Origin of the sequence: Leptospira sp. B5-022 (assembly GCF_000347035.1) — a bacterium.
Lineage (GTDB): Bacteria > Spirochaetota > Leptospiria > Leptospirales > Leptospiraceae > Leptospira_B > Leptospira_B cinconiae.
On the sequence record NZ_ANIJ01000015.1, the window covers coordinates 403,700 to 461,370 of the forward strand.

A 57,671-nucleotide genomic window follows, 5' to 3' on the forward strand; every position below is an offset into this window, starting at 1 on the left:
TCTTTTAAATGTTTATAACATACCGAAAGTAGAAACCAGATATTCGGAGAATCCGAATCAAACTCTAAATATTTTTCGAACCAGCGAGAAGAAGGATCATACTCCTTTCTATCATAATATACTTGTCCTAATAATCTTGCGGCCGCTTTGAAAGATGGAACGGACTGTAACGCTTCCTCCAATAATACGACTGCTGTACCTATTTCCCTTTGTTGTAATAATGCCTTGGCTTCCGTGTACTTTCTTAGTACCGATTCCGGGATGCTAGTTTTGGATTCCGTAATATTCGATGAAAGTTTTTCGTGAAATCCGATCCGTATCAAAGAAAGGTCGTCGGATAACGCACCCAAACTATGAATACAATCCACTATACTATCCAGGTCTCCCTTGGATCCTTCCACGGTTTTGAGAAACACATTCTCATCGGAGTTCATTGTCCAATTCACCCCGTCTTCCGTTACATTGATATCGTCTCTTCCATCCGAACCAACATAAAGAATGTCTCCTGGCTTCAGATCGAATTCCAAAATCCGAAAACTCATTTCGGAAGGAGAACCTAGTTTACGTAAAGTTAATTCTCTTTCTAAAAAAGAAGCTTTGCCGTCTCGGAGAAGTACTGCCCAAGGATGTTCGGCATTAAAATAATACATTTTTCCGGTACTTTCGTTGATTAGGCCGAGAATTGCCGAAGCCATCATAACTCCGTCGAATGTTCTGAAGATATCATCCAACTCACGGTAAGCCTCTCTCACCCAATCTTCCGGAGAAATATTCAGGACCTTTCCTTGACTTGCGGATCTGGCCATAATATTGTTCATAGCTGTCCCGAGCACAATAGCCCCTCCCGCTCCTTGCATGGATTTTCCCATAGCATCCCCGTTTAGAAAAACGGACCATCTTTCTTTTTCAGAGCCGAATAAGAGATTTCCGCTGATACAAATATCTCCTCCTATTTCCGATTCTTTATTCTTAAATACGAATTTTTTCTTTTGTTCAATATAGAAGTTAGTCGTAACCAAAGACGATCTGTTCCAATTCGTCATCAAAGGTTTGCTTAAGAGAGACGTTAAAAAATAATCTCCATCCTGCTGTACCTTAAGCGATTGGATCTCTTCCATTTTTTCGGTAACTTCTTTTGTACGAGCGTCCACCTTTTCTTCCAAGGTGTCTGCGTATTCTTCTAACTTGGTCCTTCCTTCTAAAATACTCCCCACCATCTTATTAAAAGATTCGGATAGATAACCGATCTCATCTTGCACAAGCACAGGAATGCGGATCGTAAGATTTCCTAAATTTACTTCTCCAACTCCTCGGATCAAAGTATTTAAAGGACGTACTAAACTCCGATTAAAGAAGAATGGAAAGAGAACTAAGATCACGAATACAAGAGAAAGAGTTAATAGCACTAGCCAGCTATTCGTTTCATCCAAAAACTTTCTGTAATGTAGATACGGAAAAGCGACCAGAAGAGTTCTTTCTCCCACTTCATCTCTCAAATAATAAGAATAAAACAGATCGTTTGGAGAAGGTACGTAATTCTCTAAACTTGATTTAGGTACGTTCGTAGTTGGAGTTCTTTTTTGGAAATTTCCGGACTTTCTATTTTCTAAAATTTCCTTTTGCGCCAAATTTAAATTCGGCTCAATCCCGGGGGATTTTATCAAAACCTTCGGTTTAGTGGAAGAATCTCCTAAAGAAACCGCATACGCGATCGAAGAACCCTCGGATTTGCCTGTATTCAGAAAAGTTTGTGCTTCCTTTATACTGATCTCATCGAATAAGGACTCATTTTTTAGATTTACTACGGTTGAAAATGCCTGAGCAAAGACCAAACAGGTCGCCACGGTAATTCCAATGATCTTGGTCATAAAAGAAGTTTTATCAACTGTATTATTAATAAATAAAATAGTTAGGGTAAAATAACCCAAGATCATAAAACCCACGTACAATTGCTGGAATGCGTTAAAAGTGATCACACCTTCCCTAAACAAAAGATTAGAAACTACAGGGACCAAGTAAGTAAGGTCCATCCCCAAAGACATTTGTATTAAAGCCTTTCTTTCTTCCTTATTTGCTTTGATAATTTTTCGGACCTGAATAAAGATCATGACCAAAAGAAATGCAAGAAGGGATATCGCTAAAATATTTCCCACCTTCTGTTGATAATTATAGATCTGCCCTTCAAAATGGAATAAAGGCTTATTAGTAAAGATCTGAAAGTAAGAATAAGAGATCGTAATTGCAGAGATCCCGAGTAGAGATCCGATCACATACTTTGCTTCTTTTGGATGATCGTTCCTAGGATATAAATACGCGAAAATACAAAGAAAAATCGTACCGAATGCCGCTGCAGGACCGGTGACTATCCGATGATAAGCCGCTTCCGGATAGGGAAAGATCGCTGAGAAAAAAAATCCGAAATTAATCAAAAAAACGAAAAGAAAGAGATAAGAGAACGCACTTGTATAATTCGCCTTCTTCTTTAACGCAGCTAAAAAGGCAAAAATGATAAATGTAAAAATGGAACAGATGAGCGAAGAGATCGCCCATGAGTTAAAGTAAACCATGGAGCGACTTTTCTAATCTCTAGTGTTTAGAATTCAAGGTTTTTCTAAGTAAACTAGTTCGGATTTTTTATTTGAAGTACGACTAACTTTTTGAAGCCAATGTTTGCGCTTCGGTTTCCAAAATTTTGATGGTTTCTGCCAACATTTCGCTCTTTCTTAACAAAGAATCCATTGAACTTTGTAAAGAAGAAACCGACGTCATGATCGCATTTGCTCCTAGAGTCTGTTCTTTGGAAGCGGATTCAATATCGGAAGATAAATTTCTTAAAACTGAAAGACTGTTCAAAAAACGTTCGTTCACTATTTTCTGTTCGCCCAATAGTTGATTCAGTTGTTTAAAACTATCCAAAAAGTTTGTGAACAAAGTATCTTGCTCCTTCACTTTTTCATTTGCTGTATGAGCGGATTTTTGTCCGACTTGCACGTATTTAGTACTTTCGTTTATTATTTTAGAAATACGATCCGCATTCTCGGAGCTACTCTCCGCAAGTTTGGAAACTTCCGTTGCAACTACTGCAAATCCTCTTCCTGCAGCGCCGGCTCTAGCGGCTTCAATCGATGCGTTTAAAGATAAAAGGTTGGTTCTATCTGCAACGTCAGACATGATCTGATTCACCTCTCCCACGGAACGGAAAGAACTACCTAAAGATTCTAAAGAAGTTCTGAGCCCATCTACAAATTCGCTGACCGCTTTTCCCGCTTCCAATACTATATCCATATTACGATTCAAATCATTGGAATGTCCGGAAATCCGATCGATCAAAGTATTGAGGTTTCTACTTTCTCCCAGTAAACCTTCAATTTTTGAAAATTGGTCTTTTACAGTTTCTGCGGACTGTTCTGTTTGTGCCAAAAATTCTTCCATGGTAGAACTGATCTCTTCGAAAGAAGCGGCATGATTGCTGATTACTTCCGAAAAATCATCCGAGAACTCTTTTAACTTTTTCGAATTCTCTCTCAATGAAACTGCGGATTCGGTCATTCTGATCCTGCCGTGTTCTAAGTCCGCTTTGGACTTTTCGATAGCTTGGGATTTTTCTTCTTCTACGTTCTTTAGCTGAAGAAAGATCTTAATTACCGCAACCACAATGAATGCCGTGGTCAACAAGAACAACATTTTGGTAATCTGTTCCGACATAGCTGCATAACCGGGGGTGATTGAAGTTATGCTGTCTTCGGTAAAAATAACCCCTGTATTTGCCGCATTCACTGTTACCAAAGTCTGGCAGAAGATAGTTAAAAGTCCGATCAAATATACGAATCTGGGCGAAAGCAACAGTCCAGCATAAACAATATAAATAACGTTAATCGTATAAAGCACAACTTGTTTGATAATATTCGAGGCAAGCTTCGAATCTTCGGTAGTCGCTCCGATCATGACCAAACAGAGAACGACCACATCGGTTATTATGAAAACTTTTCCTAAAAAAGGAGATACTCCGCTCCCAAACCTATTTTTGAGGAATGAGTAGGTGACATACATCACCATAATAGAAGTCCCGAGAATATAAAGGGAGTTTTGGAATAGGGTACTTCTTTTGTATCCCATTGCGATGGATGCAAAATAAAGCAATGTCAGACCGAATCGGATCCTATTGATCGTAATCGGACCTTGAGCGAGAATTTTTTCCGTTTCGGAACGTATCGCCATATTAGAAAAACCCGCCTTAGGTATATTTTTATTACCTTATATCCAAGACGGCAAAAGGAAGAATAAATCGATCCTTTTTCGAAATTTATTCATGGAAAATTTATTGCAAAAGAAAGTTAACGCAATGGTTTAAAAAACCTGAAACGAATTCCGATAGTTTATCCGATATAAGGGGCCTGTCCCAGGCTCCTGAAGCCCGTACCTAGTATGGATCGATGGAATAGGTCTCGGACGGACTATGAATCAATTTTCCTTCGCGAGAAGTTCTGCTTCTTCTTCCAAAACTTTGATTGTGTCCGATAAAAGTTCGCTTTTTCTTAATAAAGAATCCATTGAACTTTGTAATTCCGAGATAGCACCCATGATCATAGAGGCTCCCGTATTCTGTTCATTGGATGAAGTCTCGATCCCCGCAGAAAGTTTTCGTAATTCGGATAAACTGAAAAGAAATTCGTCGTTTATTTTGATCTGATTTTCCAATAGTCCATTCAACTCGTTGAATCTTTCCAAAAACGTAGTAAATTGATTTTCCTGATCTCTTACTTTTTCGGAAGTTACGGAAGCGGTATTTCTTCCGTTAGCCACGTAATTATTGGATTCTCTGATGATCTTCGAGATCCTAGCTGCATTTTGACCGCTACTTTCCGCAAGTTTGGAAACTTCCGTTGCAACCACTGCGAAACCTCTTCCTGCAACTCCCGCTCTTGCTGCTTCTATGGAAGCATTCAAAGAAAGTAAATTAGTACGATCCGCTACTTCGGCCATAATGTCCGTAACTTCGCCTACGGATCGAAACGATTCCCCCAAAGATTCCAAAGATTCGGAAAGTCCGGAAACGAATTTTGTCACTTCCTTACTTGTGTTCTGAACCGAGTAAATACGCTCATTCAATTCGGAAGAATAATCAGCGATCTTATCGATTAAGGTCCTCAAACTTTGGCTTTTGTTTACTAGTTGTTCGATTCTTCCGAATTGATCCTTTACTGTCGCAGCTGCGCTTTCAATTTGAGATAAAAACTGGCTGAGAGTACTTCCGATCTCGTCAAACGAAGCGGCATGATTGTTGATCACATCAAAAAACTCGTCGGAAAAATTCCGTAAAGATCTGGATTTTTCCCGTAAAGAAACGGCTGCAGAATCCATTTTTCCCTTACTTTTTCTTAATTCGTTTCCGGATATTAAGATCGTCGTTAATTTTTCCTCTTCCGCACTACGCAAAAGTGAGAATATGTTGATCACACTTTTCACTATGAAGGAGATCACGATAAGAAAGATCAATTTGAGTACTTGTTCGGAGATAGAAGCAAATCCGGGAGAAAGAACTTCCAAAGGTTCTTCCGAAAACACAACACCATGAAGATAACAATTCAATATCACGATCCCTTGACAGACTGCGGATACGAATCCGGTTAAAATCACGAATCTAGGACTAAGAAGTAATCCGGAATATACGATAAATATTACGTTAATTGCATATAATATGATCTGCCGTATAATCCCGGAAGACATGTTTTTTTCGGTGGATGCCGCAAAGAACATCACACATCCGAGAATTATTATATCGGAAATAACGGAGAACATTCCGATCCGTTTCGGGATAGTTCCCTTTTTAAAGGAATAAAACAGATTTATAGCGGAAACAATCCCCATCGCGATTGTCCCACCCAAGTACGCCATATTCTGTTCGAAAGTGCTTTGCTCCCAAGAAGCCGCTAGGGAGGCTAAAAATAGAAAAACCAGGCCGATCCTGATCCTACCGATAGTTAGAGGACCTAAAGCCGCTATTTTTTCCGTGGTTCGTTCGTTGTCCATTAACGACCTCCGAAGCATATTATGGTTTTATAGAATGAATACCCTAAGTTCAAATGGAAGCCTGAGAGAATCGATACATTTTTTATAAAGCGAGCAAAAACTCACATTTACATTTTACGTTCAGGGATCATCTGAAGAAAAAAAACTGCAAAGATCCGAGCAAAACGCAAAAATTACACGTCTTTCGGATTCCAATTTTTTCGAAGAACATCCCGAATCCGAAGTACTGCCTCGTTTTCAGGCTCCAAATGTAAAGCGGATTGAACCATATACATCGCCCGTTCATAATTTTTTAAAGCGATATACACCTGAGCCAGATTCATTAGATTTTTAAAATGGTTTGGTTCTCTCAGCCGTAACCTCTCCCCAAAGTCCAAGGCTTTTTTTAATTGGCCGGCTTTCCTTGCAGAGAAGGAAGCAACATACAAAATTTCCTTATCTACAGGTTTGATATTCAGATAGTCTTCCGCGTAACGTGCGGCTTTAGAATAATCTTTAAGTTTTAAGAATAATTTTACGAAATTTTTCTTCACTTCAGGAATGCGGCTGTCCAGGTTTTCCGCTTCTTGCAAATAAGTAATCGCTTCCGCAACATCTTTGTTTTGAGAAGTTTCTTTGGCTCTATGAAGTAACTCTTTTATCCTTTGTTTCTGTTCGTCGTGAATTTTTTGTTCAGAATCATCTTCTTTAAAAGAAAGTCGGATCAAAGAAAGGTCATCCGTAAGAGGACCTTTTCCAATGATTGAATTATAGATACCGTTTAAATCTCCTTTACCTTCTTCCACAATTCTGAGGAAAAGTTTCTCGTCGTCATTGATAATCCTTCCCCCGTCCTCGTCGGTTCCGATAAGAATATCATCCCTGCCGTCTGAGCCTGCAATGATCACGTCCCCGGGCTCCAATTGGAATGTTTTAATATATATACGACCTTCCATTCCGGTAGTTCCCAGTTTTCGGAACATCAGATCGTCTTCTATAAAACTTGCAATCCCGTCTCTATACAATACCGTCCAAGGATGTTCTGCATTAATATAATATAAAATACCGACTTCGTCGTCTACGAGTCCCATTACCGAAGAAACCAACATGGAACCGTCAAAACTCTCAAAGACTTTATGTAACTCCGTAAATGCGTTTTTCAACCAACGTTCCGGAGACTGTATTTTCATATTATCAACGAGCCTGGTCCTTTCTATGATCGATTCAAAAACGGATCCCAATACCAATGCTCCGCCTGCTCCTTGCATGGATTTTCCCATCGCATCCGCATTCAAAAACACCGTATATGATCTACCTTTCAATTCTATATGATTGGAGATATTTAAGTCCCCACCGATCTCGTCATGATATCTTCTGAAAGTGAATTTTTTCTTTTGTTCGAGTAAAAAATCCACCTTTACGTTTTCATGAATCGCTTTATTTGCGCCTAGCGGTTTGATCAAAAGAGAAGTTAAAAAATAGTCCCCGTCCTGTTGCTGTTTGAGTTCTTGGACTTCTCCCAAGGTTTGTTCCAATTCCTTGGTTCTTTCCTTTACTTTTTCCTCTAGCTCGTTGGCATACTGCTCCAACCTTTTGCGAGCCGCTTGGATGGACCTTGCCATTCTATTAAAAGATCTAGCGATAAATCCGATCTCGTCTTCTACTCTCGGTTCTAGTCTATAATCCAAGTTTCCGGAATTGACCTCAGTTAAACCGACTACAACCTCATCCATAGGTTTGATAAGAGCATTTTGAAAGAAGAATCGAAATCCAAGACTGATCACCAAAACGATCGCAAGTAAACATACGACCAGGATCAAGGCAGGTTCATGTATGAATGTACGAAAGGATTTGTAAGTGAATCCAACTTCGTAAACATTTCCGTTTGTAGGATGAACAACCAAGTACGAAACATAATACTGAGGTTTCTCATCTCCTACTTTATAATATTTCGTTCCTCTATAAATCCTTTCTCCCACTTCTCGGATCGGAGTTAATGGAAGAAGGACCGTTTTATCCAGATCCGAAGCCGATATATCCGCCTCAAGATCCGCCTCGGCCTTACCTTTCACATTTTCTAATATTGCTGAAAGGCCTACTTCTTCCGATTTTAAAAGTTTATAAATAGCAGGGGCATCCGATTTGGAAGGTAGGTGAGAATACTTGCTTCTTACTACTTTAAGTTTTTTATTGAGAAGTCTGAAAAATTCACGTACATCTTCGTCGGAGACAGGTTTACTTCCCTTAGATCCTAAAAATTGTTTTAGTCCTTCTCTATATGCATAAAATTCTTTGGGGGAATTTTCCAAAATTGTATTGGATCTTTCCCATCTTGTTTCGACCGGAAGAGTACCTAAATTTGTAAGATTTTTCGCGATATAAAAGAAACGGATCTCTAATTTATCTTCCGAATCGAATCTTGGATCCTTAAATCCCCGTTCTGTTCGAAAACGATCTTCGTTCGGATCAAAAGAAGTCAAATATGCGAATCCTTGCGGCGTTTCTCCCTGTAAAACGACCAGTTTAGCTTCTTCTTTTTTGATCAGATCGAAAGAAGAATCATAACCGTTTAATATGGCAAATCCCACTAGCTGGAATGCGAGAAGGAAAGTCGCCATACTCACTCCTACAATCCTGCTTAAGATCGTGGTCCTTTCCTTGGTAGCGTTCACATAAACGATGAGTATTAAAAATAGTCCTGCAACAAGAAGAATGTCTGCCGTTTGTTGGTACACCGCTCTAGAGACGGTTCCTTCTCTACTTAAAGCATTAGTAATGCCGGGCAAAAGTGTAATGGTAAGATATGCGACAGTTATGTAGATAACGGATCTTCGTTCGGCTCCCTTCTCTACGATTGCTCTCCAGACCGCTGCGGTCAAAAAGATGAAGTTATAAAGAAAAACAATAAGTGAGAAAATTTTATAGAAAAGATGGGTTTCGAAATCCCAATAATGGCTACCCATCACGAAACTTCGAGTAGACTTTAAGGAAAGAATAATATAAAAGATCGCTAAAGTTATAACGCCCGCATACAAAACCGCATATAAAGCCAGCCCTAACTTTTCCTTTTTAGGAGTCGGGAAATAGAAGAAGAAGATAAAAAGCTGAGTATAACCCACCATCGGAAATGGGATCACTATCCATCTGTGAAAGATGGTCCATTCTTCCGGAGAACAAAACGCAACCAAATATCCGAAATGAAAGATGGTAGTAGATAAACTCGAAAGACCTAAATGAAACGCCGCCTTACTTCTGTCCTTGATTGTCAGAAAGAAAAAGGAAACATACAATGAGAATAAAGAAGCGAGTAAGGATCCGAAAAAATAGAAATTAAAATAAAAAGGGTCCATAAAGAAGGGCAGCCTAAGAAAATTGATCCGAATGACCCATCCGTCAAGGAAAATGCGAAAAGGAGTCCGAACTCAGAAGACGAAATTTTTTTTACAAAATTAACAGCGAGGATTCGAAGTTTCTACGACTAACCTTGTCCACCCCAACAGATATATTTTATTTCCTGATATTCTTCTATTCCATATTTGGAGCCTTCTCTACCCATACCTGATTCTTTTACACCGCCAAAAGGTACCTGCTCGGTCGATAGAATGCCTTCGTTTACGGAAACCATCCCGGCTTCAAGAGCCTCGGAAATTCTCCAAATCCTGGCAGGGTCACTTGTATACACATAAGATGCCAAACCAACATCGCTTGCGTTTGCAATCAATAAGGCTTCTTCTTCCGTTTTGAAACTTTTTATAGGTGCAAGGGGACCGAAGGTTTCCTCTTGAAAACATAACGATCTTTCGGAAACTCCCGAGAGAACGCTCGGTTCATAAAAGTTTCCCCCTAACGAATGAGGCTTTCCTCCAATAAGGAGTTTTCCCCCCTTTTCGATCGCATCTTGTAAATGAGAATCCACTTTTTTGACTGCTGCAGGATGGATCAATGGACCAATATTGACCCCTTCTTCAAAACCGTTCCCAACTTTAAATTTGGAAACTTCTTCCGCTAAACCGTGAGCAAATTCATCTGCGATCTTTTCCTCTACCAAAAATCTGTTCGTACAAACACAGGTTTGTCCTGCATTACGAAATTTTGATATAATTCCTCCGCGTATCGCTTCCTTAATATTTGCATCGGCGAAAACTATAAAGGGTGCGTTTCCACCTAATTCCAAGGAAATTTTTTTTACCTGTTTTGCCGATTTTTCTAAAAGAATTTTCCCCACTCTAGTAGATCCTGTAAAACTGATCTTTCGAACGATCTTATTTTCTAAAAACTCATTTGCGATCGGTTCCGGCTGACCGGTAACCACTTGGAAAACCCCTGGGGGAATTCCGGCCTCCTCTGCAAGAACAGCTAACGCTATCGCGGAATAAGGAGTGAGTTCCGAAGGTTTCGAAACGACTACACATCCTGCCGCAAGCGCAGGACCAATTTTCCGAGTGATCATAGAAGAAGGAAAATTCCAGGGAGTTAAGATCCCGGTAACTCCGACGGGTTCTTTCCATGCCATCAATCGAACTTCTTTTCTATGAGTGGGAATCAAATCCCCGTATGTTCGTTTCGCTTCTTCCGAAAACCATTCCAAATACGAAGCTGCGTAATCGATCTCCCCTCTGGATTCGGCTAAGGGTTTCCCCTGTTCCCAGGTCATAATTTTTGCCAGGTCTTCTTTGTTCTGGATCATTAGATCCGCCCAATTCCGAAGAAGTCTGGCTCTTTGTTTTGGAATAGTCTTCGCCCATTCCTTTTGGGACTTCTCGGCAAATTCCAAAGCCCTCCTCACTTCCTCCCTAGGAAGCTCCGGCACTTCGCCTATTTTTTTTCCTGTCGCGGGATCGAATACGGGAATCGTTTGAGAGATGGTTCTCCATTCTCCCGCGTAAAAATTAGAATTTTTGAATAAACTAGGGCGATTGAGTTGGATCATATTTTGCCTGAAGGAAGCTCTTTCTCCAAGCTTACATCTTTGATAAGAAGCTGAAAACCGAATTTTGCTCGCCAATGGCCTAGAATAGTTTAATGATCAAATCTTTGCTGAATGAAGGACTTTTCTAAACTCGGATCCGTTCGGCTCCCCATATTCCTTCGCCGTACTTTTATTCCATAAAGTATAAAAACTGTAATGTGGCGGCAAGTTCCATTGCCAGCGCTACCCCAATATGTATCAAAATCCCTGCATATACCGATTTAGTCCGGTAAGAGATCATCCCCAAGATAAATCCCCCGAAAAAGGAACCTAATGCTTCGTATTGAGGTTTCGTAAAATGTAGTAGACCGTACATGAATGACATGGCTAAAACTGCGGGTTTACTTCCCACTCTGGATGCCAGAGGAAAAACCATAAACCCTCGAAAAAAAGTTTCTAAAACCGCAAAGTCTGCCGCATAAGAAATTTCGAATAGAATGATCCATAAAGCGGGAGGATAGATCAAATAGCCGTCTGACATTCTTCCCGCAAATCGCGGATATACGGAAAGAAAAGAGAGAGAGAAGGAAGCAATCGCGATTATCGGAAGCATCAATCCCAATAAAAATAATACTTCCCCGAATTTCGGTGACTTATTTAGTCCTAAAAATCTTTCAGGAGAATTTTTGCGGAGAATGATCCAGATTAAAGGCAAAGCAACGTATGCGAGAATGGTTCCAACATAGTTCACCGTTAACATTGCAATTTCTACCGAAGAAGAAGGAACCCAATTGAAAAGTTCAGAGTCCCTGATCCTTGCGGAACAAACAATTGCTAGAACGATCACAAAACCTAAGATTAAAGGAATAGAAGGTCTGAATTCGTTTAGTTTTCCATAAAATGAAAGAGAGATCGGATAAATTACCAAGGCACCCGCAGCAAAAAATAAAAAGTAGAATAAACTTAATCCGACCTGATTGTCTTTTAATGCCTGGGTAAAAAGTGGCGCAAATCTAAAGGAGTAATTGTAAGACCAAAAGATTAAAAAAAGAAAGAACACTCCAGCAAAAGAGATCCAATCCCGTTTGGTTTGAAAAAAATCCTTTAAACTTTCTTTTAATAAGCCCAAAATTCTCTCCGGATCGAAGATACCCGATTCGGAGAGAATTTCCATTAACTAAGCCTGGGTCTATCTTTTTCGGATCAAATTTTTGGAAAGACCACAGATGTGATCCCGAATTTCCTTTCGAATTCGAAACTTGTGACGGACTTCTTATCTTTTGGAGGGATCAAGGACATCGCTCTTTCCGTCATAGCAGTGATCGAAAGAGAAGGGTTTACACCTAAATTTACGGGAATCATTGAACTATCACAAACCCTTAGATTCTTATAACCATAGACTTTATTTTCAAAATCGATCACACCTTCTTCGGGAGTTGAGCCCATTACACAACCGCCCATAATATGCCCGGTAATAGGTGCATTCAAAAGAACATCGTTTAAGGAACTTCTCGGAATACCTCCTATCTTTTTAGCGATCTTTCTTGCGGTTTGGTTTGCGATCGGAATATACGAAGGTACCTTGTCTCCCGAACTAATCGCAGAAGTCATGGACTTCTCGAAAGGCCAGGATATTCTTCTTTTTCGAACCAGCTTTACCTTACTGTCCAAGGTTTGCATGACTAAAAGAATAAGGGAATTTTTAGCAAAACCGAATGGCCAGGAAGCTTTCAAAAAATAGATAGGCTGAGTGAACATAGTAAAAAAATATTTAAGCGGTCTGGGAAAGAAACCTCCTCCGTCTGTCAACACACTCGCAAGCGTTCCAAAAAAGTCAGACCCTTTGGAATATCGGACCGGTTCTATATGAGTATGTTCATCCGGATGGATGGAGGAAGTGATCGCAACTCCCCTGGAAAAATCCACATCCTTTCCGAACTTGGTAACTCCTAAAACCGTTTCACTATTCGTGCGAACATCATCCCCCAAACAATGAGAAAGACGTTTCATATGTCCTGCTTCTCTCGAACGTAAAAGTAAACCGACAGTCCCCATCACTGCCGCCGAAAGAACGACGGACTTAGCCTTAAATTTTCTTTTAGGGGATCCGAACCAACCGGTAGTGGATCGAGTAGATAGTTGGTAACCGAATTCTCCGCTCGCATCCGGATCGGCTTCCCCTCTTTCGTTTAAAGGAACTATATCCGTTACCTTCGTTTCAGGAAGGACTTTCGCTCCTAACTTCTCCGCAAAAAATAGATAATTTTTATCTAATGTGTTTTTAGAATTAAAACGGCATCCTACCATACAACCTCCACAAAGATTGCAGGTAGTTCTTTCGGGACCTTCTCCCAAGAAAAAAGGATCTTTTACAGTTTGCCCGGGCTTTTCTCCGAAGAATACTCCGACTGGAGTAGCAGAGAAAGTTTCCCCCCTTCCCATTTCATTTGCGATCTCTTTTAATATTGCATCCGATCCGTCTAAGTGAGGATTTTGAACTACTCCTAACATTTTGGAAGCTACTTTATAAAAAGGAAGCATCCCGTCTCTGCCCCCGATCTTTTTGTATGTAGGATGATTTAACGTTTTTTCTGAAGGAACGTAAAGTGTATTAGCGTATACTAACGATCCTCCTCCCACTCCAGCACCGCTGACTAGGAAAAAATCCTTTAAAAGATTCAATCTTTGTATCCCATAAAAACCCAATCTAGGCATCCATAAGTATTTATGAATGGACCAATTCGTTTTCGGAAATTCCTTTGCGGTCCATCTTTTGCCGGACTCGATCACCAAGACAGAATACCCTTTTTGGCTTAACCTCATAGCGGAAACACTTCCACCAAAACCGGAACCCACTATGATATAGTCGTAATCGAAATGAACGTTTGTTTTCTCTTCTGTCTTCATAAGTCCGACCTAAACATATCGAATTATTAACTCAATCCATTTTCGGGCTTGACTAAGCGTTCGAAAAACTTCTACTACTAATTCGTTTTATTACTCTAATAAAAAATCGGAGAACGATATGCAAGAGTTGCCGAAAGTCTGCGTTATTGGCGCAGGCTCTAGTGGAATCACCGTTTGTAAATCATTGCAAGACAAAGGAATACCCTACGACTGTTACGAAAGAGGAAGCGACGTAGGAGGTAACTGGAGATTTAAAAACGACAACGGTCTCAGCAATATTTATAAATCATTACACATTAATACTCATCGGGATAGAATGGAATACAGAGATTATCCTATGCCCGATTGGTATGCGGATTATCCGAACCATGAACCGATCCAAAAATATTTCTTAGATTATGTGGAGCACTTTGGTCTTCGTAAGCATATCAAATTCAAGAACGGCGTTGCGAAAGTTGAACCCCAAGACGACGGAACGTATTTAGTGACTAGCGAGAAGGGAGAAAAAATATTTTACGACGCAGTGATCGTCGCGAACGGACATCATTGGTCTCCGCGTTGGCCGGAGCCCGACTTTCCAGGTAAATTTAACGGAAAGATAATACATTCTCACGACTATGTGGACCCCGATCATCCCATCCAATTGGTAGGTAAAAGAGTTGTAGTCCTAGGTATGGGAAATAGTGCAATGGATATTTCCGTCGAGTTAAGCCGTCCGGGAGTCGCGAAAAAAGTTTTCTTAAGTTCCAGAAGGGGGGCTTGGGTAATCCCGAATTATCTTTTCGGAAAACCTTTGGATAAACAAACAGAGTTACTTCCACCCGGAACACCTTTTTGGTTAAAACAATTTCTATTCGGGACAATGCTAAAGATCGGCGTTGGAAAGATGGAAGATTTCGGACTTCCTAAACCGGACCACAAGCCGGGTGAAGCCCACCCTACGATCTCACAGGATATTTTAGTAAGGCTCGGAAGAGGGGATATCAAATACAAACCTGTGATCCAAGAATATAATGGAAACAAAGTAAAGTTTGCCGACGGTTCGGAGGAAGAGATCGATGCGATCATCTATTGTACCGGATATAACGTTAAGTTCCCATTCTTCAAACCTGAATTTATCTCCGCTCCTGAAAATCATCTTCCTTTGTTTCACAGAACTTTCAAACCGGATTTGAATAACATATTTTTTGTAGGATTGTATCAGCCTTTAGGAGCGATCATGCCTCTTGCGGAGTTCCAAGGAAAATGGCTGGCAGAATATCTGACCGGAAATTACAGCCTGCCTACGGTCCAAGAAATGGAAAAGCAGATCCAAGATTACGAAAAGAAAATGAAAAAAAGATACGTAACTTCTGCAAGACATACGATGCAGGTAGATTATGAGGACTTTCTGTATTATATGCAAAAAGAATTGAAAGCCGGTAAAAAGAGAGCCTCTAAAAGTTTGCGAACATTACCTGTTCCATCCAAAGCAAAGTATAAACAATCCGGTAAACAAAACTCAAACGGAAAATCGGAACCAAGGAAAAAAAGTGCTCTGGCAAAAGTTTGAGACTTTAGCGGCCAGAGCCTTACTTTCTCTTCCGAATTCAATACTCAGTGTCTTTGGAAAAGATATCAAAAGGGGAAGGACTTTGGATCCCAAGGTCCGAACCGCATTAATTTTAGCTAAAATAAAGCCGAAACCGGAAGATCTTCCACCGCTTAAGGCGAGAAAACTTTTCAAAAATATAATGGGTTTTTTTGATTTGGAAAAGGTAGACCTTCCCAGGATCGAAAATTTTTCCATCCCAGGAACAGGACCTAGGATTAAGGTTAGGTTATATTCTTCTAATATATCTAAGGACCTGGAACCATGTTTATTGTATTTTCACGGGGGTGGATTTGTGATTGGAGATCTGGAATCTCACGATCCGCCTCTGAGATACTTAGCAAAAACTTCCGGAAGGGCGATACTTGCAGTCGATTACAGATTAGGTCCCGAATATATGTATCCTTCTTCTTGGGAAGATGCGTATTCCGCTTATAAATGGGTAAGGGAAAATGGAAAGTCACTGGGAATTGATCCAAAAAGGATCGCAGTAGGCGGGGATTCTGCAGGTGGAAATTTAGCGATCTCCATTTCAACTCGAGCTAAAAAAGAAAAACTGACTCTTCCTCAATTCCAAATACTTATCTATCCCTGGATTGACCTAATCCAAGAAAGAAAAAGTGTGGAAGAATTTGCAAACGGATACGCTCTTACTAGAGATCTACTTCGTTATTTCAAATATCATAGCGTGCCTAATTCTAAAGATTGGAAGGATCCAAGAGTCACACCTTTCCAACAAACGAATTTTTCTCATACACCTAAAACGTATATGTTGATCGCAGGATTTGATCCACTACAGGACGAGGGACTCGCATATGCGGACCTTCTTCAAAAAGCAAAAGTAAAATTGGAGATCAAAACTTATGAAACTTTGATTCACGGGTTTTTTAATTTAGGAAGAAGTATCCCTGAAGCCAAAAATGCACTCGACCAAATCGCAAAATGGATACACGCAGGATTTTCCGAAAAATAACTGTATATTATTTTTATAAAGTATCTTACTGAAACGATTTCTAAAAGGATTTATAGACTAAATTATGTTGAACCGATTCGACGAAGCCGGATTTGGAAGCCGCCGCTTTTAGAATACCAATGCCGGGATCGGACTTATACGTTACCTTATACACGTCTTCCATGATTGTTTCTATATTCAGGACCGTAGCATTAGGAGCTAGTTCCTTAATCCTCTCCGAGATAGTTCCGGAAGTTAGTTTGAAAATATATTCGTTTGGAACGATCCGCCCAGGCTTCACATATTTTCCTTTTTCAGAAGGAAGGTTCTTCGGAAATCCCTGCGAAAATATAGAAAGAGCGCCAAACGATATAAAAAGAAAGATCGAAATCGTCTTTAACAAAGATCTAAGGAACATCTATGCTCAAATCCATCGGCGCTTCCAAATTCCGAATCGCTCCGTCCCCATTCGCGGCCTTACCATACTTAGTAATGTTTTGTAAAGAACTGGTACTTGTACCGCCTGAGATTATAGCTTTTATCGTATCCGAATAAGTAAATTTAGGATTAAAGGATCTCAACAGAGCTGCAATTCCGGCCACATGAGGAGTAGCCATCGAGGTTCCGTTGATCGTATTATATTGGTTTATATTATCAATATCTAAAGTTATCAGATTAAATGCCGTTATGGCAACACCGGCCCGATTGATAGAAGAGTCCGAAATGAATTCATAGCCGAAAGAACAATTCGATGAACCTACACAATTCGGGGCCGCAACCTCGAAATTTGAAATCAATTTTCCGTTCGTTTCCCCTGAAAGGCTTCCTACTCTATTAACCGAATTGAATATATCGAACTCGTTACCGGAAACGGACGTGTACATATTGATGCCATCAAATCCAGCCTCCGTATCCAAAAATAAATTCATTCTCGCGGTAACCGCATCTGCGCCCGAAAGAATTGTGATCGGAGCAAAAGTCAAAGCGTATGTATTTGATGTATACCCGGAATTAGAAGTGCCTAGGATTGCGGTAGCACAACTAGTAGATAGATAAAGTACTGTCGGAGGACAATTTGTCGAGTTCCAATCTGTTCCTTGATAATTCGATTTTGTCCAACTAGCAAACGCTAAAGAAGAAGTAGCCTCTGCACCTGCCCAGGTACTGCGAATATTCGTACCTGGAGCGCCTATATCCACTCTCTTCTTGGAAGAATCATAATTGGAAAAACTTGCTAACTGGAACTTTTGGTCTAAAGCAGCCACACAAAGAATATTCGCTTCATCATACTCGCAAGGATAGGAATTGTCGGATTTGAGGTCGTTATCTTCATTTCCTGCGGCAACCACGAATAACGCGTCATATTTTCTGCCTGCATTTGCAATTGCAGAACGCATGGCAGAATCATAATCCGGACCGCCCAAACTCAAATTTAGGACCTTAGCTCCATTCCGTACCGCAAAGTTGATCCCCTTGATAATTGTAGCAGTGTCTCCGGAGCCTAACTGATCCAAAACTCGAACCGCCATAATTTTCGCAGTCCAACAAACTCCTGCAACTCCGGTCCCATTGTTTCCTTTGGCGCCGATCGTACCTGCCACGTGAGTTCCATGACCGTTTAAATCCATAGGATTCGAATCGTTATCCGCATAATCCCATCCGTTCGAACAAGAACCTAAAGAAACACCTTTATCCGAAACACAAGAAGCTGAGCCCCACATATTTTCGTTTAGATCCGTGTGATTATAATTCACTCCCGAATCGAGAATTGCGACAATAGTATTAGAACAATCCGTATTCACATCCCATGCACTCTCCATTCTCATATCGTCGCCGCTGGTACCTGGATTATTTGTAGGAGGACCCGAGTAAGAAGCAGTAGCAATAACCTGCCCTGTATTATTCATTCCCCACAATTGACCGTATATCGGATCGTTTGGAGACGTACTTGCATGATATATATAGTTAGGCTGAACAAATTCCACATCGGGATGAGAAGAATACTCGGCTAATGCCTCTTCCACGGATTGTCCTTCTCTCAACTCTACTTGTGAAATTCCAGTCTCATCTAGATTGTTCAAAACTTTTCCATTAAAGGAACCGACTGCATAAGATTTAACGGAGTCACCTGCATTGTCCTTGAACTTCACTAAAATTTCCGAAGACTTGAATTTTCTTTTCGAATCCTTTTTATAATATTTTTTATTATCTGTATTGCCTACAGGATCCAAAAGTTTGCTCCAATTCGGAGCTACATAAGTCTCCTTTTCAGCGAAAAGATAGCCGATAGAGAAGATCGAAAAAATAAGAGCGAATAATCTAAATTTATTCTTCATAATATTTCTTTAGTATCCTGGAGAACTTACTTTTGCCTGGATCGGCTTAGAGAATACGGAACCCGTTGCATTAAATTGAGAAAAAGACTTTACTCTAATATACCAAGTCCCAGCGGAACTCACCGTGATCGTTTTATAATTCGCAGTGTAAGGATCTCCTGCATACATAACATCTGCATCACAGGTTACCCCGGAATCTCCTTCCCCGCTAAAATCGGAACCTTTTTTATAACAAACTCTGTATGCCCCTGAGGCCATATGAACTGCCTGTTCTTTAGAATGCGCCCAAGTTACGATAATGTCCCTTCTTCCACCCGCCCCTGAAACGTTCAGAACGGAACTGGAAGCATTCCCACCTTTTCCATTATTCGTATTCAAAGTAACTGTAGCCGATTTGGAACCTACACTAGTGGGACTGAACTTAATTACGAAAGTGCTAGAGGCATTCGGCGCAAGACTCGTAACAGAAGGTTGAGTTACCGTAAATTCCCCCGGATCTGATCCACTTAAAACTACAGGAGTAGGCGGAAAATCTATATTAGAACTTCCTAAATTACGGATCGCAATCGTTTTACTGGAAGATATTACGCCAGGGAAAACACTTCCAAAAGAATAAGAGAATCCTGTACTACTAGTGATATCTCTGGAGATACTATTATTATCCGAATAAGTAACCGATATCTGAGGAACATTTCCGGAAGTTCCTACTCCGGAAAGTCCAAGAACATAACTCGGAATATTCGGATCATTGCTGTCGATCGAGACCGAGGCGGAAAATGTAGAAACGGAAAACGGATTAAAAGAGATCGTAAATGTATACGTTTTTTTAGGAGAGATCGTAATTGGAGAACCGTTCTCGTCGAACGAGCTTGCATCCGTTCCGCTCAGAGAAATATTAGAAATTACTAAATCTTGCTCTCCGCTGTTTTTAACCGTAATCGTTTTGGAAGAAGTTCCTCCGGAAGGAGCATAAAAATTGGTCTGAGCATTCGGAATAAAATTAAAACTACCTTCCGAGACCTGGATCCCAGGAGCAGGGGCGTCTGTTCCTGTCCCTTTCAAATAAAGAATATAAGTACCAATATTAGGATCGTCCGAATTGATGATCAAATATGCCGATTTTACACCTGCAGAGCTTGGCTGAAAACTGACTTGAAAAGAACTAGAATCCCCTTCCGCTAAACTTGTACTTGATGGTTGGGAATCGATCACATATTGAGAAGAATGAATTCCACTTTTGGATACCGAATCCGGATTTCCGGTCAGAGTAACGGTAAAGTTACCGTCATTCTCTATCACCAAAATATTAGAAGATGATGAACTAACTAAAACGGAACCTAATGAAAATGTGGAACCGGAAGAATATCTTTTACCTTCCGAATCGGAAACGTGCAAACCTTTGATTCCCGAAGAAGAAGGGAAAATGGGAAATATTTTCATTCCACCACCGCCCCCTCCGCAATTCCATTGGGGAAGGGTACCTGCCAAAACACAGAAGATAGAAATAAAACGATGATAACCTGAGCTCAATCTCGATTCCCTATTATTGTTATGTTGGAATTCCTACAAGGGAAACCCAATATAAGATATGACTTTACTAACAAATGGAGACTATGATTCTCCCATTTCTATTGCCGAATGTTTAGAAAGGTACGTCCAGAAAAATACGTTCTTAAAATCAGGAAGAATTGGCAGAATAATGCCAAAAAACGATCAAAAATAGGAACTTATAAGCGGAAAATTATCTTTGAGAAAACAAAAAGGGCCGCACAGGCGACCCTTTTTGTTTTTCATAAGAAGTGAACTTTATTTTTTGATCGGTTTATTCTTTCGTAAATTTTCTAGATCTGCTTCCGTTGGCTGACTAGTTTTTCTGAAATTTTCGAACCTTACTTTTTTCAAAGACTTAAGGACAGTATTTCCGATCTTCGTATCCGATTGGAATTTTTTCAAAAATGTCTCCACCTTCAACGGATCGGTCGAATAAAATCCATCTGTGTAACCTTTCACCGCAAATTTACGCAGCGAAGGATGTAGACTTTCTTGCTCTATCCGACTTCTTAAGAAGTTAGCCGAATCTTCCGTTTGATAATCTTTCAAAAGATAGATGGCTTTTTCTTTTACGTATATTCTAACTCCTGCTTCCTGAGAGATAGCGATCAGATATGGAACCGGATTGTTCGATATACGATCGATGCTTGCTTTCAGATCTGAGCTAGTCGAATGCCTAGTCAAAACTAAAGATTCCTTTATTTTAGAATATACATTAGAATCCAAATTTTGCGCTGCAATGGAGATTGGCAGCCCGAAGGCTACCAATCCGATCATTAAGAATGATTTTAACTTCATCTCTTTTTTCCTCTGTTAATAAGCCAGCGGGTTGAGTCTTAATAACCAACCTTGTTCGCCGGTAAGTTGTGTTTGAGAAGTTACTCCGTCACCTGCCCAGAACATTAGATTTGATGCTCCGGAATTGGTGAAGCCGGTACCGCTGCATTCACTTATGGATACCATTCCGTCAGTATTTGCATCGTTTGACTTATTACAGAATGGAGTATCGGACATAGCATCCTTATTGTATATCCCGAACGGCCAATTGCTTACGGAAGAAACAAGAGTGCTGTCAAATCCACCTCTCTCATTCGTATGGAACAATCCAAGGAAGTGACCCGCTTCATGAGCCATAGTGTCTCCCATGAACGTTAAGTCTGCGGCACTAAGTGCAGTTCCTGCAGTCCCGGATGTTCTATGAGGTTCTAAGAAGACAATCATACCTGCCTTTTTAGTTCCGACGACTCCCGGCAAACCTGGGATTCCGGATGCTATTCCTAATACACCACCTACTTCGCTTTCGCTCGCTGTAATGTAGATATTTAAACTATCCGCCGCCTGTGCACTTCCTGGATTCGTAACATACAACTTAGTAAGGGAACTGGCTACCGTTCCCGTATCGTCGCTTAGATCCGTTATATCTTGGAATTCAGCTGCACTAATGGACGTAGCGGAAAATTGAAGGTCTATCTTCACTGAGTTTTGACCATAGATATTAGTCATCCTATCAACAGCTTCCTGGACTCCAGCGACTGTATAAGTCGGGTAGGTTCCCTGAACGAAGATCAGATTTACCTTCATTTTCTTACGGTACGTCCATTCTTTGGAGAGTCCGCTGGAGCTTGTAGTTCCGGTAGTGGAGGTGAAAGACCTTTCTTCCAACAAGGATGGACTACAACTACGAACCACTCGGAAACTCGCATTCGCAGTAACAAAGCTTGTGAAAGAATCCAAAGCCACTAATGCTGTAGCGCTGGTGCTCGGTGAGAATGTCAACGAGCCTGTTCCAAAATCCTTATACAAGAATTCGGAAGTATTCCTGCCGTAAGGCCACATTCCGGAAATCGCAGTCGTTCCGATTCCGTCCCTGCCATAGAAACCGGTAGTTTCCGCAGAAGTCGCATAATAATATGCGTACATCAAGCTGCTCGATCCTGCACTCGCTTGGTCGGCATAGAAAAGAGCCGTCGGGAAGGCGGTTCCGGTCGTTAAGGAAATATTCGAACTTTCAAAAATACTTCCGAAGGTCGCATCATTTGTCGATTTTGTTCCGGTACTGATATCGAAACAAGGAGCAGTCGGCTCATTTCCGATCGCAGAAAGATTGATTACGTAACTGCTCTCATCCGAATCGTTATTTGCAATCGTCAAAGTCGCACTCTTCGTTCCCGTAGAAGTTGGAGAGAAGGTAACCGTGAAAGTAGAAGTTCCACTCGCTGCAACAGTTGCCGAAGGCTGAGAAGAAACGCTAAACATTGATGCGTCTGTTCCCCCAACAACCACTCGCGGGGTTCCGCTCAAGTTCAAGGTTGCCGTTCCAGTGTTCTCAACAGTAAACGTTGTAGTCGCACTAGTAGTTCCGATCCTGGTATCCGCGATGCCCGAATATGTTCCGGAGCTTGCAATATTTGTCGAACCTTGCTTCAAATTAATCTCGGGAACAGGCGTTGGAGTTCCGGTTCCAGTGATCGTGAAGTTATAAGGATTTTCATCCGAATCATTGTTTGCGATCGAAATAGACGCCGTTTTTGCACCTGTGGAAGTAGGAACAAATCGAACGGAGAAGGTTGTATTCGAAGAAGTAGCAACACTAGCAGTGCTTGGTTGAACAGTCACTTCGAATTGATCGGAATTGGTTCCGGTAATCTCCACGATTGGAGTTCCGGATAAGCTTAAAGAAGCAGTTCCTAAATTCTGGATCCTAAATTGGACCGCAGAACCCGCAACATTCTCTACTTGGCTTCCGAAATCGAAAGTACCGCTTCCATCCGCGATGTTTACGGAACCAGTGACTCTTTGTACGTTAATTTCTGGAACAGGAGTTGGAGTTCCGGTTCCGGAAAGACCGAACGTAAAATTCGGAGTACCTGCATCATCACTTGGGATAGTAATCGTAGCAGTTTTAGTCCCGGTAGAGGTCGGTGAGAATGTAACGGAAAATGTTGTGGAGCCGGAAACGGCAACGGAACTGTTAGTACCCGTAGTATCCAAACTATACTGGTCAGCATTTGTTCCAGTTAGAGTGATCGTACTTAAATTTAAAGCAGCATCCCCTAAATTGTTGATCGTAAAAGAAACCGCTGTTCCGCTCGTATTCTCTTGGACACTTGTAAAAGTATGAACGCTCGACCCACTGGTAAGAGTAGTGGATCCCCTTCTTACTTGGATATCCGGAGCAGGTGCAGGGTTTGCAGTTCCGCTAAGATTCAAAATAAAAGTAGGAGTATTCGGATCGTTAGATGCTATTTGCAATTGAGCCGATTTCGTTCCGGTTGGCGAAGATGGAGAAAAAGTCACAGTGAACTCGGTAGTTTCCCCAGGATCTAAAACATTATCAGTACCTGATTGATCTATCGTGAATTGCGCTGCTTCTGCCCCCGTTTTCGCAACGATCGGAGTATTAGTCAGATTTAAAGTTAACTCACCGTTATTTTGGATCGTAAAAACACGGGCAGTACTACTTTCCGTAATTTTTACACTTCCTAAATTTTCGGTGGAACCGTCAGATACGGACGTTACCGTACCACTTCCTCTGTAAACCCGAATAGTAGGATCAGGATTTGGAGGTTCTACAGTTTCGCCAGGCGGCAAAAACAAAGGCCCCTTTCCTCCACCCTTCGGACAATTTACAAAGGAGAAAAGAATAACAAGAGTTAGAATACTCTTGAGAAAAAATGTCGTAAACCGTTTCATATCGGAACTTTTCGACCTCTCTATTTCCAAATTAAATAGCACCAAAACCCCGACGGGGTTAAAATGCCTTCTTCCTACGTTAGTAAAAACTGTATACAACTCAGACAAAAGTTCCAAAAAAATTATCGAATTTGTATAATTAATCCGCGTTAGTGGAATTTTTTTTTAAATTCCACTTAGTATACGGAAAGTTATTTGCACTTTGGATGATTTTCATCAAAATCAGATACCCCAAATAGGATAAAAAAATTTTATATGTCGGCTAACGTTGACGAGAGAATAAGAATCATTAAAAAGATCATCTATCTTTAGCTATTCGGGCTACTGGAAAACCCACCGCGATACGAGGGTCCCTTCTCCCTGAAAAAGAAAAATAAAGGGGTTTTGAAACGGGATTGTGATAATTTTGGAAAGAAAAAATTTCGATATTTTGCTTTGGATTGCCTTATAAAGTAAAAATACTTGTACCTTGAAATCCTGTATATACCGATAGGTAGTAAGAACCAAAAAACCTCGTCCAATAGAGATTTATGACCCTTAGAAAATATTCCGTCTTCCTCTATATTTCGGTTTTATTCTTCCAATCCCCCGTTTTTGCCTTGGGAACTTATTCGGAAGGCTGGACTGTCGCAAAATTGATCCAATTCGAGAGTCGAGGCATCGTCTACGAGTCCTATGAGGGTGTGATAGAAGTACTTACCTACGATCCTGCCGAAGAATGTGACGAAGCTAGGGACGAATGTTTTATGCCTATGCGCAGAAAGGCAAATATCAGTGTCCGCCCGGAAAATGCGGATGTAGTAAACTTTCTGATGAAAAATCTGAACCAGACAATAGTCGTCCAATTCAATATTCACAGGATCCAGCCGATTTCTCTTTCAAGCAGCATCGAAATAATAAGCGCGCAATATCAGGAAAATATAATACCTCATACAACCCCCGTAAAAGATCCAAGCGGAAGAATTACTGTTTGGGTCCAGGCACATGATACTTCTCATCCGATCGATAAGATGGTAACTCGTAAGACCGGTGGAAAAAGAAACTTCTCCGTTATGGGAAGGATCCTAAGTCTAGAATACAAAGGAACTATTGTCGGAACGTACGAAGGTCTTTATATGGATGAGTCAAAGGGCAGAATTCATCCGTTCTCCATAACTTCCGAAGAAATGGCGGAATTCGCCTGGAAAGCAATGAAATATACAGGCAAATACTATTTGGGAGTTTCAGTGGCCTTTGTAACTGGGGTTAGGGAATCACATTACGATATATTTGAGATCAATTTTAGGGAACCGGCAGGTTCTCAGGAAAAACCTAAAAACTAAAATTAGTTAAGTAAGATTTAGAATCCGAATTGAATTGTCTGCTAACCAAATAACCTTCGTTTCCGGTTAGAACAAGTACCTCTATATTACCAGAAAAATTTCCCGGCAGATCTTCTCTGATATAAACTTTAGCATCCGCTAGTTCTAGTGGCGCTTCCAATCCGAAATGAAAGATGTCCCAAGCTAATTCCTCTTTCCAAAAACTTTCATCTACTTGGTTACTCTCCTTCCAACCTTGTTTCAGAAAACGTTCGGGAGAAATTTTTAAATTAAAATGGGCATATACGTTATGATCGGAAGGTTCAGCGAAAATTCTCAAATTTTGAGTATCAGCTAACTTATGGGTCTCTACATAATATACAGCACCTTTCTCCATTCCTAAAGAAGGGTCCTGGATCTCATACAGATCTCCCTCACAATTCGAACTCAGTATAAACGAAAGCACGAACAGTAGGGAATAAACGAAATGTCTGAAAGAGAGGCCCATATATTCTATTATACGAAAATAATTAACATTGAGGGACAGGGTTTTTTTCGGAATTTCGCAAGAAAATCCATTTGGAAAAAAATTTCTTATGTCCATAGGCGACTAAATTCTAATCCAAATGATCTATAAATCGGATTAGGTATTTTACAAGTTCCTTCTATTTTCCGACTTGACAAAACTTTCAAACTATTTCGATGTCTAAATAAATGAAGCCGGAGTATGTAATTCATTTATTATCCAGGACCAGAGACCGGATCCAAAAACATTTGTCCGAAGAATTCCTAAAACAAGGGATCCAGGATCTGGTACCTGCCCATGGCGGAGTACTTTTTGTTTTGGGAAAAGAAGGCCCACTTACGATGAGCGAGTTGGCAAAGTTATTAGATAGAACCAATTCCACAGTGACGGCTCTTTTGGACAAAATGGAGGATTACGACTATATAAAAAGATCCAAACCGTACGAGGACGAAAGAGTAACTTCGGCAGAATTAACGGAAAAGGGAAAACAAACACTAGAAAAAGTGCAAAGAGCTTCCAAAGCGACACTCACAAAGCTGAGTCAAAATCTAGAGCCGGGAGAAAAAGAGGAATTCATGCGGATTTTAAGTAAAATCCATTCGAGTTTCGATCCTTAACGGGAATTTTTTGCATTAATATTTCGACATCGAAATAAATAGGAGAAGGATATGTTAGAGGGAAAAACTGCTGTCATCACCGGATCGGCTAGAGGGATAGGAAAAGTAATCGCAAAAATGTTTTTGGAAAGAGGTTCCAAAGTTATTCTTTCCGATCTAGAAGATTCAAATTGTGAGCAAACTGCGGATGAATTGGCGAGGATTAATCCGGAGAGAGTCTTCTGGAAAACCTGTGATGTGACTTCCAAAAATCAAAACAAGGAATTGGCGGAATTTGCAATCGAGAAAACCGGAGCCTTGGATATTTGGATCAATAATGCCGGAGTCGTCCAAGACGATCTACTCTTGAGAATGTCCGAGGAAAAATGGGAGAAAGTACATTCCGTAAATTTGAAAGCCGCCTTCTTCGGAATCCAAACGGCGGCAAAGTTTATGCTAAAGAATGAATCAGGTAGGATCGTAAATATTGGTTCTGTTTCAGGATTTTACGGTAACGCAGGTCAGGCAAACTATTCTTCGGCAAAAGCAGGACTATTTGCTCTCACAAAATCCGCCGCAAGGGAACTCGCTTCCAGAAATATAACCGTGAACTGTGTGGCTTCCGGTTTTATCAACAATCGATTTGCCGAGCATGTTCCGGAAAAAATTAGAAATTCTATCTTGGATTCCATTCCTTTAAAAATCAAAAGAAATCCGGAAGAAGCGGTCGGCTCTGCAGTCGCTTTCCTAGCTTCCGAAGAAGCGGATTGGATTACCGGAGCAACTCTCCGAGTAGACGGAGGTATGTTGATCGGATTTTAGACCGTTTGCTCATTTGGCAGTTTTACGAACAGGTTAGAAAAGAATTCAAAAAATTTCTTGCCTGTTCTTTTGTAAGAAGTGATTTAACTCTTTAGATTCTTTTCTTCTTATTTTATGAATGCTCTTACAAAATATTGCCAATATGTTCTTTCGCTTGAAAAGGATCAAGATCCGGAAAATAAAATCTATCACGACACGGAATACGGTTTTACCCTAAGATCGGACGATGAATTATTCGGCAGGCTAATCTTAGAGATCAACCAGGCAGGTCTTTCTTGGACCACGATCTTAAAAAAGAAGGAAAACTTCCGTAAGGCTTATAAAAACTTCTCTATTAAAAAGATCTCAAAGTTTTCCGAAAAAGATTTCAATCGCCTTATGAACGATGCAGGGATCATCCGGAACAGACTTAAAATAAACGCCGCCATTCATAATGCGAACGTAATTGTCGGTCTCCAAAAGGAATTCGGAAGTTTCCATGATTGGTTGTATTCGCATCATCCCAAATCATTGGAAGAATGGACCAAACTATTCAAAAAAACTTTCGTGTTCGTTGGTGGGGAGATAGTGAACGAATTTTTAATGAGCACAGGTTATTTAGAAGGAGCTCATGGTCCGGGTTGCCCGATCTATAAGAAAGCCTTAAAGTCCATGCCTGCCTGGAATTCTAAATAGATCTATCATGCAAAAATGAAATCCTTCCTCCTTTCAAAAAAATCCAATGCTGAATTCGAATCTTACTAATCGGCTCCGAAAATCAGGTTTTCTGCTGGTAGACTATCCTAGCCCATTATAAAATAACTTTCCAAGCAAATGAAAGGTAAGTTGTTCTCATTTTCCATTCTTTTCTGTTTCGCGATCAGTTTTCCTTTTTTTATAGGAGCTCAGCCCGAGAGTAAGACAGTTTGTTTAAACTGGGAAAAAAATTTTCCCAAAATAGATTCCAAACTATATTTAGAGATCAGCGGGTTAGAATTGATCCTAAATCCTCCTTCCGGCGCGACTATGAGAAGCAGAAGACCGGGAGAGCTAGTTCCCGTCATTCACGGATCTTATAAAATCGAAGGAAACAAATTAGTTCTGATCGAATTTCCGTACGAACCTTCCGATCCTGACGAGTGTTCTTTCAATTGTAAGGAACAATCACTTACTCTTCGGGCCAATCGAAATGTTGAGGAAGTATTCGATACTTGTTTCAAATCATGCAAGGACAATACGAATTTCAAATACGGAAAGGATAAGTTCAAACTACATTTGAAATTTAAGATTTACAGGGATGAATCGGATACTTTACGGATAGATTCAGTTTCTTATAGAGATCTGAATCCGGTCACAGGAAAGTTGGTTTATTCATTTCCTCATTATTTCGCAGGCGACCTGGTAGAGTGCGCTAATTCCATTTGGGATTAATATATTCTTAAAATATAATATTACTTATCCAAGGATAAAAGTGCTTTTTCTAGTCGATGGATATGTTTAAAGTCGCCTGACATTCCATATAATTGTAACGCACCTTGATAATAAAAAAGGATACTTTCGGAAATTTCCTTTAACTCGGACTCGGTTTTTGACTTTTTAGAATTCCAAGTAAATCCTTTTAAACACAGTTCGAAATCCTGGACCCAACGATTTAATGCGACTTTTACAAAATCCGAGATCTCAGGTTCGTCATGTGTTTGATTGGATAAATTTGCGTAAGGACAACCGTAAATATACGTATTTTTCAGTCCTCTTCTCAACATTTTCATCCAAGATCGGATAAAGTCCGAATATCTTTTTTCTTTTGCAGCAATCTTTTTAACAAAACCTAATATAGCTTCTTCTTGTTCCAAAAGATAAGCCTTACCCAGATCCCTTTTTGAGGGAAAATGGATGTACAAGCTCTTCTTAAAGGCACCCGCTTCGTCTAAAATTTCGTTTATTCCCGTATTCGGATAACCCTTGGAATAGAACAATTTAAACGCCGCCTGGAGGATCCTGTCCTTGGCCGGATCTTCCGATCGAATTAAGTCCTTTTGGATTCTCATCTTTTTTCTCTTCCGATTATAATTATGGTAGACTGATTTGTCTACCATAATTTATTCTGGAATTTACGAAGTAGACCATTTTGTCTACCGGAGGCTTTTTATGAGGCTCATGGAAAAAACAGATAAGATCAGCACATCCTTCACCGTTCCTGTCCGTAAATCCGACATAGATGTAAACGGACATGTAAATAATGGTACCTACCAAAGTTATTTTGAAGAAGCAAGGATCAAAACATTCCAACTTTTAAAAGAAGAAGGAGAAACAATCCTTAGTTCAGACCGCTTAGTAGTCCGCCAATGCGAGATAGAATACAAAGCAGAGTTAAAATATCCGGAAGATGCAGTAGTGACTACGAACATTCTTCACTCCGATCCCGAATCGACGGAGATTATACAGGAAATTTTCCGCTCTTCCGATTCAACATTGGTATGTAAGGCAAGATTTGTGATGAGCCTTTTTAACGATTCGGAAGAGGTCTTTTATTCGGAAGAGGATTATCCGTATGCCTTCTATCATCCGATCAGCGTAGGCTGGGCGGAGATGGATCCGGAAGGTAAGGTAAATCTAGAAACAATCCAGTATTATCTAGACGATGCAAGGATCCGCTCTTCTTATCAATGCGGATTGGATTTACATGCATTACAGGCAAAAGGGATCGGTCCGGTTGTTTACAAAGCCGAATTAAACTATTTCGACTCTATGGGTTTTCCGGAAAATTTTGTGATCGTAACTGTGTATCAAAAAGCGGAGAAGAATAGATTGGCATTTCGACATGATGTATTCTCTAAAAAGACAAAAAAATTGATCCTTACTTCTTTAGTGCAAGGACTCTTTATGGATCTAAAGAGAAAAAGACCCCACCAATTCACTGAAGAAGAAAAGAAAATGATATTTAGTGTGAAAACTAAGCCTATCTTCGATTGAATTTATGATTTGAATTATAGCTAACAAAAAGAGAGGTTAGCTTCAATGAGATTCGAACATTGGAGCCCTCTCCATTTTATTATTCTTTTTCTCACGGCTTTCCTCGGTTTCGGACTCCCGTACTTCTCTAAAAAGTTCGCTTCTCCCAAAGTTAAGAATACGATAGGGTATGTACTTGGGACTATTCTTCTTTTAAATTATTTGGTTTATGTAATATATCGAATCGATTCGGGATATTGGCAGATACGTTATGATCTTCCTATGGAGTTTTGTAATTGGTCCGCAATCGTAACCTCTCTGGCGCTTTTTACTCGAAACAGGACTCTTGCGGAACTTTCCTATTTTTGGGTAATTGCAGGTTCCATGCAAGGGGTTATTACTCCGGATCTTTCAGTTACATTTCCTCATATCTACTTTTTTATATTCTTTATAGCTCATTCCGGCCTGGTCATTGCCACTCTTTATGTTGTATTTGGCCTGGAGCTCATCCCCAGAAAAGGTGCAGTTCTTCGAGCCGTTCTTTACGCGCAGATCTACGTTATTGTTGCTTTGATTATAGATTTTGCTTTAGACGCTAATTATGGATATATGAGAGAAAAATCGGCAGCAGGCTCTTTAATGGATTATTTAGGTCCATGGCCTATTTATATTCTTTGGATGCAGGCTTTAGGAGTGATCCTTTTCACCATATTATATCTTCCATTCTGGAAGAAAAATGCAGAATCGAAATATTAAACAAGAATGGTGTAAATCAGCAAAGATCGGCAATTCAGCCGAAAAAACAAGACGACTATTCAGATTCTATTCTTTCTACAGCGTCTACCGGAATGATCAAGTTTCCATCCGGTCTTAATACTACATAGAAGCTATCTTGCTGGTAAATTATCCCTCTTTCCATCGATCCATCCTTTAGATAGAGAATACGGACTTCTTGGGAGATAACATGTGAAGCACTCGGACCTTTACTATTTAAAATGTCCGTAATGGATGACTTGTCCACCTTCTTGACCAACTCCATCAATTGTTCTCTTTCCTTCAGATCTTTGGGAGGGAAACGAACCATACTTGCAAATTTTCTTTCCAAATCCGCTTTTTCATCCGGAAGGATCTTTTTTAGGGAATTTTTAAGCTCTTTAGGAGAGATCAAGAAAGGGTCCTTAGGAAGCGAATCCACATGAGGTTTCAAACTCTTAATGAGAGTTTCGTCCAACTGAGCGCTAGGTAAGGATTTTTTACCGGCCTTAATCGAGTCTTCGATCTTTTTAAGGCCTTTTATTTTTGCAGGAGAGAATCCCTTCCATGCAAGTTGTTGTCCAGATTCTAATATTACTTGTTGTTTATCGAATAAGATCGGATATTCTTTTTCAAGTAGCGCAATTTCTTCTTTCGTCAACCAACTTGAGACCGATTCCCAGAAAATGGCTCCTCCGGACTCTAATCTCGCTTTTCCTTCTAATACTTTTACGGATAAAGAAGAATCAGTACGTCCTTTGTTGATAGAGACTTTTGTTCCTTCTAAGACCAATCTAAAGTCATCAGAACCAATAGAAATATTTTCCGAATCTTTCGGGCCTTGGCTGTCCATAAGAATTGTTCCGTATCCAAGGGATACATGAATAGCATTTTCCTGACGTTCCGCAGTGAAGTCCGTGTCAGGTAGGGCTCTAAGAGTCACACTCCTTTTACCTTCTAACTGAACATCACAAACGGAAGATTTTCCGGATACGATCCGTTTTCCGGAGACATCTTCGCCTGCTTGGGAAGTTTTACCTTCGATAGAACAATCGCCGTAAGAATAAGTGAACTTATCCAAAGTAGCTTCGCCCTTTTTGATCCGGGAACTCTGATAGAAGTATATTCCAAAACTTGCAAATACCAAAGCTGCCGCTGCGAGATAGATCCTAGGTTTAGGGAAAGGGAGAACTGTTTTAGAGGAAGTTTGAGGAGAAATGTTTTTTAACTCCTGGGAAGCGCTAGGAGTTCTGAGTTGGGATTGGATCTGGGTAAGTCTTCGGTATTCCACCGCTCTTTCAGGGTCCTTTAATACGATCTCCAAAAGTTGTTTTTTCCCTGCAGCATCCAGCTCGCCGGAAAGATATGACTCTAGTAGGTCTTCGAAACTATTTGACTGTTGAGTATCTAATGCCATCTTATAGTCCGATCCCTTCCGCTTCAAGATGTGTTCTTAATAATCTGAACGCACTAAGCAAACGACGACTAACGGTTCTCTCCGATATTCCGAGAGTATCCGCAGTTTCCTTGAGAGTTTTCTTTTGGATTTCCTTCAGTAATATTATACTCTTCTCAGGCTCAGGAAGACGCGAAACCCCATCTTTTAATGCTAAATTTAAAGAATTTTTCTCCAATTCAAGAGGATCCTCATGGTTCCCCCCTGAGAGTTCCGGAAAATTCTCTACATTAATTGAGACGTTCCCCGTCTCCTTCTTTGTACGATTGAAATGTTTAAAATAGAGGTTTTTAGCGATGGTACAAGACCAAGAGGAGAAACTACCTCTCTCTGGATCGAATCTATCCATGACCTCGAAGGCCTTCAAAAATGTCTCTTGAGTCAAATCTTCGGCAATTTCGGGATTTCCTGAGAGTTTTAGCAGGAAATGGTACACAGTATTCTTGCAGGACTCGTAAAGAGTGATAAATTCCTGTTGGGAAAGACCTTGCATTTTTTGTTCAGTAGGACCGAAAAAAAGGATTTCTGCTAATTTTTGGGATATTCCGATTCTGCGGAAGCGAAAAAAATAAGGCCCCCGAAAATCGAGAGCCCTACTCTTTTTACAGAACACAGCGGTTTCCCGCAGGTAATTTTAGCGTAAGAACTGGAACTTTTCGTTATCCGTCCAAGCACATGGCCATTGGATCAGGAGACCTCCATCCCCAGTCGCTCCGCCGGCGATGTCCCAACACTGGCTGCTATGTTTTGCCTGAAGAGCAAAGAATCCATCTCCGTAAGAGAGCAATTGGAATCTTTGGTTGTTTCCGCTACCGCAAGAATATTGGATTACATTCATTCCTGCCGCAGTCGATCCTCCCTTCACATCCATACATTTGCCGCTATGTTTTGCGATAAACTTGAAGTATCCATCTCCAGTAGATTCAAGTAACCATTTTTGGTTATCCTGATTTACGTTCGTCCATTGCCAGATATTGGTGTTGTCGGAAGTGCTCACACCGGAAACATCCAATACTTTGCCGCTATGTTTTGCGGAAATCGCAGAATAATCCGAACCGGTCGGATCGTTTACGAAAGGAATATTTCCTCCCACGGAAGACTTATCACATCCATCGGATCCGCAACCCGCACGGGAACGCCAGTCCCCTCTTTCCATCGGATGACCGATCCCGTCGAAACAAGCCGATCCTTCACAATTCATCCAGCTAGGAGCATCTCCGCCTCTTCTCAATTTAACTAAATTGTTCCAAGTATCCTGGTGATAATCGTTGCTCCCCGGATTTCTGAAATCTTCGAAGTATAAACAACCGCCTGATCCACCGTCATCATGGAAAGATCCGTGCGCATTCTTACCAACATAACCGACAGGATGAGTACCGTTCACAACTTCAAAGTTCCCGATTTCTTTGGAATACCATCCGGAGTGTTGAGACCAAGCAACTCGTTTCATTTGTCCGTTTACTACGAGTACACTCATTCCTTCCCAGTCAGCGGCGTGACTTCCGAAGCTTAGGAAACAAGTACTTTGCCAAGCATAGAAGAACCAGTATCTAAGAAGAACTGCATTTGTTCCGACAGGAGAAGCTTCGTAGAAAATAGGTACTTGGTTGTTTGCAATAGTGGAATAATCCTTATTACAAAGATTTTGAGCGGGAACCCCGGCAGCTCTCTGAGTGTAATAGGTCTGAGGATCGCTAGTGAAACATTTACCAGAATCTCCCGAACCTGTAGTAGTCTCTTGATCGAATCTCAAACGCGGAGCAAATTGTTGTGCCAACGCGTCGTAGTCGACACTTGGTCCACCGTTATCGGCTTGGCAAAGATATAAGCTCATATTGTCGCAATAACGACCATTACAGCTTGCGCCAGCGATATACATGGATTCAGGAGCTACGAATTTCCCGCCGTCCTCCTCAGAGATGCCGGAAGTCCAATAACAATTATTCCTTACTCCATTATTGTTCAATTGAGAACATTTCAAGGAAACGTTATCGCAATAACTTCCGGAACATTTGATCCCGGTAACAAACGCGTTATTATCACAAACACGATAGTTTGTACCTTCTTCCGAAAACCAATCTGTCCACCAGCTATTGGTGTGAGTATATCCGGATTCGCTTGCTAGAAGATTTATATCATCGCAATAACGACCGCTGCATCGTAAACCGCGGGTTAAAAACGTTGGCCCTGTTTCGATCGGATTCGCACCATCGGTGGTCCAATTCAACCAATGGGGAGGAAAAATCTCATTATGAAAATAAGTGCTGGCTGCTGCGCTAAATAACTTAGATCCATTTCCGCTTTTAGAAGGAAGAAGGCTAGAAAGCACTCCTAACTCCGCTCCGTTCGACGAGGACTTATCGCTACAAGCCACAAATGACCCGCTGATAAGCCCGATGATTACCAGAGTATATACACCCCGGATGATGATTCTCTTCATTAAGATCCCTCTTTAGTTTTAATGTGGAGGTTTATGTATTTAAACGATAGGATAGTATAGGCACCTTAATTCTCACTTATTTTCGAAACTAGATAATATAATTTCTGAAATAAATAAAATTTTTATTTCGAAAGCTTGTTCGATTTTAATGAATAAAGTTCGTTCTATATTTAACTGAGAAGGAAGATAGGGTTACTAAGGGGATGAGAATTAAGACTTACGGCCCTTCTTCTTTGGTGAAGCTGCCTTTAGGTTTTTAGGATCCTGATCTTTGCTCATTCTGATCAATTGTGGTCCCATAAATTTTATGAATTCTTCTAAGAATGTGACGAATCCTTTGGAACCTCTATTCTCGCTTATAAAAATCAAGATCCTACGAATTGCCGGATCTTCGGTTAGATCACCTAGCGCAGTTTCGTGCGAGCTTTTCTTATCTTTATCTAAAAACGCTTTTAGCTCCAAGCGAAAGAATAAACAAAGATTGATAAAATCATGAGTAAGTAATCTCGACTCTCCTCTTTCTATTTTTCCTAAAAGGTTCGGATTGAATGGAACGCCATATTCCTTTTTGAGAGTGTCGGCAAGTTCCTTTAAAGAGAGTCCCTTCTCCATCCGGCAATATCTGAAGACGTCGCCGATTTTAGTGTAAATTGATTCGATGGAGCCGTTTTCCATATTTCGAACGTTTAAAAACGTCTATAATAGAATAGGATCTGTGAAGCTGCTCAGCTTCGAATCGAATTCTTCTTCCTTGGATTGACTTGGCTTGTTTTAAGCTGAATTTTTTATCCTATGAGTACTTTTGTTACTTTTATTTATATTTTATTCTTTTTATTACTTTAAGGATTTTTTTGAAAGTTGTTTATTCCCTAAATCATACGGATTATTTCTTTCCTCGGAAAAATTTCAGACTAAAGAATTAAAGATTCAAAATTTGGCTGGGAGCCTTGTTGTAAAATTAGAATGGAAACAAATACAGAAACTATAGATCGGATCGTATCCCATCCTTCCATCTGCGGAGGTAAACCCGTGATCCGGGGGACCTCGATCCGAGTTTTAGAAATATTAGATATGATTTTCTTAGGCTTCGGATACCGTGAAATTCTGAACGAATATCCGAATATTAGGGTTTTGGATATTGAAGCTTGTTTGGAATACGCTTCGAAAAGATTACATTCACCGATATTGGATAAAGCAAATCGGGAACTACCAAGAGAATTTGACTCGTCGGAATTACGAAATTCTAATCGAAGAGTTTCATAAGAGCCTTGTTCTAAGCTCCTGAAGCTCGCAAAGCGAGCTATAGTCGTTACACTTCCTGAAGCTCGCAAAGCGAGCTATAAACAGGAAAAGCCGGAGGGTTAGAGCCTTTCTCCTAAGATTGGTCCTCCGACTTTTTGCATCATTCTTTCCTTAGTTAAAATCAGATCTTCTCTATTGTCCGCGGCCATCTCCGCAGGACCATCCAAATAGATCGCACCTTTAGGACAGGCCTCTTCGCACATCCCACAGAATATACAACGCAATAAATCTATTTCGAATTTTTTAGCAAACTTATCTTCCGGATGAAGATGTTGGATCTCAGGAGTAACATGTCCTGCTTCTATTTTGATCGCGTCTGCAGGGCAAATCCACATACAGCAGAAACAGCTGGTACATCTTTCTCTACCCAACTCGTCTCGTTTCATAGTATGCATTCCGCGGAAACGAGAAGAGAACTTTCTTTTCTTTTCGGGGAATTCTAATGTGACTGCTCCTTTCAAAAAAGCGGCTTTGATAAAATGTTTTAACGTGATCCATAATCCATTCGCTATGGAATAGGAATATAATCTTTGGTACCAAGCCGGCTTATGTTTTGCCGCTACATTAATTACATTAACGGTTCCCAACGGCTGCCTCTCTAGGGTTAGAACGTAATTCTAATGTTTTCTTTTCCAATATTGAAAAAATTTCCGCAGAGCTTGATAAACCTTTTGGGGCTTCCATTGATTTACTAAAGTTCTGGATCCATCCTTTTTTATTCGTAAAACTTCCGCTTTGTTCCGAATATGCTTTGATCGGTACTGAATATTTTGCCTTAGCTACGTCCTGCGTAAGGTTCGTTTCTAAGACTACAATAGATTCGGAAGGCACGCCAGCCAAGATCTCGGAAACTTTTTCCTTAATCACGAAGATCAGATCGAATTCACCTTTTGCAGCAGAAGAACGAATGGAATCGATTCCTTCAACAGAAACGAATCCTGCATCTACTGCACCTTTTGTGTTCGGTCTTTGATCCGTAGTGTATAAGAAATCCACTTGTTCAGGCTCTTTGTATTGTTCGGAACTTATTCTAGCCTCGGTTACGAATGCAACTCCAAGCCTAGATAAGGATTCTTTGATAGCTTTTAAGTTCTGATCCGATTCGTGAGCCCCGCCGACCACTGCGATCTTTTTGGATCCAGAGATTTTTTCGGAAATCTCATCGAGGACAGTAGAGCTAACACTTGCTTCTCCATTCTTATAGAAGGAGAAAAGTCTGTTTGTATTCAACCAGTCGACATTGAATCTTCCTTTATCACAAAGGAAATACTGATCCTTTTCCTCGTCTATTCGAGGCATATAGCGGAACATTTTATTATCCCGAACGTTTGTATAAGTTTTACAACCGGTGCTACAGCCGGGACAAACGGATTCTTCCGATTTATACCACCAAACCCTGGATTTGAATAATGTTTTATGATTTAATAATGCACCAACAGGGCAGATATCAGCAAGCGCACCCTGGTAATTATGGTTGATCGGTTCTTCTTTTGCCAGTCCTATGATGGAATGATATCCCCTTTCGAAGAGTCCAAGGTTGGATTCACCAACCATTTCTTCTTCGAAACGAACGCAACGATAGCATACGATACAACGATTGTGGTTGATGATCAGATTAGAACCGATCTCTTCCTGAGGAATATTCCTTTTTTCAAATGTGAATCTGGAATTTCCCTTCCCTTCTTTGAAGGAATTGTCTTGGAGCTGACACTCTCCGGCTTTATCACAGACTGGACAATCCAAAGGGTGGTTTGCGAGTAAGAACTCCATCGTGCCTTCTCTCGCTTCTTTCACTCTATCACTTTTTGTGACGATGGAAAGTCCTTCGGTTACCTTAGTATTGCAAGCTACTTGTAAACGTGGAATCCCTTCTATCTCGATGAGACACATGCGGCACATGCCGACTACGGATAATTTAGGATGATAACAGAAAAACGGTATATCCACTCCTACATCTTTAGCGGCGGATATTAGATTTTTTTTCTCGTCGACCTCGTATTCGATCCCGTCTATCTTTATCTTGACCACTCGAACCTCCGTTTTTCTAAACAAGCCAGGCGCCAAATCTCAATTGAAACGTACTATTCTAAGTTGGCAACCCGTTTCTAGATCGCATAGAGGTGAGAGCCTGTCTCAGATCCTGGAAGTCCGTTGCAGACTAAAGAGACGAATTCAGAGTTTTAAATCTCTGTAATAATCCGGAATTTTGGCCCATTTTTGGAACCACTGCGGATTCATCGCTCTTTGGTAAAGGTAGGCGTCTACTAGAACCAGGTTTATGGCCGCTTCCACAATTGGAACCGCTCTCGGAAGAACACACGGATCGTGTCTGCCTTTCGCCTCCAGTGTGGTTTCTTTTCCTTCGATATTTACAGTATTTTGTTTTTTGAAAATAGTGGAAGTAGGTTTAAACGCGGCGCGGACCACCAAAGTTTCTCCGTTAGAGATCCCTCCTTGGAGTCCTCCGGAATTATTTGTGCGAGTGCGGACTCTTCCGCTTCCTTCTTCCACGTAAAACTCGTCGTTATGAGTACTTCCGGTTAGAAGAGTACCGGAAAATCCGGAGCCTACTTCAAAACCTTTACACGCTGGAATAGAGAGAATGGCCTTCGCTATGTCTCCATCCAATTTGTCGTACACCGGATCTCCAAGACCTGGCGGGAGATTATAAGAAGCAGAACGGATGATCCCACCCACGCTGTCTCCTGCTTCTTTCATTTGTAGAATAAGGGCACGCATTTTATCCGCAGCCTGAGTGTCAGGACAACGGACCTCGTTTATATCAACTTCTTCTCTAGTTTGGGGATATTTGTTTTCTGCAATTTCGGAAGAGATGGTCCCGATCGTATCCACCCATGCGACCGTTTTCACTCCTAGATCGTCCTCTAAGATCATTCTGGCAATCGCACCTGCAGCGACTCTTGCGATCGTTTCTCGAACAGAGGATCTTCCTCCCCCTACGTGAGCGCGGAATCCGTACTTGGTTTGGTAAGTATAATCTGCATGGGAAGGGCGGAACGTTTCTCTTAAATTTTCGTAATCTTTGGAGATCGTGTTCTGGTTGTTTACGATCAATGCGATCGGACTTCCGATCGTTTTCCCTTCAAAAACCCCCGAAAGAACTCGAACCGTGTCTGATTCGTCCCTAGGAGTGGTGAGTTTACTCTGTCCGGGTCTTCTCCTGTTTAAATCCTTTTGGATCTCGTCCAATCGGATCGGAATTCCTGCGGGAACTCCTTCGACAACAACTCCCACCGCTTCGCCGTGAGATTCTCCGAACGTACTGACTTTGAATATTTTACCCCAACTGGAAGGCATACAGTACCAGAAAACAGGAGACCACCAACGGAAGAAAGTAGGATTCCAAAGTGGAGAGGAAAAGCGGATCGTTTACGCGACAGATTTCGGAGCCGTTTTGCGATAACTTTTATCTATCAGATCGAACAAAGGAGGATCCAATTCCGGATCAATCGCGTAAATTACCCTTCTAGGATCCACTGCATTGGAGAGATTGAAAACCGCCTTTCTTATATCCGGGCGGAACGTTTTACGATCGTAACCCACGATCTTTAACTTTCCTTTATTCGAGAAAACAGGCCGTATAGTCCCGACTCTTTCTAGGAGGGGACGGGTTTGGTTTTTGTTAATTTCCCGAATAACACATGTCTCGAAGTGGATCTTGTGCTGAGAGTCCGTGGAAACTACGATCACATAGTCTCCCACATTTAGAACACTTTTGTTCTCACATAAACTCAAAGCCATAAAATCGAAAAATTCCTTAACTACTCTTTCATTATATGAGAAAAAGCTGTTATTCAAGATCAACTTCATGGCAGTGATAGGAGAATATGCCGGCCTCCAATTCTGAGCGGTGCTAAGAGAGGCAAACTCCCCTGCAATGGAAATAATCGCAGGATCGTCTTCGCTATACGAATTACTTTGTAGAATATACAATTGCCTTTGCATATCTTCCACAAGCACACTTCTAGAAAGATCGTTCTTATATTTTTCGCAATATTCCCCCAGTCTTTTCACTAAAAATGCAGTAGAAGGATAGTTATTGTTCAATCCTTCTCCTCTGTATGGCCTATGGCTATTCAATACTGCGGTTTTTACCGGACTTTGGATAGAAGCTAGATTCCCGATCATCAAATAGCTGACAATCGGATGATTTTTAACGTATTCAAATTCTTCCGTACTTAGATTCCCGTGGTCCGGAAGTTTCATTCTGACCTTGCCTATATCGACCATATAAGCCGCCATCATCAAGTTCAATTGTTGTGCTTTGGAATTTTCGCTGTCTTTAACCGAGATCGCTTTTAAACTCCTTAGCTTCATCGCCATTGAGATAACAGTTCTTTTGGTCAGGACTTCGGAATCCGTTTCAACTCCTGCGGATTTCATTACTTCGATTACGTTGACTAGACCCAGCTCAACATCCTGGCTATTTGCAAAATCATCTAGGATCACATCGATCGCCTTCGCGACATTCTTCACATGATTACCGTTTAACGGATAGTCTCTCAATTCCTTGAGAAGATCGGAGGCCTGTCTTGCCATCTGCAAGGTAAGATCAGGATTCACTAATTTGATATAAGAGACTTTTTTACCGTTTACCGTGTCCGGTTGTTCCGTTTGGATCCCCACCTTATGTCTTTCGGAGAGAAGGTAATAGATCCCTTGTAGTTCGAATTTTTGTAGTTTGTTAATATCCGCTTCGCTAGCGTTATCTTTGCGATGAATTAAGATTTGCCCGTTCTTATTATAAAAATCGACAGGAATAGATTGGTTTTCTTTAAACTGTCTGATTACTTCCGCATTAAACTCAAATCTTTCAAGTCTGAGAGGATCGATCGGACCACTTTGAAATTGAGTCATAGTAAAAATCCATACGCATCACCAAAGGGCCAAAAAAATAAGCCCAATGTACATAACGTTTAAGTAAGATATCTGTTTAGTAACAAAGAAATGATCAAGCCTTAGTTGTAGGCAAGAATAAATTTCCGAAATTGTGTCAATCGATCAAGAAACGGATGGTTTAGAGGCGGAATCCTGATCAGAAGAAGTCCTAGAGGGATACGTTTCCCGTACTTTACGATCTAAGGAATCGAAAAATTCGGGATCAATTTCCGGATCCACTAAATAGATGATCCTTCTCGGGTCAGCGTTGCGCTCCAGATTGAAGATCGCCCTCCTTCTATCTACACTCAAGCTACCCATTTCGAAACCCGAGATCCTGATCTTTCCGTTGTTCGCAAACTTCGGTCGGATAGTTCCAATCCTCTCGAGCATCGGACGAATGGAATTTTTATGGGATTCTTTGATAATACAGATCTCGAAGAAAACCTTACGATTCGAATCCTGGGAAGCGACAATAACGTAATCTCCCACTTTGATGAAAGGTTGATTATCGCATAAAGAAAGACCCACATGATCAAAAAAGTCTTTCAGAGTTTTTTCATTATACGCGAAAAAACTATTATTCAAGATCAGCTTCATCGCCTTGAGGCCGTCCATCGGTTGTCTCCAAGGTTGAGGGGTCGTCAATGAAGCGAATTCACCTGCAATAGATAATACTCCGATATCTTCGTAAGAGATCGCGTTAGTAAGAATGGACTTTACTTGCTTCTGAATATCGGTAGCTAAAAGATTTTTACGATAATCGTCTTTATATTTTTCTCTATAACCTTGGAGTTTTTGCACCAAAGGTTTGGTTTGGGGATAATTATTATTCATCCCTTCTCCGCGATGAGGTCTATGGTGATTTAGAACCACAGATTTAACGGGATCCTCTATCTCCGGAATATTCGCGATCATCAAATAACTGATGATGGGATGGTTTTTGATATACTCCAATTCTTCCGGTTTAAGATTCGCGTGAGTGGGGATTTTCATCTGAGTATAGCCGATGTCTGCGAGATAAGAAGCCATCATCAGATTCATCTGCTCCACTTTTTTCTGATCCATATCCGCTTTGGTAAAAACCTTTGCAGCTCTTACTTTCAAAGCCATAGCAATCACTGTCCTTTTCGTAAGAACCTCGGAATCCACAGGCATACCCGCATTTTTCATCACTTCTATGATATTGACTAGTCCGGTTTCCATATTCGGAGAGGATTTAAAATCGTCTAGTACTGCGTTTATGGATTTATTGATCTCTTTTACATGATCTCCGTTCAGCGGAAACTTTTTGATATCGGATAATAGGTCCGTTGCTCCCCGGGACATATCCAGAGTGAGTTCAGGATTGATCAATTTGTCGAAAGAAGGATCTAAGGAACTTTTTCTACCGGAACTCGGATGGATCTTGGCAATCTCAGCAGTAAGAAAATAGATCCCTTGTTTTTCGAATTTTTGGAGACGACTGATATCGTCTCCTGTGGCCATATCCTTTTTATGGATAAGGATCTGTCCGTGCTTATTATAAAAATCGACCGGTATAATCCTATTTTCTCGGAAGTGTTGGATCACTTCTTCCGTAAAATCGAATTTTTGTAAATCTCTGGCTGCGTCCATCGTTAGGCGGAAGGAACTCCTGAATTACAATATCGGCAAATTGATCCGATGAATCGAATCATTCCGATACCATATACTTCTCTTTTGTCGGTTTAGTACTTTGGACGTTTCAAATATGCTAGATCAAACTTGATTTAGGCTGCTTTGCAGAATATATCTACGAATCCGCTCTTCTATGGAACTTCCTGAGAAACCGAGCCCTGTACGAGAGTCGGTTAGTATGAATGTATCCTGAGCTTTTAAGGACTTACCGTCGGTTCTAACTTCCCCGGAAAGAATATTAATCCCGAGATCCTTCAAAACTCCGGTGACAAAGTATAATAATCCTTTTCTATCCGGAGCTTCTAAGTAGAACTTTGTAGCAGAATTGCCGGGTAAGTCTTCAAACTCCAATTGAGAATCTTGTCCTAGATAAAATGTATTTCGAATATCTATTTCACTTGAGGTCTGGATCATCTCTTCCAAAGCGTTATCATCGGAAAATACGGAAGACATTAAGATACCGAGTTTGGAGGCTTTGATTTTAGAATCCGTTTCAGAAGATCTGAGAAGAAATTCATCGTAACTGATCATCGACTCTCCTTCCTTAATCGTGCGAATATCACCGGAAAGGATCTCGAATCCCATAAAGAACATTGCCTTCACCATTTTATGAAGGGTTCCCGGGGCGGTCTCGGAAGTCTTGAGAGTGACTCTATAGACCCCGTATTCTTCTTTGTAGTTAAATTCTATCATAGTTTCCGCTTCCTACAAAGCCTGCATATTCCCTGAAAAATAACACTCAAAAACTACCGTATTTCGAGGAATGTTTTTCGAAGTCTAAATGAGTAGTAGCTTCGCTTTAAATATTCTGTCTCCTAAAATTTTTCAGCAATGAGACAGAAGTTCCAAGAAAATCCGCTGCTACCGGATATACGCCGAAAGGCCTCTCAAATATCCTGGGGAAATCGGGGAAATTTTTTTACTAACCGATACGCCCATTTCTCCCGCCGGGGATCCATGGGGATATATATATGACAAATAAACAGAAATTCACCGAAGGATTTAAATTCGGAAAAACGCAGGCGACGAATTCTAACACAAAATTAGCCGGACCTAAGATCCCGCAAGGAAGTCAGGCCGCTAGAGGGTCCTATTCTTCTTCTTTAGGGCCAAGCTTTGCAGGGAACGAACCCTCTTCCGAATCTCCTTTGCTAGTTCTGCTCGGTTTAGGCAGATATTTTAAAAAATATAAAGTACGACTTGGCATCGTTTTAGGCCTTCTTTTTACCGAAATCATCGTTTATTCCGCAATTCCTTTCTCTTTTAAGTTTTTGATCGACGAAGCTTTGATCGGGAAAAATGAAACCGTTCTCTATATCACAGGCGCTTTGCTGATCGGCGGGACGATCTTGATCACTGCCGCAGGAACAGTCCGTGATTATTTATACAATTGGGTATCCGCTCGTGCAATAAGAGACATGAGAGAAGAGTTATTCATTCATTTGCAAAGAGTGAATCTGGAGTTTTATTCAAATACTCGGCTTGGAGACGTTCTTTCTAGATTTTCCACCGATCTGACCGCTCTGGAAAACGCCGTTCTTGCGCTTATTCCTTGGGGACTTTCTCCATTACTGGAAGCGATCTTCGGAACCGCGTTATTATTCGCTTTGGATTGGAAGTTAGGTGCAATTGCTACTTTGATCTGGCCGATCACTTTCTTAGGGCCTGTATTCTTCTCCACTAGATCTACCGCAGCGAGTTACGAAAGAAAGATAGAAGAAGCTAAGGTCCTAACCGCTGTCGAAGAATCTATCTCGGCTCAAAACCTGATCCGAGTATACGACTTAGATGGAGCTTTCTGGGAAAAATTCAAAGGAAACTGTGAGAAACTATTTCATGTTTCCTTAAGACTGGGTTTGACTAATTCTTATTTGGAACGTTCCGCATCCGGCGGGATCCTTCTTTTACAAGCAGTACTTTTGATCTCAGGAGCTTGGTTTGCATTTCACGGGATGGTGAGTGTGGGAGCTTTAGCGGCATTTCTTCCTCCATTCTTGAACTTGTCGTATTCTCTACTTTATGTTTCCCAATATTTTCCTACAATGAACCAAGCAAGCGGTTCGGCTAGAAGAATACTAGAGATCCTAAGGACGCCTACCTTCGAAACGGAAGGAGAACGTCCATTTGCACCTTCCGAACTGTACAACTCCATTAAACTAGAAGATTTACATTTCCGTTATAAAGGTAGAACTAAAAACTTGAGCGGAGTCAATCTAGAGATCAAAAAAGGATCTTATACTGTGATCCTCGGGCAAAGTGGTTCCGGAAAAAGTACAATTCTGAAATTTATATTGGGAATGATGGAGCCGAACCAGGGAAAAGTCAGCCTGGACGGTATCGCAATGGAGAAAATCCGGTTAGATGCTCTTCATTCCATGATAGGTATCGTTTTCCAAGATACTTTCTTATTCCATACGAGTATTCTGGAAAACATACGTATGGGACGCCCGGATGCGACCCCGGAAGAGGCAATCGAAGCTGCAAAACTGGCCGAGATCCATGAATTCATTTCCGCTCTTCCTGATGGATATGAAACGATCGCGGGAGATAAGGGTTCTAAACTTTCAGGCGGAGAAAAACAAAGGATCGCCTTAGCGAGAGCATTAGTGAGAAATCCTCAAATTCTTCTTTTGGACGAAGCGACTTCCGCTTTGGATCCGATCACGGAAGCGAGAATCTTGAAAACTCTCCAAAAATTGAGAGAAGGAAGAACAATCGTTTCCGTAACCCACAGACTGACCGGTCTACATGCCGCAGACCAAGTAGTAGTCTTGAAAAATGGAAGTTTGGAACCGTATCCTTCTCCGGAAAATGATTCACTTTCCGCGGCCGCAATCGGATTATAGAAATATGCTGAAAGTGCCGACTTACGTTGCCGAGTCTTCTATCGGGGGCCTTGGTGTTTTTGCAGGCAGAGATATAGAAGAAGGGGAACTCGTGTGGGAGTTCCATCCTAAAACCGTTTGGACCCTTACGGAGGAGGAAGTCCAAGCTCTTCCACAAAGGCTCCGAAATATGATCCATACATATTCTTATTTGTTTGAAGGGCAGTGGTATTTTTGCGTGGATAATTCCCGCTTTATGAATCATAGTGATCAAGCAAACACCTTGGAAGATAAAAGCGGGGTCCAAGGAGAAAGCAACCCTCTAGGGAGGGATAGAGCCGTTCGCAAGATCCTAAAGGACGAAGAGCTGACCTGCAATTATAAACAATTCGATCAGAACTGGAAGGATAAACTTCCTTCTTAGTAATCTATCTTAAGATCTTTGATCTTCTTATCCAAGGTGTTTCTGTTGATGCCTAAAAACTTGGCAACCCTGGTCTTGGTATATTTGAATTTCTTCATGGCATACTTGATCAGTCTTGCCTCTACTTCTCCCACTACAACTTCCATTGCCCGCCCGTCTAACGCATCTAAATGAGCCGGGGAGAACTTGGAACTTGCCACTTCGGAAGAAGCTTCCGGATCCATACCAACTTCCACTTCTTCGCCTTCGTCCCCGTAAAGGATACGACCGCTGATCTCGGAGAAATCTTGTATATCCAACATTTCAGATTGAGAGAGAACCACCGCTCTTTCGATTACGTTTTCTAATTCTCGAACGTTACCGGGCCAGCTATAATTCATCAGAAGTTTATGCGCTTCCCTAGTGATCCCTTTGATCTTCTTAATATTCTCCGAAGTATACTTAGTGATGAAGTGATTGATCAAAAGAGGAATATCTTCCGGTCTTTCGCGAAGAGGAGGAGTCAACATATTAACCACATTTAAGCGATAATATAAATCAGCTCTAAACAATTTTTGAGAGATTAGATCTTCCAGGTTCGCGTTAGTCGCCGCTATGATCCTTACGTCGATCTTCTTCGGTTTAACAGAACCGACCGCTTCTATTTCTTTTTCCTGAAGAACCCTTAAAAGTTTGGACTGAAGATTCAGATCCATTTCTCCGATCTCATCCAAGAAGATGGTCCCAGTGTCGGCCATCTCGAACTTTCCTTTTTTGTCGGCGACTGCACCTGTAAAGGATCCTTTTTTATGACCGAATAATTCGGACTCCAAAAGATTCTCAGGAATAGCGGCACAGTTGATCTTGATAAAAGGTTTATCACCTCTGGAAGAATTGTAATGGATCGCGGATGCGATCATCTCTTTTCCGGTCCCGGATTCCCCTGTGATCAATACCGAAGCACGAGAATCCGAAACAAGTTGGATCATCTCGAAAAGTTTTTCCATCGATTTGGATTTTCCGATCAATGAACCGAACTTGTATTTATTCTTAAGTTCTCGTTTTAATAGAATGTTCTCCCTAGAGATCTCGCGTTTTTCTTCATCGATCAGTTTTTGGATACGGATCGCTTGGTAAATTATGGATGCGACTACTTGCAGGAAGTCCAAATACGTTTTTAAATCCACGTATTTTTTATGAACAAAGAAAACGCTGACTACACCCAATACATCAGTGTCGGACTTGATAGGTGCTGCAAGAAAACTAACGTTCTCCGGGTTATTCTTAAAATGACTGGCATTCCCGAGTCTATCCAAGAATTTATCATCGCTTACGATGGATTCCACTATGACTGCTTCTCCGGATTCGTAAACTTTTCCGGTAACACCTTCTCCGGGAAGATATACACCCTTCTCCATTTCCTCTGCAGTAAGTCCGGAAGCAGCGATAAGTTTCAGGATATTCTTATCTGATTCGAAAAGAACGATGGATCCTCTTTCCAGGTTCAGAGATTTATCCAACCTATCCATCACATCGTCAAAAATTTCCTGCAGCACTAACGTAGAAGTTACGGTCCTAGAAATATCTATAAGTACCTGTTGGATCTTATTTTTTTGTTCCAACTGTCTGAAAGTCTGGAGGTTTTTAAAGATCTGAGCCGCCATATTAGCGAGAGTGGAAACGAGTTCTAGGTGTTCATCGCTGAATGCTTGTTTTCTGCTTGAATCAAGAGAGATAACTCCGATGACTTCGTCTTCCACGATCATCGGAACTGCAAGCTCCGAAAGAATATCATCCTTAATGGAAATGTAATGTGGATTCTGGGTAACGTCGTTTACGATCATCCCTTCGCCGGAAGCGGCAACGATACCGGTAATTCCTTCTCCCACACGGAGTTTAACTTTTGTCCGAACGGAAGGGTTCATCCCACGGAATGTAACAATATCCAAGACTTCGTCAACTCTGCTGATCAGCATGAGGGAACCGGAACCGACTTCACAAATTTGGATACATCTTTCCAAAATCAAATCCAGAAGGCGGTCCGGATCCAAAGTCGAATTCATAGCGGTTGCCACTTCTTGTATATGGCGGAGTGGGCTGGGTTTTACGTAACCGGACATCTGCTCAAAAAAGGTGCTGATTGATGATTTTCCGGTCAAGGAAAAAACTTAAAATCCAAGCAAGTCGCTTCGTTTCGAGGAAGGAGCGCAAATTTTGTATCAGAATCGATTTAAACCCGGCAAATCAAATGACATAATATCATGGAGATGGATGTACTTTCTTTTTTTAGAAGAAGATAATCTTCCCTCTTTGGAACAAATTCGTGTTATTCGGAGATTTTCTGAAAGAGGAAGATAAAAACATCTTTCCAGTCTCAAACCTTGCCCTTATCATCTTGTCCGGATGTCCTGCGTATTTTGCGGAGAATTTTATCTTCCGGAAGGAAAACTCAAAGATGGAAAGTTTCTTTGCCATTCCTGTGGAAGAGAATGGATCTTAGAAAAAAGAAAACGAAATAGGATCAAACCTCCGGAAATACATACGTTATCCAACGATATCTTATTAGAATTCCTCTCTCTTTTTAATACTAGTCCGAATCTTGACGACCTTCTTCAAAATTTTACGAACCTAGCATTCAGAAAATTGAATCTTCCAGGCATCTCGGTAATGGTGTATGAACCTCGATTGGATCGGATCTTGGTAAAATCCTGTAAAAACAAAAAAGGTCCTGCATTAGAAAAACTTGCCTTTAGGATGGAGATAAAAAAGGGAGAACAGAACGGACCTTTAGGACAAGCGATCGAAACCTGCAAGTCGGTATATTATAGATTCGATGAACAACCCCATAAACAGATCCGACAATATGGAAGAGTGAATAAAGTTGAATCGGAACTTTCCGTTCCCATTCATCTCAAAAAAGAAGTATTAGGATTAATTAATGTTGATTACGAAAAAGACGATCCGGTCCAAGCGGAGAAGGACCGCTATTTTCTGGAATTAATCGCTAGTCAGTTTGCCACTACGTTAAAAAACAGAATTCTTTTCGAGGTATCCCAGACCCAATCCAGGAATTTTAGAAATTTACACTCAGCCGCCTTAAAACTCAGCAGTTTAGGATTCAAATACAGAACTGAAATTTTTCGGGTTATTCTTCTTTCTTTAACCGAATTTTCGGAAAGTAACCTCTACGCTCTTATAGAAAGAAAACTCGACTCGGAAGGAAAAACAACTTCCACCGAAGGGCATATACTTACGGGAAGCCCAAGAGCGCCCGAAATTAAGTTAAATATCCAACTAAAGGGCGAATGGAGTGTATTGAAAAAACCGAACGAATCCGCTATCTTAATGGATTCCACGGATCTGAAAGAATGGAAAACTTTAGGAAGTAATGGAAAGAAAAAACATTTGGCGATCTTGCCCGTTTTACGTTCCGACAATTCGGAGATTTGGATACTTCTCGCTAAGGAAGAAGAACTCCATTGGAGTCCCGAAGAAATCGATGTCCTAAACGCATTTGCCGTCCAAGCAGGGATCTCCGTTCAAAACTTTCATTTATTCCATCAAAGAGCCGAAAAGGAAAGATTGGATAAAGAAATTGAGATCGCTAGAGACCTACAAAGATCCTTACTTCCTAGAAAAATGCCCGACCATCCTAATTACGAATTCGGCGGGATAATGGTGCCAGCGATCGGAGTAGGCGGGGATTATTACGATTTTATAACACATCCAACAAATAAAGAAACTTATGTTTGTATCGGAGACGTGAGCGGCAAAGGAGTTCCAGCCGGGATCGTGATGGCAACTGTCAGAACGGTTATCCATTCATTAGTCCGAAAGAATCCGACTCCTTGGGAAATTTTACTTACGGTAAATACCTATTTATATCAAAATTATTTTAAGGACGTTGTTTCTCCTCGTTTCATGTCCTTGACCATAATTCATTGGGACCAAAACGAGAATCGTTTTGTTTTTAGCGGCGGTGGACAGGGAAATATTTTAGTTTATCGCAAAAAGGAAAATCGTTTGGAGGAAATTCCGACGGGAGGGGTTGTTTTAGGAATTGATCCCGAAATAGACAGATTCGAGAATAGAGGAGAATTAAACTTAGAACCCGGTGATTTTTTCCTAATGTTCACGGACGGCGTGTGGGAAGCCATGAACCTTACCGAAGACTTTTTCGAAATAGAACGCTTACATGATTGTGTTTTCGAAGCCAGAAAAGAAAACCTCCCTCAACTCTTAGAAACCGTCTTAAAAAAGATAAAAAACTTTACCGGGGAAAGGGAACAGACGGATGATATTACTTTAATAGGTGTAAAACGCTTAAGGTGATAATGAACGAAACCTTAGAATCCATTTTTCAATCCGCTTGGTCCCGTTTAAAAAATTACCAGGACTTCATGAAAAGTAAACCTGCGGTAATCTCTTTTTCCGGGGGAAAGGATTCTTCCCTACTTCTTCAATTCTTTCTCTGGCTTCATAATAAAAATCTAATCTCTCATTTTCCAACCATTTACCATTTGGATCATTCTATCCGGGATAATTCGGAGCAAGAATCCGAGATCCTAAAGTATATCAGTTCCTTAACCCCAAAGCACATCTTTAAAAAAAAAACGTTCCGAAGTTTGCAAATAAGACAAAAATTAGTTTAGAAGAAGCCGGCAGAATTCTCCGATTTAGAGACCTAGAGAAAATTTCCGAAAAGATAGGCGGGTATATCACAACCGGACATCATACGGAAGATTATCTAGAAACCGTACTGCTACAACTCATCAGAGGAGGGGGGTGGAATTCGCTTCGCACATTAGGAGTTTTAGAGAATAAAAGATTTCGGCCATTATTATTATTCGGAGAACAAGATCGTAAAACCGCATTGGCAAAAGCGGATTGGCCCGTATTCGAAGACGAATCCAATCATTCTTCACGTTATCTTAGGAACAGGATCCGATCCGAACTTCTTCCTGTACTTTTAAAAGAAGGCGCAGATCCGGATAAAATTTTTCATAATTTTCACGATTCCGATACACCTAGAATCGGAATTACAAACCGAAAAATAAATGAAGACGAGATTAGAACAGTTTCCAGACAAATTTTAGAAGAAGAGCCTGGCTCTATATGTAAACAAATTCTGGACTTACATATGAAAAGTCTAGGTCTTCATCCTCTGAATTCTCAGTTCCTTTCGGATCTTCTTCATAACATAGATAGGAAAGTTTCTTTTTCACTCGAAAACAAAGAAGTTTGGTTTTGGAAAAGTGTTTCGTCGGATTTGTACATCTTACCAAAAACCGCTTCATATTTGAAACCATTCAGTTATAACTCCGAATCTTTCTTTTTGAAATGGAACGGTAAGACCAAAAAGATCCCGAAAAATTGCGAACCCTCTAACGACGGAGAAGGAGAAAAAATCCTGCTTGGAGGAATCCATAGAGACGTTTCGGAAATCCTTCGGGAGAAAGAGATTCCGGTTCAGGTCAGAAAAATGCTACCCATTCTAAAACGGGAAGGGAAAACTGTATTGGTTTGCCTTCGAATGTGGGATTCCCGTTTGGATGATATTCGATCGGATGATTTCCCGCAAGACTAGAGAGTCCAGAGGTTTATGGAAGAACTCCAAGAATTAAAGCCGGACCCGTTCTTTAGAGAAGTTAGATTCGTATCTTCTTATGCGGATGCTTCTAAAGTTCCTTCCAAAGGTATTCCTCATATAGCATTTGCGGGTCGTTCCAACTCAGGAAAGTCCAGATTATTAAACGCAATCGTAGAAAGAAAATCCTTAGCAAAAGTTTCTGCAACTCCCGGTAAGACCAAATTACTGAATTTTTTCTTAGTATCTAAGTCCTTATTCCTCGTAGACACGCCCGGTTTCGGTTACTCCGCAAATTCACATAAAGATCATGAACAAATGATGGATCTTTTAATGAATTATCTGAACTCGGCCAAAGATCTAAAATGTCTGTTCTTATTATCCGATGCACAAAGAGAATTACCCGATGAAGAGCTGGAATTGATCGGTACCTGTTTCGAAAGAGGGACCAAACCTGTTTTAATTCGTACTAAAATAGATAAACTCAATCAGTCGGAACTTTCCAAACTCAGAAAAAAAATGAAAAACATCCAAGGACTATATCCTATGTTGGAAATCGTTTTTGTTTCTCCCAAATACGGAAAAGGTCTACCGGAACTCAGAAAGATCATAGAAAATATGATGAAATCATTAATCATTCCTCCGATGGAAGAAGACGCAATCCCACAAGAGATCAATGAACAAGGCTAAAGCTTACGCGTGAGTTTCTAACAGATTACCGGCAGAACTAATAGCATCTCCATAATATACTTTTCCGGCAAATTGGAGCTGTTTTTGATTTAATTCTTGGATGGTTTTTAAGGTTTCTTCCAAAAGGGCTTTCAGTTTTTCCTGGCTTAACGCCATCTCCAATTTACGTTTTCTTTCGATCAGTTCCATATGACGACGAGCTTCGTCTTCGCTCTTTCTTTCCGGATTATCATGAGATGAAACCTGATTCTTATCCAGTCGGTTCAATTCCAGATCGATCTCACGTAATTCGGACATAAGTTCCCATTCTTTATCCGAAATCAGATCGGAATGAGAAGCAGCTTCTTTGTTTTTAGTAGAATCGGCCGAGTTATTGCTCTTCGCCCCTTCTTCATTTAAGGATGAAACATTAGGTTTCTCTTTTTCGGCCTTTTTAACTGTGGTCGCTCTGGTTTCTCCAGCTACCGCTACTAATTTTCCGTCCCTAAGTTCGTATTCGATAGATACGTCTATAGATCTGAGTTCTGCATTATCTCGAATAGCATCGTTACGAAACTCAGCAACATGTCCTAATTCATGGGAGATTACATGGAGTACAGAACTAGCCTGGGGCGCACTTTCCAGTTGCCCGTGACCAATGTACTTAACCGAATTATCTTTCGGTCTTTCCAGCATGGAAGAAGATTGTATAACTCCCAGGTTCATCCTATTATAAATGTCGGCCTGGCAAGCCTTGAGTTTAGAGCTTTGGAAAAAAATTCCAACTACTTAACAAAAAACGTTATTTGCAATACGCTATCTTATTAAGTATCTCAAGTATGCTTGAGTCGCAAAGATCGTGAAATACTATCGCATATCTTTGCCCAACGTCCGTAACGGTTTTACGAATGACCTCTCCCGGTATCTCGCAGGAAAACATTGGCGACATAATCGTGATTTTTTTGCCTGGGCTCCAATCCTCATCCGAAAGAATAGACGCTCCAATCATCGATATATCTATCAGAATACCTTCGCTCCAATTTCCTCCCTCAAAAAGTTTAACCCGACTGTCTTTACGGAACCTTGTATAAAATCTTTGATCCGTCAGCGAATCGGGTACTACCTTTTTAGAAGGATCCATCCCGATCTCTAGTTCTTGCATAGCCGGGAGAGCATACAGTACTTGGAAAAAATTTAAAAGAAGATTTCTTTTGAACTTAAGATTCTTTTAAAAAAATGAATTTAGAAGTGAGAAGGACCGTTAAAAATAGATCTAAACATCTATTCTTATGCTAACTTCCTTCTACAAATTAAAGATATCCGATTCTCTAGCTAATACGATCTCTGAAAGCGCAGTGGATTGTTTTTCTTGATTGAACATTCGTATGATTTCTTCGTCCGGATGATCTGGTTCATGATGAGTTAGCACCAGTTTATTTACACCCAGGACTTCCCCGCAACGCACCGCTAATCTACCGGATGTATGCCCCCAACCGATTTTACGATCCGCTTCTTCGGAACTGTATTGTGCATCTATGATCAGCATGTCAGGACTTCCGAATTTCGCGCGTAATTGTTCGAATTCGGAAAGATCCTCTTCTCTCACTTCCACATCGGTACAAAATAAGAAACTTTTTCCATTTTCTTCTATATGATAGCCCGTACAATTGCCCGGATGTTTTAAAAGGAAAGGAGTAACTTTAAAATCGCCGATCTGGACGGTCTTCTGTCTTTGGAGAAGGGTGAATGTTTTCTTGGACATCATCTCATCCAATGTGATCGGGAAGTTTTCCGGATTTTGCTGACGATCGAATCTTTCTTTCAGATTGCTAATGGTGGAATAAAAATCGATTTGAACGTTTGGAACGTATCCAGGTTTAAAAAAAGGCCACCCTTGTATATGATCCCAATGAGTATGTGTCACTAAAATTTTGATAGTACCGCCTTGAGCTATGCCGTCTTTTAGAAGATCGTTACCAAGTTCTCTCATTCCGGAACCGCAATCTATAATTAACTTCTGACCGCTTGTGGATTCCACAAATACACAAGTAGTGTTTCCTCCTACAGGACGTAATAGTTCAGGGCTTAAAGTTTGTAAAAATGTAGGAACGGAAAAACTTCCATTCTTAAGTTTGAACTCCCTATGAGCGGACTCTAGGATCTTTTCTAATTTTTCTCTATATTCCGAACCGGAAAGCGGAGTAGGAAGTGATCCTCTTACTCCGTATAATTTTATTTTCACTGTATTAAATTAGACAACTAAGAGATTTGGTATTTGCAGGCATTCGGCGATGACATCGAATTTTCGTGAAAAACAATGGAAGATCGCGACTAGAATCCCGTTTACCTCTGATTATTTCTTAAAAATAAACCCCGGAAGTAAATTAAAAAAAAACGATTTGTTTTCCGAAGAATTCGGGACATATTACCTAGAGTTAGGTTCCGGTTGGGGAGAAGTTGCCGTATCCTTAGCGAAAGATAATCCAAATACCGGTTTTGTTCTTATGGAAAAAAAGCCGGACCGTCTGCGCAAAACGATCCGCGACTTGAAAGAATACGATATAAAGAACGTTAAACTTCTTTCAGTTAACTTCAATTGGTTTTTAGAAGAAATTTTCGAACCAGGCATCTTCGACGAAATACTTCTCAACTTTCCCGACCCTTGGCCTAAACGTAGGCACCATAAACATAGGACATTGAATCCCAGATTTTTAGATACTGTTCATACTCTTTTGAAAAATGGCGGCAGATTCCATTTTGCAACCGATTACGGCCCTTATGCACGCAAAGGAATTCGCCTTTTTAGGAATGATCCGAGATATAAACCCGTCAATACAGAGTTTTCTCTCCAAAGAGCAAACTTCCCAATCTCCCATTTTGAGCGGGAAAAACGGGAGGCTGGCTCCCGAATTTATTATTTGGATCGGATCAAAGTAAACAATTGATCTTAGTGATACAATAAGGAGTAAACATTGTCCGAATCTTGGACTAGTTTGTAAGTCCAGACTGTTTCTCCCTTTTCATCATATCTAATTGCCGTATTATCTTTATATAATACGATCACATCTTTCTTTTTCCCCGGCAAAAGGCCTTCTACTTCTTTGTCCGAAATTTTGATCTCTTTCAGACCGGAAGAATCCGCATCCACACGATAGATCTTATCGTTACCGGCAAACCAGAGAGAATTTCCTCTCACGCTGAACAGATTTGCAGATTTGTCAGAAATTTCCGTCTTAGTCGCTTTTCCTTTTCCGGAAATATAAACGATCTCCTTATCCGTACGGAAGAATGTGCCGTCTTCCGTGGCACCAAGCAATCTTGGATTCGTAGTTCCGGTCCAAGCAGAGTCCACATCCTTACTTAATTTTGCATCCGTATATAGGATCTTGTCTTCTTTCGAAGATGATTGCACCAAGAACACTTGTCCCTTTTTAGAAGCGGACCAAGTTTTAGAATCCAATGGAATGGATTTATTCTCTTCGAACGTATCCGAGTAACTGGTTAATGTCCTTTTTGCCGAGTTTTCGGTTTCCACTAAAATTCTATCACCGGAAACCATTGCTTTTTTGAACATTCCAGACAGATTAATCGTTTGAAAAAGAGAGCCCGAATTTTGGTCTCTGACTTCTAGAGTTCGATCCGTAAATGCGTATACTCTGCGATCCGCAAGAACATTACGGAAAGGTTTATTACTTGTGATCCTCCAAAGACGGATCGCTCTATTTTTATCTAAAGCTTCTATGGAAGTTCCGTAATTCATCAATAATAGATCGTTGACGATCACTGGAACTCCGATCAAAGATCCACGATTCGGAAATGGCTGTAATATCACAGGAGTATCCGAATCGGATAGGACCAATCTTTCGGCTTGGCTAGAATAGGGAGAATTCGGGAATTTTTCCGCGAGTTCTCTTCCTAATTGTATCACCAGTTTTTTATATTCCGGATTTGCAGGATTTTTGATCTTTAATTCGGAAAGGATCCTGATACGGGCATGCAAGAACTTCTCGTCTCGTTCGAGTTCAAGAGCCTTTACTATCTCGGCGTCCGCAGCTTCCAAATCTCCTTTCTTAAAATAGATATAAGAAAGTTGGAAATGTGCATCCGGGAAGTCAGGATTCTTCTTTATGATTTCCTTAAATATTTCAACGGATTGTTCCAGAAGATTATCGTTAAAAAGGACGATCCCAATATTGTAAGGCGCCAATTCATTCTCAGAATCCGCCTTCATAGCGCTTTCGAATTCCTCTTTCGCTTCTTTACTTTTATTCTGATTATAATAAGCGATCCCTTTGCCGATCCGGGAAGGGGTAAACTCAGGATTTAATAACCAGGAGCGATTGAATGACTCGATTGCTGTGTCGAATTTTTTCTTTTGAAGAGCGATAATGCCTAATTGATAATGGCTATAGTAAGAATCCTGTTTTTTTTCCAGAATCTTTTGAAACCCTTTCTCAGCGTTTTCGACTTCCCCTTTTCTTAGTAAAAAAGCGTAGATAGCTTCTTGGGCAGCTAGATTTTTAGATCCCTCCGGAGAGTTTTCTAGAAGAGAAATCCCTTTCTCTTCCATTCCCATTGCAAGATAACATTCAGCTACCTTAATATACAAGGTTAACTTTTTTGTTTTATCGTAAGCTGATTGGTAAAGTGGGATCGCTTTTTCATAGGATTTATTGTCGAAAAGTCGATTTGCCTTTTGTATAGCAGGAACTACTTCGGAAAACTTTCGATTCTGATCTATGGTTTGTTTTGCTTCCGCGATCTCAGGTAGATCTTTGGTTAATTTTTCTGCCTTTGCCAACCAAGAACTTGCCGAATCATAGTTTGCTTTTTCATTTTCTTCTAAAGCGATCTTATAATAAAGAAATGCCAGACGGAATTGGATGGATTCGTTGTCCGGGTACTTCTTCATTAAACTTTTATAAGTATTTTCCGCCTTATCGAATTCTTTTTTGTCTTCGTAAGTTCTCGCTAATACTATCCCCGATAGAGGATCATTCCCCGTGATCGCTTCCAATTCTTTAGTGTACTGAGCGACTTTAGATTGATTTTTTTGAGCTGCATAAAGGCGGATTAAACCTTGGAGTGCAGGAAGATTCCCTTTTTGGAGACTCAAAGCTTTTAAATAATTTTGTTCTGAAAGTTTTGTATCTCCGCTGATCTGATACAAACGACCATAGGCCGTATAAACTCCCGGGTCATCCTGATCTTTAGCTTTTGCACGATCGAAATATGTTTTTGCGGATTTAGTATCCCCTTTACGAAGACGTAAATCTCCTTCATGGATCAACTCGGAAGATTCCAAGAAGGCGGCGACCTTCTTTGTCTCTTCGTCGGACTTTAAACTTTCTAATTCATTTTTTGCCGTTTTATATCTATGCTCGGAAGCAAGAAGGTAAACAAGGTTCAAAACAGGTTCCTTATAGTTCGGATCCAATTCACGGGCCTTGCTGAAGGAAACCATCGCTTTAGCATTTTCGCCTAAAGACTTTTGGTTTAAACCGATTTGGTTATAGATAGTTGCGTTTTTCGGGAAGAATGGAATGGCCTTTTC

The 57,671-nt window shown here is 40.7% G+C and carries 46 protein-coding genes (2 of these 46 running past the window's edge); 17 read left to right on the top strand and 29 right to left on the bottom strand.

Translation table 11 applies throughout. From position 1 onward, the window contains the following. The 7 genes from LEP1GSC192_RS07585 to LEP1GSC192_RS07615 all read right to left on the bottom strand — a co-directional run. On the bottom strand, positions 1-2,567 hold the 5' portion of the coding sequence (locus LEP1GSC192_RS07585; RefSeq protein WP_020769407.1) for a SpoIIE family protein phosphatase. The gene continues 205 nt to the left of window position 1, outside the view; the window shows 2,567 of its 2,772 coding nt (coding positions 1-2,567); its start codon is at positions 2,565-2,567; its stop codon lies off the left edge, out of view. Positions 2,568-2,649: 82 nt separating this feature from the next. After that, entirely contained in the window at positions 2,650-4,218 is a 1,569-nt protein-coding gene (locus LEP1GSC192_RS07590; RefSeq protein ID WP_020769260.1) for a methyl-accepting chemotaxis protein, read from the bottom strand. A gap of 243 nt (positions 4,219-4,461) precedes the next feature. After that, the gene (locus tag LEP1GSC192_RS07595; protein WP_020769114.1) at positions 4,462-6,030 is read right to left on the bottom strand and encodes a methyl-accepting chemotaxis protein; all 1,569 of its coding nucleotides are present in this window, start codon (positions 6,028-6,030) and stop codon (positions 4,462-4,464) included. 173 nt (positions 6,031-6,203) lie between these two features. Then, complete coding sequence (locus LEP1GSC192_RS07600; protein ID WP_020769023.1) at positions 6,204-9,359, bottom strand: SpoIIE family protein phosphatase; 3,156 nt, start codon at positions 9,357-9,359, stop codon at positions 6,204-6,206. Positions 9,360-9,487: 128 nt separating this feature from the next. Continuing rightward, complete coding sequence (locus tag LEP1GSC192_RS07605; protein WP_020769077.1) at positions 9,488-10,939, bottom strand: NAD-dependent succinate-semialdehyde dehydrogenase; 1,452 nt, start codon at positions 10,937-10,939, stop codon at positions 9,488-9,490. A gap of 169 nt (positions 10,940-11,108) precedes the next feature. Beyond that, positions 11,109-12,092, bottom strand: coding sequence for a CPBP family intramembrane glutamic endopeptidase (locus tag LEP1GSC192_RS07610; protein WP_020769167.1), 984 nt, complete (start codon positions 12,090-12,092; stop codon positions 11,109-11,111). A gap of 29 nt (positions 12,093-12,121) precedes the next feature. Then, entirely contained in the window at positions 12,122-13,825 is a 1,704-nt protein-coding gene (locus LEP1GSC192_RS07615; RefSeq protein ID WP_020769252.1) for a GMC family oxidoreductase, read from the bottom strand. Positions 13,826-13,943: 118 nt separating this feature from the next. On the opposite strand from LEP1GSC192_RS07615, the gene LEP1GSC192_RS07620 reads away from it, so the two are divergent. Then, on the top strand, positions 13,944-15,377 hold the full coding sequence (locus tag LEP1GSC192_RS07620; RefSeq protein ID WP_020769277.1) for an NAD(P)/FAD-dependent oxidoreductase: 1,434 nt from the start codon (positions 13,944-13,946) through the stop codon (positions 15,375-15,377). Continuing rightward, on the top strand, positions 15,358-16,389 hold the full coding sequence (locus LEP1GSC192_RS07625; RefSeq protein WP_020769123.1) for an alpha/beta hydrolase: 1,032 nt from the start codon (positions 15,358-15,360) through the stop codon (positions 16,387-16,389). Before LEP1GSC192_RS07620 ends, LEP1GSC192_RS07625 begins: the two co-directional genes overlap by 20 nt. A gap of 40 nt (positions 16,390-16,429) precedes the next feature. Here the strand turns inward: LEP1GSC192_RS07625 and LEP1GSC192_RS07630 are convergent, their stop codons facing one another. The 5 genes from LEP1GSC192_RS07630 to LEP1GSC192_RS19255 all read right to left on the bottom strand — a co-directional run bounded on the left by LEP1GSC192_RS07630 (position 16,430) and on the right by LEP1GSC192_RS19255 (position 23,948). Beyond that, the gene (locus LEP1GSC192_RS07630) at positions 16,430-16,786 is read right to left on the bottom strand and encodes a hypothetical protein (RefSeq protein ID WP_020769309.1); all 357 of its coding nucleotides are present in this window, start codon (positions 16,784-16,786) and stop codon (positions 16,430-16,432) included. Next, entirely contained in the window at positions 16,776-18,704 is a 1,929-nt protein-coding gene (locus LEP1GSC192_RS07635; protein WP_020769239.1) for a S8 family serine peptidase, read from the bottom strand. The genes LEP1GSC192_RS07630 and LEP1GSC192_RS07635 overlap by 11 nt, the downstream gene beginning before the upstream one ends. A gap of 9 nt (positions 18,705-18,713) precedes the next feature. Beyond that, on the bottom strand, positions 18,714-20,144 hold the full coding sequence (locus LEP1GSC192_RS07640) for a choice-of-anchor D domain-containing protein (RefSeq protein ID WP_232420983.1): 1,431 nt from the start codon (positions 20,142-20,144) through the stop codon (positions 18,714-18,716). A gap of 366 nt (positions 20,145-20,510) precedes the next feature. Next, positions 20,511-21,053: a hypothetical protein gene (locus LEP1GSC192_RS07645; RefSeq protein WP_020769058.1), complete on the bottom strand. Its 543-nt coding sequence runs from the start codon at positions 21,051-21,053 to the stop codon at positions 20,511-20,513. A 15-nt stretch (positions 21,054-21,068) separates the two neighbouring features. Next, positions 21,069-23,948 (bottom strand): choice-of-anchor D domain-containing protein, encoded by a 2,880-nt coding sequence (locus LEP1GSC192_RS19255; protein ID WP_052005210.1) that lies wholly within the window; start codon positions 23,946-23,948, stop codon positions 21,069-21,071. A 530-nt stretch (positions 23,949-24,478) separates the two neighbouring features. On the opposite strand from LEP1GSC192_RS19255, the gene LEP1GSC192_RS07655 reads away from it, so the two are divergent. After that, complete coding sequence (locus LEP1GSC192_RS07655; protein WP_020769043.1) at positions 24,479-25,270, top strand: hypothetical protein; 792 nt, start codon at positions 24,479-24,481, stop codon at positions 25,268-25,270. Here the strand turns inward: LEP1GSC192_RS07655 and LEP1GSC192_RS07660 are convergent. Then, on the bottom strand, positions 25,260-25,757 hold the full coding sequence (locus LEP1GSC192_RS07660) for a hypothetical protein (RefSeq protein WP_020769173.1): 498 nt from the start codon (positions 25,755-25,757) through the stop codon (positions 25,260-25,262). The genes LEP1GSC192_RS07655 and LEP1GSC192_RS07660 overlap by 11 nt on opposite strands. A 206-nt stretch (positions 25,758-25,963) precedes the next feature. Here LEP1GSC192_RS07660 and LEP1GSC192_RS07665 point away from each other — a divergent pair, with 206 nt between their 5' ends. From LEP1GSC192_RS07665 to LEP1GSC192_RS07680, 4 genes are all read left to right on the top strand, one after another. After that, on the top strand, positions 25,964-26,392 hold the full coding sequence (locus LEP1GSC192_RS07665) for a MarR family winged helix-turn-helix transcriptional regulator (RefSeq protein ID WP_020769366.1): 429 nt from the start codon (positions 25,964-25,966) through the stop codon (positions 26,390-26,392). A 51-nt stretch (positions 26,393-26,443) separates the two neighbouring features. Further along, positions 26,444-27,193 carry a glucose 1-dehydrogenase gene (locus LEP1GSC192_RS07670; RefSeq protein ID WP_020769233.1) on the top strand — a complete coding sequence of 250 codons (750 nt, stop codon included), beginning with the start codon at positions 26,444-26,446 and terminating at the stop codon, positions 27,191-27,193. A 114-nt stretch (positions 27,194-27,307) separates the two neighbouring features. Then, the gene (locus tag LEP1GSC192_RS07675) at positions 27,308-27,868 is read left to right on the top strand and encodes a DNA-3-methyladenine glycosylase I (protein WP_020769236.1); all 561 of its coding nucleotides are present in this window, start codon (positions 27,308-27,310) and stop codon (positions 27,866-27,868) included. A gap of 138 nt (positions 27,869-28,006) precedes the next feature. Then, positions 28,007-28,603, top strand: coding sequence for a hypothetical protein (locus LEP1GSC192_RS07680; protein WP_020769364.1), 597 nt, complete (start codon positions 28,007-28,009; stop codon positions 28,601-28,603). A gap of 20 nt (positions 28,604-28,623) precedes the next feature. On the opposite strand, the gene LEP1GSC192_RS07685 is transcribed toward LEP1GSC192_RS07680, so the two are convergent. Further along, positions 28,624-29,220 (bottom strand): TetR/AcrR family transcriptional regulator, encoded by a 597-nt coding sequence (locus LEP1GSC192_RS07685; RefSeq protein WP_020769033.1) that lies wholly within the window; start codon positions 29,218-29,220, stop codon positions 28,624-28,626. 100 nt (positions 29,221-29,320) lie between these two features. On the opposite strand from LEP1GSC192_RS07685, the gene LEP1GSC192_RS07690 reads away from it, so the two are divergent. Further along, positions 29,321-30,145 (top strand): thioesterase family protein, encoded by an 825-nt coding sequence (locus tag LEP1GSC192_RS07690; protein WP_020769214.1) that lies wholly within the window; start codon positions 29,321-29,323, stop codon positions 30,143-30,145. 45 nt (positions 30,146-30,190) lie between these two features. Continuing rightward, on the top strand, positions 30,191-30,880 hold the full coding sequence (locus tag LEP1GSC192_RS07695; protein ID WP_020769293.1) for a TIGR02206 family membrane protein: 690 nt from the start codon (positions 30,191-30,193) through the stop codon (positions 30,878-30,880). Positions 30,881-30,935: 55 nt separating this feature from the next. Here LEP1GSC192_RS07695 and LEP1GSC192_RS07700 read toward each other — a convergent pair whose 3' ends face one another. From LEP1GSC192_RS07700 to LEP1GSC192_RS07715, 4 genes are all read right to left on the bottom strand, one after another. Further along, positions 30,936-32,294, bottom strand: a complete 1,359-nt coding sequence (locus tag LEP1GSC192_RS07700) for a FecR domain-containing protein (protein ID WP_020769064.1) — start codon at positions 32,292-32,294, stop codon at positions 30,936-30,938. A 1-nt stretch (position 32,295) separates the two neighbouring features. Next, complete coding sequence (locus tag LEP1GSC192_RS07705) at positions 32,296-32,826, bottom strand: RNA polymerase sigma factor (protein WP_036089357.1); 531 nt, start codon at positions 32,824-32,826, stop codon at positions 32,296-32,298. A 141-nt stretch (positions 32,827-32,967) separates the two neighbouring features. After that, positions 32,968-34,773, bottom strand: coding sequence for an RICIN domain-containing protein (locus LEP1GSC192_RS07710; RefSeq protein WP_232420984.1), 1,806 nt, complete (start codon positions 34,771-34,773; stop codon positions 32,968-32,970). 210 nt (positions 34,774-34,983) lie between these two features. Next, complete coding sequence (locus tag LEP1GSC192_RS07715) at positions 34,984-35,385, bottom strand: hypothetical protein (protein ID WP_020769299.1); 402 nt, start codon at positions 35,383-35,385, stop codon at positions 34,984-34,986. 351 nt (positions 35,386-35,736) lie between these two features. Here LEP1GSC192_RS07715 and LEP1GSC192_RS07725 point away from each other — a divergent pair, with 351 nt between their 5' ends. After that, positions 35,737-36,036 (top strand): DUF433 domain-containing protein, encoded by a 300-nt coding sequence (locus LEP1GSC192_RS07725; RefSeq protein ID WP_020769022.1) that lies wholly within the window; start codon positions 35,737-35,739, stop codon positions 36,034-36,036. A gap of 98 nt (positions 36,037-36,134) precedes the next feature. On the opposite strand, the gene LEP1GSC192_RS07730 is transcribed toward LEP1GSC192_RS07725, so the two are convergent. The 6 genes from LEP1GSC192_RS07730 to LEP1GSC192_RS07755 form a co-directional block, all read right to left on the bottom strand. After that, positions 36,135-36,662 carry an NADH-quinone oxidoreductase subunit I gene (locus LEP1GSC192_RS07730; RefSeq protein ID WP_020769397.1) on the bottom strand — a complete coding sequence of 176 codons (528 nt, stop codon included), beginning with the start codon at positions 36,660-36,662 and terminating at the stop codon, positions 36,135-36,137. Then, on the bottom strand, positions 36,649-38,103 hold the full coding sequence (locus LEP1GSC192_RS07735; RefSeq protein ID WP_036089270.1) for a 2Fe-2S iron-sulfur cluster-binding protein: 1,455 nt from the start codon (positions 38,101-38,103) through the stop codon (positions 36,649-36,651). The genes LEP1GSC192_RS07730 and LEP1GSC192_RS07735 overlap by 14 nt, the downstream gene beginning before the upstream one ends. A 144-nt stretch (positions 38,104-38,247) precedes the next feature. Next, positions 38,248-39,393: a chorismate synthase gene (aroC, locus tag LEP1GSC192_RS07740; protein WP_020769008.1), complete on the bottom strand. Its 1,146-nt coding sequence runs from the start codon at positions 39,391-39,393 to the stop codon at positions 38,248-38,250. A gap of 72 nt (positions 39,394-39,465) precedes the next feature. Continuing rightward, entirely contained in the window at positions 39,466-40,953 is a 1,488-nt protein-coding gene (locus LEP1GSC192_RS07745; protein WP_020769100.1) for a hypothetical protein, read from the bottom strand. Between the two features lie 144 nt (positions 40,954-41,097). Continuing rightward, the gene (locus tag LEP1GSC192_RS07750) at positions 41,098-42,591 is read right to left on the bottom strand and encodes an HD-GYP domain-containing protein (RefSeq protein ID WP_020769246.1); all 1,494 of its coding nucleotides are present in this window, start codon (positions 42,589-42,591) and stop codon (positions 41,098-41,100) included. A 123-nt stretch (positions 42,592-42,714) separates the two neighbouring features. Then, entirely contained in the window at positions 42,715-43,326 is a 612-nt protein-coding gene (locus tag LEP1GSC192_RS07755; protein ID WP_020769360.1) for an ACT domain-containing protein, read from the bottom strand. Positions 43,327-43,604: 278 nt separating this feature from the next. Between LEP1GSC192_RS07755 and LEP1GSC192_RS07760 the strand changes: the two genes are divergently transcribed. Together LEP1GSC192_RS07760 and LEP1GSC192_RS07765 are read left to right on the top strand one after the other, a co-directional pair. Continuing rightward, complete coding sequence (locus tag LEP1GSC192_RS07760; RefSeq protein WP_020769191.1) at positions 43,605-45,479, top strand: ABC transporter ATP-binding protein; 1,875 nt, start codon at positions 43,605-43,607, stop codon at positions 45,477-45,479. A gap of 4 nt (positions 45,480-45,483) precedes the next feature. Beyond that, complete coding sequence (locus LEP1GSC192_RS07765) at positions 45,484-45,882, top strand: SET domain-containing protein (protein ID WP_020769281.1); 399 nt, start codon at positions 45,484-45,486, stop codon at positions 45,880-45,882. On the opposite strand, the gene LEP1GSC192_RS07770 is transcribed toward LEP1GSC192_RS07765, so the two are convergent. Next, on the bottom strand, positions 45,879-47,924 hold the full coding sequence (locus tag LEP1GSC192_RS07770; RefSeq protein ID WP_036089362.1) for a sigma-54-dependent Fis family transcriptional regulator: 2,046 nt from the start codon (positions 47,922-47,924) through the stop codon (positions 45,879-45,881). The two genes, LEP1GSC192_RS07765 and LEP1GSC192_RS07770, sit on opposite strands and share 4 nt — an antisense overlap. Before the next feature lie 340 nt (positions 47,925-48,264). On the opposite strand from LEP1GSC192_RS07770, the gene LEP1GSC192_RS07775 reads away from it, so the two are divergent. Genes LEP1GSC192_RS07775 through yihA form a run of 4 tightly spaced genes read left to right on the top strand, consistent with a single transcriptional unit; the run spans position 48,265 to position 52,138 of the window. Further along, entirely contained in the window at positions 48,265-50,193 is a 1,929-nt protein-coding gene (locus LEP1GSC192_RS07775; RefSeq protein WP_020769039.1) for a GAF domain-containing SpoIIE family protein phosphatase, read from the top strand. 2 nt (positions 50,194-50,195) lie between these two features. After that, entirely contained in the window at positions 50,196-50,513 is a 318-nt protein-coding gene (locus tag LEP1GSC192_RS20135) for an ATP-binding protein (RefSeq protein WP_020769130.1), read from the top strand. A 14-nt stretch (positions 50,514-50,527) separates the two neighbouring features. After that, positions 50,528-51,448: a tRNA lysidine(34) synthetase TilS gene (tilS, locus tag LEP1GSC192_RS20140; RefSeq protein WP_255349070.1), complete on the top strand. Its 921-nt coding sequence runs from the start codon at positions 50,528-50,530 to the stop codon at positions 51,446-51,448. Positions 51,449-51,463: 15 nt separating this feature from the next. Beyond that, entirely contained in the window at positions 51,464-52,138 is a 675-nt protein-coding gene (yihA, locus tag LEP1GSC192_RS07790) for a ribosome biogenesis GTP-binding protein YihA/YsxC (protein WP_020769213.1), read from the top strand. A gap of 3 nt (positions 52,139-52,141) precedes the next feature. On the opposite strand, the gene LEP1GSC192_RS07795 is transcribed toward yihA, so the two are convergent. The 3 genes from LEP1GSC192_RS07795 to LEP1GSC192_RS07805 form a co-directional block, all read right to left on the bottom strand. Next, a complete protein-coding gene (locus LEP1GSC192_RS07795) occupies positions 52,142-52,843 on the bottom strand; it encodes a hypothetical protein (protein ID WP_020769143.1) in 702 nt (233 codons plus the stop codon). A 76-nt stretch (positions 52,844-52,919) separates the two neighbouring features. Next, the gene (locus LEP1GSC192_RS07800; RefSeq protein ID WP_020769099.1) at positions 52,920-53,279 is read right to left on the bottom strand and encodes a PilZ domain-containing protein; all 360 of its coding nucleotides are present in this window, start codon (positions 53,277-53,279) and stop codon (positions 52,920-52,922) included. Between the two features lie 141 nt (positions 53,280-53,420). After that, positions 53,421-54,359, bottom strand: a complete 939-nt coding sequence (locus tag LEP1GSC192_RS07805) for an MBL fold metallo-hydrolase (protein WP_020768997.1) — start codon at positions 54,357-54,359, stop codon at positions 53,421-53,423. Positions 54,360-54,408: 49 nt separating this feature from the next. Here LEP1GSC192_RS07805 and LEP1GSC192_RS07810 point away from each other — a divergent pair, with 49 nt between their 5' ends. Then, positions 54,409-55,062 (top strand): tRNA (guanosine(46)-N(7))-methyltransferase TrmB, encoded by a 654-nt coding sequence (locus tag LEP1GSC192_RS07810; protein ID WP_020769337.1) that lies wholly within the window; start codon positions 54,409-54,411, stop codon positions 55,060-55,062. A gap of 2 nt (positions 55,063-55,064) precedes the next feature. Here LEP1GSC192_RS07810 and LEP1GSC192_RS07815 read toward each other — a convergent pair whose 3' ends face one another. Continuing rightward, positions 55,065-57,671, bottom strand: partial view of a tetratricopeptide repeat protein gene (locus LEP1GSC192_RS07815; RefSeq protein ID WP_020769227.1) — the 3' portion only. It continues 966 nt past the right edge of the window; only the last 2,607 of its 3,573 coding nucleotides appear in the window; its start codon lies off the right edge, out of view; the stop codon is at positions 55,065-55,067.

What these genes read in the sequence shown, in the direction of transcription:
- LEP1GSC192_RS07765 (WP_020769281.1), top strand. Translation starts at nt 45,484, where the DNA reads ATGCTGAAAGTGCCGACTTACGTTGCCGAGTCTTCTATCGGGGGCCTT.
- LEP1GSC192_RS07810 (WP_020769337.1), top strand. Translation starts at nt 54,409, where the DNA reads ATGACATCGAATTTTCGTGAAAAACAATGGAAGATCGCGACTAGAATC.
- LEP1GSC192_RS07755 (WP_020769360.1), bottom strand. Translation starts at nt 43,326, where the DNA reads ATGATAGAATTTAACTACAAAGAAGAATACGGGGTCTATAGAGTCACT.
- LEP1GSC192_RS07640 (WP_232420983.1), bottom strand. Translation starts at nt 20,144, where the DNA reads ATGAAAATATTTCCCATTTTCCCTTCTTCTTCGGGAATCAAAGGTTTG.
- LEP1GSC192_RS07660 (WP_020769173.1), bottom strand. Translation starts at nt 25,757, where the DNA reads ATGGGCCTCTCTTTCAGACATTTCGTTTATTCCCTACTGTTCGTGCTT.
- LEP1GSC192_RS07705 (WP_036089357.1), bottom strand. Translation starts at nt 32,826, where the DNA reads ATGCAAGGTCTTTCCCAACAGGAATTTATCACTCTTTACGAGTCCTGC.
- LEP1GSC192_RS07715 (WP_020769299.1), bottom strand. Translation starts at nt 35,385, where the DNA reads ATGGAGAAGGGACTCTCTTTAAAGGAACTTGCCGACACTCTCAAAAAG.
- LEP1GSC192_RS07695 (WP_020769293.1), top strand. Translation starts at nt 30,191, where the DNA reads ATGAGATTCGAACATTGGAGCCCTCTCCATTTTATTATTCTTTTTCTC.
- LEP1GSC192_RS07680 (WP_020769364.1), top strand. Translation starts at nt 28,007, where the DNA reads ATGAAAGGTAAGTTGTTCTCATTTTCCATTCTTTTCTGTTTCGCGATC.
- LEP1GSC192_RS07710 (WP_232420984.1), bottom strand. Translation starts at nt 34,773, where the DNA reads ATGAAGAGAATCATCATCCGGGGTGTATATACTCTGGTAATCATCGGG.
- LEP1GSC192_RS07670 (WP_020769233.1), top strand. Translation starts at nt 26,444, where the DNA reads ATGTTAGAGGGAAAAACTGCTGTCATCACCGGATCGGCTAGAGGGATA.
- LEP1GSC192_RS07635 (WP_020769239.1), bottom strand. Translation starts at nt 18,704, where the DNA reads ATGAAGAATAAATTTAGATTATTCGCTCTTATTTTTTCGATCTTCTCT.
- LEP1GSC192_RS07770 (WP_036089362.1), bottom strand. Translation starts at nt 47,924, where the DNA reads ATGAATTCGACTTTGGATCCGGACCGCCTTCTGGATTTGATTTTGGAA.
- LEP1GSC192_RS20135 (WP_020769130.1), top strand. Translation starts at nt 50,196, where the DNA reads ATGAACGAAACCTTAGAATCCATTTTTCAATCCGCTTGGTCCCGTTTA.
- LEP1GSC192_RS07630 (WP_020769309.1), bottom strand. Translation starts at nt 16,786, where the DNA reads ATGTTCCTTAGATCTTTGTTAAAGACGATTTCGATCTTTCTTTTTATA.
- LEP1GSC192_RS07800 (WP_020769099.1), bottom strand. Translation starts at nt 53,279, where the DNA reads ATGCAAGAACTAGAGATCGGGATGGATCCTTCTAAAAAGGTAGTACCC.
- LEP1GSC192_RS07760 (WP_020769191.1), top strand. Translation starts at nt 43,605, where the DNA reads ATGACAAATAAACAGAAATTCACCGAAGGATTTAAATTCGGAAAAACG.
- LEP1GSC192_RS07795 (WP_020769143.1), bottom strand. Translation starts at nt 52,843, where the DNA reads ATGAACCTGGGAGTTATACAATCTTCTTCCATGCTGGAAAGACCGAAA.
- LEP1GSC192_RS07685 (WP_020769033.1), bottom strand. Translation starts at nt 29,220, where the DNA reads ATGAGAATCCAAAAGGACTTAATTCGATCGGAAGATCCGGCCAAGGAC.
- LEP1GSC192_RS07595 (WP_020769114.1), bottom strand. Translation starts at nt 6,030, where the DNA reads ATGGACAACGAACGAACCACGGAAAAAATAGCGGCTTTAGGTCCTCTA.
- LEP1GSC192_RS07655 (WP_020769043.1), top strand. Translation starts at nt 24,479, where the DNA reads ATGACCCTTAGAAAATATTCCGTCTTCCTCTATATTTCGGTTTTATTC.
- LEP1GSC192_RS07690 (WP_020769214.1), top strand. Translation starts at nt 29,321, where the DNA reads ATGAGGCTCATGGAAAAAACAGATAAGATCAGCACATCCTTCACCGTT.
- LEP1GSC192_RS07620 (WP_020769277.1), top strand. Translation starts at nt 13,944, where the DNA reads ATGCAAGAGTTGCCGAAAGTCTGCGTTATTGGCGCAGGCTCTAGTGGA.
- LEP1GSC192_RS07610 (WP_020769167.1), bottom strand. Translation starts at nt 12,092, where the DNA reads ATGGAAATTCTCTCCGAATCGGGTATCTTCGATCCGGAGAGAATTTTG.
- LEP1GSC192_RS07745 (WP_020769100.1), bottom strand. Translation starts at nt 40,953, where the DNA reads ATGACTCAATTTCAAAGTGGTCCGATCGATCCTCTCAGACTTGAAAGA.
- LEP1GSC192_RS07645 (WP_020769058.1), bottom strand. Translation starts at nt 21,053, where the DNA reads ATGAAGTTAAAATCATTCTTAATGATCGGATTGGTAGCCTTCGGGCTG.
- LEP1GSC192_RS07665 (WP_020769366.1), top strand. Translation starts at nt 25,964, where the DNA reads ATGAAGCCGGAGTATGTAATTCATTTATTATCCAGGACCAGAGACCGG.
- LEP1GSC192_RS19255 (WP_052005210.1), bottom strand. Translation starts at nt 23,948, where the DNA reads ATGAAACGGTTTACGACATTTTTTCTCAAGAGTATTCTAACTCTTGTT.
- LEP1GSC192_RS07590 (WP_020769260.1), bottom strand. Translation starts at nt 4,218, where the DNA reads ATGGCGATACGTTCCGAAACGGAAAAAATTCTCGCTCAAGGTCCGATT.
- LEP1GSC192_RS07700 (WP_020769064.1), bottom strand. Translation starts at nt 32,294, where the DNA reads ATGGCATTAGATACTCAACAGTCAAATAGTTTCGAAGACCTACTAGAG.
- LEP1GSC192_RS07615 (WP_020769252.1), bottom strand. Translation starts at nt 13,825, where the DNA reads ATGAAGACAGAAGAGAAAACAAACGTTCATTTCGATTACGACTATATC.
- LEP1GSC192_RS07600 (WP_020769023.1), bottom strand. Translation starts at nt 9,359, where the DNA reads ATGGACCCTTTTTATTTTAATTTCTATTTTTTCGGATCCTTACTCGCT.
- yihA (WP_020769213.1), top strand. Translation starts at nt 51,464, where the DNA reads ATGGAAGAACTCCAAGAATTAAAGCCGGACCCGTTCTTTAGAGAAGTT.
- LEP1GSC192_RS07725 (WP_020769022.1), top strand. Translation starts at nt 35,737, where the DNA reads ATGGAAACAAATACAGAAACTATAGATCGGATCGTATCCCATCCTTCC.
- LEP1GSC192_RS07775 (WP_020769039.1), top strand. Translation starts at nt 48,265, where the DNA reads ATGTCCTGCGTATTTTGCGGAGAATTTTATCTTCCGGAAGGAAAACTC.
- LEP1GSC192_RS07675 (WP_020769236.1), top strand. Translation starts at nt 27,308, where the DNA reads ATGAATGCTCTTACAAAATATTGCCAATATGTTCTTTCGCTTGAAAAG.
- LEP1GSC192_RS07750 (WP_020769246.1), bottom strand. Translation starts at nt 42,591, where the DNA reads ATGGACGCAGCCAGAGATTTACAAAAATTCGATTTTACGGAAGAAGTG.
- LEP1GSC192_RS07605 (WP_020769077.1), bottom strand. Translation starts at nt 10,939, where the DNA reads ATGATCCAACTCAATCGCCCTAGTTTATTCAAAAATTCTAATTTTTAC.
- aroC (WP_020769008.1), bottom strand. Translation starts at nt 39,393, where the DNA reads ATGCCTTCCAGTTGGGGTAAAATATTCAAAGTCAGTACGTTCGGAGAA.